Annotated in this window: 38 protein-coding genes (2 of these 38 cut by a window edge); 17 read left to right on the top strand and 21 right to left on the bottom strand. The window is 71.8% G+C overall.

The genetic code is table 11. The features are described 5' to 3' along the window. The 4 genes in view from ACZ59A_RS26260 to glyA are tightly spaced (at most 14 nt apart) and all read right to left on the bottom strand, a layout consistent with a single transcriptional unit that may run on beyond the window. Positions 1 to 1,698: the 5' portion of a sarcosine oxidase subunit alpha family protein gene (locus ACZ59A_RS26260; protein WP_470962876.1), read on the bottom strand. 1,197 nt of this gene lie to the left of the window's left edge; the window shows 1,698 of its 2,895 coding nt (coding positions 1-1,698); it begins with the start codon at positions 1,696 to 1,698; its stop codon lies beyond the left edge, outside the window. Further along, the gene (locus tag ACZ59A_RS26255; protein WP_470962873.1) at positions 1,695 to 1,991 is read right to left on the bottom strand and encodes a sarcosine oxidase subunit delta; all 297 of its coding nucleotides are present in this window, start codon (positions 1,989 to 1,991) and stop codon (positions 1,695 to 1,697) included. Before ACZ59A_RS26255 ends, ACZ59A_RS26260 begins: the two co-directional genes overlap by 4 nt. Positions 1,992 to 2,001: 10 nt before the next feature. Beyond that, entirely contained in the window at positions 2,002 to 3,222 is a 1,221-nt protein-coding gene (locus ACZ59A_RS26250; RefSeq protein ID WP_470962870.1) for a sarcosine oxidase subunit beta family protein, read from the bottom strand. A gap of 14 nt (positions 3,223 to 3,236) precedes the next feature. Beyond that, positions 3,237 to 4,550, bottom strand: coding sequence for a serine hydroxymethyltransferase (gene glyA / locus ACZ59A_RS26245; protein ID WP_470962867.1), 1,314 nt, complete (start codon positions 4,548 to 4,550; stop codon positions 3,237 to 3,239). 94 nt (positions 4,551 to 4,644) lie between these two features. Here glyA and ACZ59A_RS26240 point away from each other — a divergent pair, with 94 nt between their 5' ends. Further along, complete coding sequence (locus tag ACZ59A_RS26240; protein ID WP_470962864.1) at positions 4,645 to 5,310, top strand: GntR family transcriptional regulator; 666 nt, start codon at positions 4,645 to 4,647, stop codon at positions 5,308 to 5,310. Positions 5,311 to 5,382: 72 nt separating this feature from the next. Here ACZ59A_RS26240 and ACZ59A_RS26235 read toward each other — a convergent pair whose 3' ends face one another. Further along, positions 5,383 to 7,212, bottom strand: coding sequence for a helix-turn-helix domain-containing protein (locus ACZ59A_RS26235; RefSeq protein WP_470962861.1), 1,830 nt, complete (start codon positions 7,210 to 7,212; stop codon positions 5,383 to 5,385). 236 nt (positions 7,213 to 7,448) lie between these two features. Between ACZ59A_RS26235 and ACZ59A_RS26230 the strand changes: the two genes are divergently transcribed. The 5 genes from ACZ59A_RS26230 to ACZ59A_RS26210 all read left to right on the top strand — a co-directional run bounded on the left by ACZ59A_RS26230 (position 7,449) and on the right by ACZ59A_RS26210 (position 13,339). After that, the gene (locus ACZ59A_RS26230) at positions 7,449 to 8,798 is read left to right on the top strand and encodes an MFS transporter (protein WP_470962858.1); all 1,350 of its coding nucleotides are present in this window, start codon (positions 7,449 to 7,451) and stop codon (positions 8,796 to 8,798) included. 36 nt (positions 8,799 to 8,834) lie between these two features. Beyond that, positions 8,835 to 10,226 (top strand): NAD(P)/FAD-dependent oxidoreductase, encoded by a 1,392-nt coding sequence (locus ACZ59A_RS26225; protein WP_470962855.1) that lies wholly within the window; start codon positions 8,835 to 8,837, stop codon positions 10,224 to 10,226. A gap of 50 nt (positions 10,227 to 10,276) precedes the next feature. Continuing rightward, positions 10,277 to 11,170, top strand: a complete 894-nt coding sequence (locus ACZ59A_RS26220; RefSeq protein ID WP_470962852.1) for a dihydrodipicolinate synthase family protein — start codon at positions 10,277 to 10,279, stop codon at positions 11,168 to 11,170. A gap of 73 nt (positions 11,171 to 11,243) precedes the next feature. Beyond that, the gene (locus ACZ59A_RS26215) at positions 11,244 to 12,755 is read left to right on the top strand and encodes an aminobutyraldehyde dehydrogenase (protein ID WP_470962849.1); all 1,512 of its coding nucleotides are present in this window, start codon (positions 11,244 to 11,246) and stop codon (positions 12,753 to 12,755) included. 272 nt (positions 12,756 to 13,027) lie between these two features. Next, complete coding sequence (locus ACZ59A_RS26210; RefSeq protein ID WP_470962846.1) at positions 13,028 to 13,339, top strand: hypothetical protein; 312 nt, start codon at positions 13,028 to 13,030, stop codon at positions 13,337 to 13,339. 45 nt (positions 13,340 to 13,384) lie between these two features. On the opposite strand, the gene ACZ59A_RS26205 is transcribed toward ACZ59A_RS26210, so the two are convergent. From ACZ59A_RS26205 to ACZ59A_RS26160, 10 genes are all read right to left on the bottom strand, one after another. Then, positions 13,385 to 13,891: an inclusion body family protein gene (locus ACZ59A_RS26205; RefSeq protein WP_470962843.1), complete on the bottom strand. Its 507-nt coding sequence runs from the start codon at positions 13,889 to 13,891 to the stop codon at positions 13,385 to 13,387. Positions 13,892 to 13,895: 4 nt separating this feature from the next. Beyond that, on the bottom strand, positions 13,896 to 15,755 hold the full coding sequence (locus ACZ59A_RS26200; protein ID WP_470962840.1) for a thiamine pyrophosphate-binding protein: 1,860 nt from the start codon (positions 15,753 to 15,755) through the stop codon (positions 13,896 to 13,898). After that, on the bottom strand, positions 15,752 to 17,794 hold the full coding sequence (locus ACZ59A_RS26195) for a flavin monoamine oxidase family protein (protein ID WP_470962836.1): 2,043 nt from the start codon (positions 17,792 to 17,794) through the stop codon (positions 15,752 to 15,754). Before ACZ59A_RS26195 ends, ACZ59A_RS26200 begins: the two co-directional genes overlap by 4 nt. A gap of 323 nt (positions 17,795 to 18,117) precedes the next feature. Continuing rightward, positions 18,118 to 20,790: an endo-beta-N-acetylglucosaminidase gene (locus tag ACZ59A_RS26190; RefSeq protein WP_470962833.1), complete on the bottom strand. Its 2,673-nt coding sequence runs from the start codon at positions 20,788 to 20,790 to the stop codon at positions 18,118 to 18,120. Between the two features lie 26 nt (positions 20,791 to 20,816). Further along, entirely contained in the window at positions 20,817 to 23,009 is a 2,193-nt protein-coding gene (locus tag ACZ59A_RS26185; protein WP_470962830.1) for a glycoside hydrolase family 3 protein, read from the bottom strand. Then, the gene (locus ACZ59A_RS26180) at positions 22,996 to 24,297 is read right to left on the bottom strand and encodes a glycoside hydrolase 5 family protein (RefSeq protein WP_470962827.1); all 1,302 of its coding nucleotides are present in this window, start codon (positions 24,295 to 24,297) and stop codon (positions 22,996 to 22,998) included. The genes ACZ59A_RS26185 and ACZ59A_RS26180 overlap by 14 nt, the downstream gene beginning before the upstream one ends. Position 24,298: 1 nt before the next feature. Then, on the bottom strand, positions 24,299 to 25,177 hold the full coding sequence (locus ACZ59A_RS26175) for a carbohydrate ABC transporter permease (protein WP_468051773.1): 879 nt from the start codon (positions 25,175 to 25,177) through the stop codon (positions 24,299 to 24,301). Then, complete coding sequence (locus ACZ59A_RS26170; RefSeq protein ID WP_470962823.1) at positions 25,177 to 26,145, bottom strand: carbohydrate ABC transporter permease; 969 nt, start codon at positions 26,143 to 26,145, stop codon at positions 25,177 to 25,179. The genes ACZ59A_RS26175 and ACZ59A_RS26170 overlap by 1 nt, the downstream gene beginning before the upstream one ends. Beyond that, positions 26,142 to 27,437 carry an ABC transporter substrate-binding protein gene (locus ACZ59A_RS26165; protein WP_470962820.1) on the bottom strand — a complete coding sequence of 432 codons (1,296 nt, stop codon included), beginning with the start codon at positions 27,435 to 27,437 and terminating at the stop codon, positions 26,142 to 26,144. The genes ACZ59A_RS26170 and ACZ59A_RS26165 overlap by 4 nt, the downstream gene beginning before the upstream one ends. A gap of 58 nt (positions 27,438 to 27,495) precedes the next feature. Continuing rightward, complete coding sequence (locus ACZ59A_RS26160; protein WP_470962817.1) at positions 27,496 to 30,597, bottom strand: alpha-mannosidase; 3,102 nt, start codon at positions 30,595 to 30,597, stop codon at positions 27,496 to 27,498. A 153-nt stretch (positions 30,598 to 30,750) separates the two neighbouring features. Between ACZ59A_RS26160 and ACZ59A_RS26155 the strand changes: the two genes are divergently transcribed. From ACZ59A_RS26155 to ACZ59A_RS26125, 7 genes are all read left to right on the top strand, one after another. Beyond that, positions 30,751 to 31,848: a LacI family DNA-binding transcriptional regulator gene (locus ACZ59A_RS26155; RefSeq protein WP_470962814.1), complete on the top strand. Its 1,098-nt coding sequence runs from the start codon at positions 30,751 to 30,753 to the stop codon at positions 31,846 to 31,848. A gap of 152 nt (positions 31,849 to 32,000) precedes the next feature. After that, positions 32,001 to 35,933 (top strand): non-ribosomal peptide synthetase, encoded by a 3,933-nt coding sequence (locus ACZ59A_RS26150; RefSeq protein WP_470962810.1) that lies wholly within the window; start codon positions 32,001 to 32,003, stop codon positions 35,931 to 35,933. Next, entirely contained in the window at positions 35,933 to 45,163 is a 9,231-nt protein-coding gene (locus ACZ59A_RS26145) for an amino acid adenylation domain-containing protein (protein WP_470962807.1), read from the top strand. The genes ACZ59A_RS26150 and ACZ59A_RS26145 overlap by 1 nt, the downstream gene beginning before the upstream one ends. 51 nt (positions 45,164 to 45,214) lie before the next feature. Beyond that, complete coding sequence (locus ACZ59A_RS26140; RefSeq protein WP_470962804.1) at positions 45,215 to 46,087, top strand: TauD/TfdA dioxygenase family protein; 873 nt, start codon at positions 45,215 to 45,217, stop codon at positions 46,085 to 46,087. 25 nt (positions 46,088 to 46,112) lie between these two features. Continuing rightward, complete coding sequence (locus ACZ59A_RS26135; protein ID WP_470962801.1) at positions 46,113 to 47,342, top strand: glycosyltransferase; 1,230 nt, start codon at positions 46,113 to 46,115, stop codon at positions 47,340 to 47,342. 71 nt (positions 47,343 to 47,413) lie between these two features. Beyond that, a complete protein-coding gene (gene pip, locus ACZ59A_RS26130) occupies positions 47,414 to 48,394 on the top strand; it encodes a prolyl aminopeptidase (protein ID WP_470962798.1) in 981 nt (326 codons plus the stop codon). A gap of 63 nt (positions 48,395 to 48,457) precedes the next feature. Next, positions 48,458 to 49,168: a DUF2470 domain-containing protein gene (locus ACZ59A_RS26125; protein ID WP_470962796.1), complete on the top strand. Its 711-nt coding sequence runs from the start codon at positions 48,458 to 48,460 to the stop codon at positions 49,166 to 49,168. A 5-nt stretch (positions 49,169 to 49,173) separates the two neighbouring features. Here ACZ59A_RS26125 and ACZ59A_RS26120 read toward each other — a convergent pair whose 3' ends face one another. The 4 genes from ACZ59A_RS26120 to ACZ59A_RS26105 are packed head-to-tail and all read right to left on the bottom strand — an operon-like array spanning position 49,174 to position 52,995. Further along, positions 49,174 to 50,334, bottom strand: coding sequence for an NAD(P)/FAD-dependent oxidoreductase (locus ACZ59A_RS26120; RefSeq protein WP_470962793.1), 1,161 nt, complete (start codon positions 50,332 to 50,334; stop codon positions 49,174 to 49,176). 41 nt (positions 50,335 to 50,375) lie between these two features. Beyond that, positions 50,376 to 51,128 carry an amino acid ABC transporter ATP-binding protein gene (locus ACZ59A_RS26115; RefSeq protein ID WP_470962790.1) on the bottom strand — a complete coding sequence of 251 codons (753 nt, stop codon included), beginning with the start codon at positions 51,126 to 51,128 and terminating at the stop codon, positions 50,376 to 50,378. Between the two features lie 8 nt (positions 51,129 to 51,136). Further along, the gene (locus ACZ59A_RS26110) at positions 51,137 to 52,087 is read right to left on the bottom strand and encodes an amino acid ABC transporter permease (RefSeq protein WP_470962787.1); all 951 of its coding nucleotides are present in this window, start codon (positions 52,085 to 52,087) and stop codon (positions 51,137 to 51,139) included. Further along, on the bottom strand, positions 52,084 to 52,995 hold the full coding sequence (locus ACZ59A_RS26105) for an ABC transporter substrate-binding protein (RefSeq protein WP_470962784.1): 912 nt from the start codon (positions 52,993 to 52,995) through the stop codon (positions 52,084 to 52,086). The genes ACZ59A_RS26110 and ACZ59A_RS26105 overlap by 4 nt, the downstream gene beginning before the upstream one ends. A 131-nt stretch (positions 52,996 to 53,126) precedes the next feature. Here ACZ59A_RS26105 and ACZ59A_RS26100 point away from each other — a divergent pair, with 131 nt between their 5' ends. The 4 genes from ACZ59A_RS26100 (at position 53,127) to ppk2 (ending at position 56,528) form a co-directional block, all read left to right on the top strand. Next, complete coding sequence (locus tag ACZ59A_RS26100; RefSeq protein ID WP_470962780.1) at positions 53,127 to 54,080, top strand: LysR family transcriptional regulator; 954 nt, start codon at positions 53,127 to 53,129, stop codon at positions 54,078 to 54,080. A 98-nt stretch (positions 54,081 to 54,178) separates the two neighbouring features. Then, positions 54,179 to 55,333 (top strand): inorganic phosphate transporter, encoded by a 1,155-nt coding sequence (locus ACZ59A_RS26095; RefSeq protein ID WP_470962776.1) that lies wholly within the window; start codon positions 54,179 to 54,181, stop codon positions 55,331 to 55,333. A gap of 29 nt (positions 55,334 to 55,362) precedes the next feature. After that, the gene (locus ACZ59A_RS26090) at positions 55,363 to 55,596 is read left to right on the top strand and encodes a hypothetical protein (RefSeq protein ID WP_470962773.1); all 234 of its coding nucleotides are present in this window, start codon (positions 55,363 to 55,365) and stop codon (positions 55,594 to 55,596) included. A 17-nt stretch (positions 55,597 to 55,613) separates the two neighbouring features. Further along, complete coding sequence (ppk2, locus tag ACZ59A_RS26085) at positions 55,614 to 56,528, top strand: polyphosphate kinase 2 (protein ID WP_470962770.1); 915 nt, start codon at positions 55,614 to 55,616, stop codon at positions 56,526 to 56,528. A gap of 10 nt (positions 56,529 to 56,538) precedes the next feature. On the opposite strand, the gene ACZ59A_RS26080 is transcribed toward ppk2, so the two are convergent. Together ACZ59A_RS26080 and ACZ59A_RS26075 are read right to left on the bottom strand one after the other, a co-directional pair. Continuing rightward, positions 56,539 to 57,543 carry a Gfo/Idh/MocA family protein gene (locus ACZ59A_RS26080; protein ID WP_470962767.1) on the bottom strand — a complete coding sequence of 335 codons (1,005 nt, stop codon included), beginning with the start codon at positions 57,541 to 57,543 and terminating at the stop codon, positions 56,539 to 56,541. Further along, positions 57,540 to 57,671: the 3' end of a Gfo/Idh/MocA family protein gene (locus ACZ59A_RS26075; RefSeq protein WP_470963164.1), read on the bottom strand. It continues 1,014 nt past the right edge of the window; only the last 132 of its 1,146 coding nucleotides appear in the window; the start codon falls outside the window, past its right edge — the gene reads right to left on this strand; it ends in the stop codon at positions 57,540 to 57,542. The genes ACZ59A_RS26080 and ACZ59A_RS26075 overlap by 4 nt, the downstream gene beginning before the upstream one ends.

Genomic DNA, 57,671 nt, shown 5'->3' with positions numbered 1-57,671 from the left:
CTCGCCGCGCTCCCGCCCGGCCAGGGCGGCGAAGCCCACCGGGGTGTACGGCGCCCGGTAGGCGGTGGTGCCGATCTCGCCAGGTGACGCCCCCGCGCCGAGGGCCTCGGCGATCACACCGATCGCGTTGACGCCGGACGTCTTGCCCTGGTCGTTCGCCGTGCCGAGCGAGGTGTAGCGCTTGATGTGCTCGACACCCCGCATGCCCGAGCCGACCGACCGCCAGACGTCGGCAACCGTGACGTCACGCTGCAGGTCGACGAAGTGGGTGTCCCAGCTGCCGGGTTCGCCCTCGGACGCGGGGACGAGCCACAGCGCCCGCACCGGGCCGGCGTCTGCCCGGGCGTCGTCGGGCGGCGGTACGGCCACCGGGAACCCGGCGTCCGACGCGGCCAGCGCACCGGCCCGCGCCCCTTCGGCGAGACAGCCGTCGAGGCCGAACGTCCCGCGGGCCGCGCCGACGACCCGCTGGTCCCGTACGGTGCCCTCGGGGACGAAGGCGATCAGGTCCTCGTCCCAGCGCAGCTTGCCCTGACGCTGGCTGTGCAGATGCACCACCGGGCTCCAGCCGCCCGCGACGGTCAGCAGGTCGCAGTCGAACGACTCGGGGGCGCCGGTGAGTTGCCCGTGGCCGTCGAGGGCCCGGACCGTGACACCGGTGAGGTGGCTCTCGCCCGCGGTGGCGGCCACCGCGCTGCCCGTCAGCACCCGCACCCCGGTCGCCACGGCCACCTCGGCGGCCCGGTGGGACAGCTCGGGGCGCGCGTCCACGACGGCGGCGATGCCGATTCCGGCGGCGTGCAGGTCGGCGACCGTGTCGTACGCGCTGTCGTTGGTGGTGCTCACCACGGCCCGCGAGCCCGGGGCCACGGCGTACCGGTTGAGATACCCGCGCACGGCCCCGGCGAGCATCACCCCGGGGCGGTCGTTGCCCGCGAAGACCAGCGGACGCTCGTGCGCGCCGGTCGCCAGGACCACCTGGCGGGCCCGTATGTGCCACACCCGCTGGCGCGAGACGCCTTCGGACGGCTCGGGAGCGTCGGCGCCGAGGTGGTCGGTGCGGCGCTGCACGGCCAGTACGTAGTTGTCGTCGTAGCTGCCGAACACCGTGGTGCGCCGCAGGACGACGACCTCGGGGGCGGCGTCGAGGGCCGCGCGGACCTCGTCGGCCCAGGCGAGGGCGGTCTGCCCGCCGACCGTCTCGGTGCGCCCGGCGAGCAGCGAGCCGCCCGGCTCGGGCTGCTCGTCGACGAGGATGACCCGGGCGCCGGAGCCCGCGGCAGCGGTGGCGGCGGCGAGCCCGGCCGGTCCGGCGCCGACGACGAGGACATCGGTGTGGACGTACTTCTTGTCGTAGACGGCGGGGTCGGGGGCCGGGTCGAGCCGTCCCATCCCGGACAGCGTGGTGGCGGACAGGCCGTCGTACAGCTCTGTCGTGGTCGCGGGCAGCATGCCCTCCGAGCACCGGCCGTCGATCTGCACCAGGGCGTTGGGCTCCTCGGGGCCCGCGGCGACGATGCCGCGCGGGCGGCCGCGGTAGAGCGACGGAGCGACCTCCACCTGCCCGTTCGCCAGCATCGCCGAGGCGAGGGTGTCCCCGGGGTGTCCGGTCATCTCCCGGCCGTCGACGGTGAACCGCAGCACGGTGCCGCGGTCGACGCGGCCCCCGTCCGGGAGCCGGAATGGCTGGTCGGTCATCGGTTCCCTCCGGCCTGGGGCAGTTCGGGGCGGGGCTCGTCGAGCCGGTAGGCGGCCAGCACCTGGTAACTCACGGTGTCGCGCAGGACGTTGAACCAGCGGCGGCATCCGGTGCTGTGCATCCACCGCTCGGCGAAGGGCCCCTTGGGGTTGTCGCGGTAGAAGACGTACGCGGCCCACTCCTCGTCGGTGAGGTCCGCGGGCTTTCCGGGGTAGGGGACATGGGCCTGGCCCCCGTAGTGGTATTCGGTCTCGTCGCGAGGACCGCACCATGGGCAGGTGATCAGCAGCACGGTGTTCTCCTCAGTGGGCCACGGCCGCGGCGCCGTGTTCGTCGATCAGGGCGCCCGTCGCGAAGCGTTCGAGGGCGAAGGGGGCGTTCAGCGGGTGTGGCTCGCCGGTGGCGATGGTGTGCGCGAAGGTCAGACCGGCGGCCGGCATGCCCTTGAAACCGCCGGTTCCCCAGCCGCAGTTGACGTAGAGGTTCTCGATCGGCGTGGTGCCGACGATCGGGGAGGCGTCCGGGGTGACGTCCACGATGCCGCCCCAGGTCCGCAGCACATGGGCCCGGGCGAAGACGGGGAACAGCTCGACGGCGGCGGCCATCTGCTGCTCGATGACGTGGAAGGAGCCGCGCTGTCCGTAGCCGTTGTACGCGTCGACGCCCGCGCCCATCACCAGCTCGCCCTTGTGCGCCTGGGACACGTAGACGTGCACATGGTTCGACATCACCACGGTGGGGTGCACCGGCTCGTGCAGCTCGGACACCAGCGCCTGCAGCGGATGGGACTGCACCGGCAGCCGGAAGCCGGCCATCTCGGCCAGCACGGTGCTGTGCCCCGCGGCCGCGAGGCCGACCCGGCCGGCGAGGATGCGCCCGCGGTTGGTCTCGACGCCCACGACCCGGTCGCCGTCCTTGAGGAAGCCGGTGACCTCGCACCCCTGGATCAGGTCCACGCCCAGCTCGTCCGCCCGCCGGGCCAGCGCCCAGGCGACGTGGTCGTGCTTGGCGATACCGGCCCGCGGCTGGAAGGTGGCGCCGAGGACCGGATACCGGGTGCGGGGCGAGACGTTGAGGATGGGGCAGACCTCGGCGACCTCGTCCGGTTCGAGCCACTGGGCGTCGACACCGTTGAGGCGGTTGGCGTTGACCCGGCGCACGCTGTCGCGGACGTCCTGGAGGGTGTGCGCGAGGTTGAGGACGCCGCGCTGGCTGAACAGGAAGTCGTAGTCCAGCTCCTCCGGGAGCTGCTCCCACAAATTCAGCGCGTGTTCGTAGATCGCCGCGCTCTCGTCCCACAGGTAGTTCGAGCGGATGATCGTGGTGTTGCGCGCCATGTTGCCGCCGGCGAGCCAGCCCTTCTCCAGGACGGCCACATTGGTGATGCCGTGGTTCTTGGCGAGGTAGTAGGCGGTGGCCAGGCCGTGGCCTCCCGCGCCGACGATGATGACGTCGTAGGAGGAGCGCGGTTCCGGGTTGCGCCAGAGGAAGTCCGGGTGCTCCGGCAGCGGCTGGGTGGTCATGCCGCGTCTCCGTTTCAGGTGGGGATGTTCAGGTGGGCGTAGAGCGGGAACGCACCCGCGAGCTTTTCGACGCGGTCCCGCAGCAGGCCCGCGTGCTCGTCGCCGAACTGCTCGTCCTTGAGGGCCTGGGCGATGATGTCGGCGACCTCCCGGAACTCCGTCTCGCCGAAGCCGCGGGCGGCCAGGGCCGGGGTGCCTATCCGCAGCCCCGAGGAGACCATCGGCGGGCGCGGGTCGAACGGCACCGCGTTGCGGTTGACGGTGATGCCGATGCGGTGCAGCCGGTCCTCGGCCTGCTGCCCGTCGAGCGCGGAGGCGCGCAGGTCGACGAGGATCAGATGGACTTCGGTGCCGCCGGTCAGCACCGTGATCCCGGCCTCGGCCACATCGTCGGCCAGCAGCCGTCCGGCGAGGATGCGCGCACCGGCCAGGGTGCGCTGCTGACGGTCGGTGAACTCCTCGCTCGCCGCCACCTTGAAGGCCACCGCCTTCGCCGCGATGACGTGTTCCAGCGGGCCGCCCTGCTGGCCGGGGAAGACCGCGGAGTTGATTTTCCTGGCCAGGTCGGCGCGGCTGAGGATCACACCGCCGCGCGGGCCGCCGAGGGTCTTGTGGGTGGTGGTCGTCACGACGTCGGCGTACGGCACGGGGCTCGGGTGGAGGCCCGCGGCCACCAGCCCGGCGAAGTGCGCCATGTCCACCATGAGATACGCGCCCACCTCGTCCGCGATGCGCCGGAACGCGGCGAAGTCCAGCCGACGGGGGTAGGCCGACCACCCGGCGACGATCATCTTGGGCCGGTGCGCGAGAGCGAGCCGCTCGACCTCGTCCATGTCGACGCGCATGTCGGACTCGCGCACGTGGTAAGGCACGACGTTGTACAGCTTGCCGGAGAAGTTGATGCGCATGCCGTGGGTCAGATGACCGCCGTGCGCCAGGTCGAGACCGAGGATCGTGTCGCCGGGCTCCAGCAGCGCGACCATCGCGGCCGCGTTGGCCTGGGCGCCCGAGTGCGGCTGCACGTTGGCCGCCTCCGCGCCGAAGAGTTCCTTCACCCGGGCGATGGCCAGCTGCTCGATGACGTCGACGTGCTCGCAGCCGCCGTAGTAGCGGCGACCCGGGTAGCCCTCCGCGTACTTGTTGGTCAGGACCGAGCCCTGGGCCTCCATGACCGCGGCCGGAGCGAAATTCTCCGAGGCGATCATCTCGAGGGTGGACTGCTGACGGTGCAGCTCGGCGTCCACCGCGGCGGCGACATCCGGGTCGAGTGTGCTGAGCGGAAGGGAGAGGTGGGCGGTGTCCGTGGTGATCGACGGGTTCGTTGCCATCTGTGCACCATCCTGAGAGCCAACTAATGGGCAACTGATATATCAGCCTCTGCGATAAGGTATGAGAGCTCGCCGGACAGGTCAAGGGGGCTTCATGCAGCACGTGGCGACCGAGCCGAGGGGCGAGGAGCTGTCCCTCGCCGAACGCGCCTACCGCGCCATCCGCGACCGGCTCGTCATGCTCGAGATCCGCCCTGGCGCGCCGATCAACGAGGATCAGCTGGCGCAGTCCCTCGGCGTCGGGCGGACGCCGGTGCGCGAAGCGCTGAAGCGACTCCAGTACGAGCGCCTGATCACGACCTACCCCCGGCGCGGCACCTTCGCCACCGACGTGAACATCACCGACCTGGCCCATATCTCCGAGGTGCGCCAGGAGCTGGAGCCCCTGGCCGCCGCCCAGGCCGCGCGGCGCGCCACGGCCGCGGACCGCGCGGACCTGACCGCCGCCCTACGGGAGCTGGGGAGCGTGGATTCCCGCAGGCCGGACGCCGACGAGCTGATGCGCCTGGACCTTCAGGTCCACCGCACCATCTACGCCGCCACCCACAACCCGTATCTGGAAGACACCCTCGTCCGCCACGACAACCTGGCCACCCGCATCTGGTGTCTGTTCATCGACCGGCTGTCGGACATGGCGGGCCACGTCGAAGAGCACGGACCGCTGATCGAGGCGGTCGTCGCCGGTGACTCCGAGAAGGCGGCACAGCTCGCCCGCGATCACGTCGACGGCTTCGAACGGGCCATTCGCGCCGCCATCTGACGTGTTTGCCGCCATCTGGCCTGTTGCCGCCATCTGACGTGTTCCAGCGCCGCGGTCGACGCGCTGTCCGCGTCAGTGCGCGGCATCCCGCGGATCGTCGCGGCGCAGACGGGGCCTGCCCGCCAGAGTGGTCCACAGATGCGGGGCGGCGTCGTCCTCGGGAAGCTGGGCGATCATGAAGCGGACACAGCGTTCGATCTTGACCCGCCACAGGCGGGCCGCCTCGTTCCCGTCGGCGCCGCGCAACGCCTCGTAGACGCCGGTGTCTTCGTCGGTGATGGCGTCGCACGCCTGGCTGTAGTCCATGTCCAGCACCGTGACGAACATGCGCAGCCGGGCCGTGAGGCGTTCGAAGGTGTGCGCCGCCTGCGGGAGGTCCGCCGTGCGGGCGAGGGCGTCCTGAAACCTCAAGTCGACTTCACGGACCCGGACATGGTCGCCGTCCCGGGCGGCCTCGCGGACCTCCGCCAGGGCCGCTGACGCAGGGGCGAGGTGGTCGGGGCCGAGCATGGCGACGCGCCGGATGAGCAGCGCGCCCAGGCTGGCGCGCAGGGCGTAGAGATCCAGGACGTCCTTCGCCCTGATGGCCGGGACGGCGGTCGCGCCGCCCGGAAGCAGTTCGAGCATGCCCTCCTCGGCCAGCGCCCGCAGCCCCGCGCGGACGACCCGGCGCGAGAGACCGAGGCGGGCCGCGAGCGGTGCCTCCCGGACGCGGTCGCCGGGCCGGTGGGAACCGGCGAGCAGGGCTTCGCGCAGCTGTCCCACGACGGGGTCGGTCGTGTGCGGGGCGCCGGGCGGATCTTCAAGGGATGTGATCCGGGTCGCCGTGGGGGCGTCGGCGTGGCCGGACGCGCACACGTCCTGGGCGTTCGAGTCGTTGTCAGGGCCGCAGATGGCCGGGCTTTCGTACACCGGGCGCGGGGCGGCGACCCGGGTGAAGGGAGCCGCGGCCGGGATCCAGGTGGTGGACCAGGTCAGCAGCGCGTCACGGAGGCGGTGCGGATCGGGGGCGGTCTCATCGGCGGGCCGGGCCTCGGCGGCGAGGAGGCGCCGGGCCTCGTCGGTCCACTCCGCCGGACCGGGTACGTGGTGCCAGCGCAGCCGCGGGGCCACGTCCTGGCACACGGCATGGCCTTCCGCCGGGACGCCGTGTGCCAGGACGTGCACCGCTCCCCCGGCATCGGCCGCCGCCCCCGCCTGCTCCAGGAACGTGCGCAGGGCGGGGTGGTCCGTCCAGGGCGTGTCCCGCGTGTGCCGCCCGCCCCGGAGCGCCGCGAAGGCGGAGGCCACGGCCAGGACGTGGGGCGCCTCCCGCTCCCGGCCGAACAACCGGCCCGCGGAAGCGCGTACGGCCCCGCCGCGGCCCGTCCGGGCCGTCACGGCGAGCACGCACACCGGTGGCGCGATGAACAGCCCGACCACCTCCTCGGCGCGGTTTGGCAGGGACCACGCCCGGCGCGGCCCGGCCGTGGCCTCCGCCCCCGGCTGGACGCGGTAGGCCCGCCAGATCCGGCTCACGGTGCTCTGGCTCAGGCCGGTTTCGGCGGCCAGGGAACGCGTCGACCAGGCCCGTCCGGCGCCGGGCGGTGGCGGGGTGAGGGTGCGGACGAGGACGTGGGCCACGGTGTCGTCGTCCGCCACGGGTGGCCGCCCGGCACGGGGCTGCTCGTCCAGACCCGCCAGCCGTTCGGCGAGGAAGCGGGCGCGCCACTTGCCGACCATGTCGCGGGAGATGCCGAGGCGCCTGGCCACGTCGGTGCTGGTCGGCTCGTCCTCGCAGGCCAGCACGATCCGCGCGCGCAGTGCCCGGGCCTGCGAGCAGCTGCGGCTGCGGGTCCACGAGCGCAGTGCGGCCCGTTCGTTCTCGGTGAGGATCACGGCGTTTCGGGGGCGGCCGACCATGGCGGCAACCGTAGCCGAACTTCTGATTCGGAGGTACCCCGGTGCCGGGTCGGACGCCAGGGGCATTGTTGGCCGCCGCTGGCCTTCACATACTTCGATGCCATCCGGCGGCCGGGTGTCCGGCGCCGACGAGGCAAAGACGTCAACCCCGACCTGGAGACACCGGACGGCCCTTCCACGGGCACGTCCGAAAACCGCTCCCGGAGGCTGTGATGACCGCAAACGCAGGAAACAGAGTGGATGACGCCCCCCTGACGGGCTTCCACAAGAAACTCGCGCTGTACTCCTCCGGGGGCCCGTTCCTCGACGGCTACGTCCTGAGCATCATCGGCGTCGCCATGGTGCAGATCACGCCGCAGCTGGACCTTTCCGACTCCGCCCAGGGCCTCATCGGCGCCTCCGCGCTCATCGGCATCTTCCTCGGTGCCTTCGTGGGCGGCTGGCTGACCGACAAGTTCGGACGGCAGCTGCTTTACACCATCGACCTGATCGCCATCATCGTCTGCTCCATCGCCCAGTTCTGGGCCGCCGACCCGGTGTGGCTGTTCATCCTGCGCCTGCTGATCGGCATGGCGGTCGGCGCCGACTACCCCATCGCCACCTCGCTGCTGGCCGAGTTCACGCCGCGCCGCTACCGGGGACCGCTGCTGGGCGGCCTGGTCGTCATGTGGTTCGTGGGTGCCGCCACCGCGTACGTCGTGGGCGAGATCCTGCTGTCGGCCGGTGACGACGGGTGGCGGTGGATGCTCGCGAGCGCCACGCTGCCCGCCACGATCATCGTGCTGCTGCGCCATGGCACGCCCGAGTCCCCGCGCTGGCTGGCGAACAAGGGCCGCACCGACGAGGCCGAGGCCGTCCTGAAGACGGTCTACGGTCCCGAGGCGACGATCGCCGACCTGTCGGCGGAGGAGCACGAGGACGTCGACGTCAAGGCGATCCTGCGCTCCGGCTATGGCGGACGCATGCTGTACATCTGTGTGTTCTGGACCTGTTCCGTCGTGCCGCTGTTCGCCATCTACGCCTTCGGCCCGAAGATCCTGGACGCGCTCCAGCTCAAAGGCGGCCTCGCCAATATCGGGGAGGCACTGATCACCGTCATGTTCCTCCTCGGCTGTGTGATCGCCCTGCTCGGGGTGAACCGGATGGGCCGGCGCACCCTGGTCATCCACAGTTTCGTCTGGTCGGGTCTGGCCCTGCTGCTGCTCGGCATCTTCCCCCACGCCCCCTCGGGCGTGATCATGACCCTGTTCGCCCTGTACGCCATCATCATCGGCGGCACGCAGATCCTGCAGTGGATCTACCCGAACGAACTGTTCCCGACCGAGGTGCGCGGCTCCGCCGTCGGGCTGGCCTCCTCCGTCAGCCGTATCGGCGCCGCCGTCGGCACCTATCTCGTCCCCCTGGCCCTGACCAGCTGGGGCATCGGCGGCACCATGATCGCCGCCGCCGCGATCAGCCTCGTCGGCGCCGCGGTGTCCGTCCTGTGGGCGCCCGAGACACGGGACATGCCGCTGCACGAGGCCGCCGCGCTGCACCCCCGGACCGCCGGGACCACCGAGACCGCCGGGCGCCCGGCGGGTGTCTGACCGCAGTCATCTCCCCCGCAACGGCCAGGGAAGGACATGATGAAGGACGTAGTGATCGTCGGAGGCGGCATCGCGGGACTGGCCGCGGCCTGGCGACTGCGGCACTGGGACACGCTTCTGCTGGAGTCGGAGGGACGGGTCGGCGGACGCATCCGCTCGGAGCGCCGCGGACCGTACTGGCTCAACTGGGGCGGACACGTCTACGCGGGCGGCAACTCCTCCACGGCCTGGCTCCTGCGCGACACCGGCATCGACGCCACCCCCGTGACGGGATCGCTGGCGGGGCTGGCCATGAACGGCAAGCTGCTCCTCAAGGGCCGGGTGGAGAGCTATCCGTTCCGGATCCCCATGCCGTGGTCCGCCCGCGCCGGGATGGTGAAGGCCGGTGCCAAGGTCGCGCTCGCGGTCGCCGCGTACGCGAGGATCGTCCGGGTGCGGCCCGGCGAGGACGAGGCCGCCCGGCAGCAGCGGGTCTACGACTTCATGAACGACCGCAGCTTCTCCGATTTCGTCGGCGACCTCCCCGAAGACGCCGAAGCGCTGTTCAAGCCCACGGTGACCCGCTCCTCCGCCGACATCGACCAGATCTCCGCCGGTGCCGGTGTCGGCTACTTCAGCCTGGTGTGGAACATCGGCGGTGGCCTCTCGCACAGCATCCTCGGCGGCCCGTCCACCCTCACCGAGGGCATCTCCGCGGCCCTGTCGGACCGGGTGCGGCTCAACGCGACCGTGGACGAGATCGTCCACAAGAAGGGCTCGGTCGTCGTCCGTTACCGGCAGGACGGGACCGAACGGGAGGTCGAGGCGCGCTGCGTGGTCCTGGCCACGCCCGCGACCGTCAGCCACCGGGTCGCGGTGGATCTCGACCGTGACGTACGGGAGGCCCTGTCGAAGGTCGTCTACGGCCCGTACGTGAGCGCCGCGTTCCTCACCGACGAGACCGAACGTCAGGTCTGGGACGACGCCTACGCCATCGCCACGCCGAAGCGGTCCTTCAACGTCATGCTGAACCTGTCGAACATCACCCGCGGTCTGGAATCGGAGCGTCAGCCCGGCAGCAGCGTCATGACGTTCTCGCCGGGCAGCCTGGCGCGCAGGCTCCTCGAATGCGACGACGAGGAGATCCGCCGGATCTACCTGGACGACCTCGGCCAGATCCTGCCGGGCTTCCCCGACAAGGTCGTCGAAGCCGAGGTGCAGCGCTGGCCCACCGGCGCGCCGTACTGCTTCCCCGGCCGCGGGAAGCTCCAGCCGACGCTGACCCGCCGCAGCGGCCGGGTCCTCCTGGCCGGTGACTACCTCGGCACCCTCTACACCGAGACCGCGATCCAGACCGGCCTGTCCGCCGCGCAGGAGGCCCAGAGCCTGCTGGCCACCGACCGGCAGGCCACCCCGCACGCCGCGGCGCCCCTGCACGCCATCACATGAGCCCGCCACCCCTCTCCCCCGCACCCCGCTACATCCGAGGAGACTCAAGCATGTCGTCACAGCTGAGCGGTGTCCTGACCGCCCTCGCCTCACCGTTCGCGTCGGACGGGCAGATCGACGAGAAAACCCTGCGCCGCCTGGTCGACCGCAGCGTCGACGGCGGAGTCGACGGCGTCGTCGCCTGTGGATCCACCGGTGAGTTCGCGGCGATGGACGGCGCGGAACGGCGCCAGGTGGTCGAGACCGTCGTCGACCAGGTGGCCGGACGTGTGCCGGTGATCGCGCAGACCGGTGCGCTGAGCACGAAGGAAGCGGTCTCGCTGTCCCGCCACGCGCAATCCGCCGGGGCCTCCGTCCTGATGGTGGTCGCCCCGTACTACGAGCCGCTCACGCTGGACGAGACGCTGCGCTATCTGCGCACCGTGGCCGGCTCCGTGGACATCCCGATCATGCTCTACAACCTGCCCGCGGCCACCGGTGTCCCGCTCTCGCCGGAAATCGTCGGGCAGCTCGCCCGTGAGGTCGAGAACATCCAGTACATCAAGGACACCAGCGCCGACATGGCGCAGGCCGGGCAGCTGATCCACCGGTACGGCGACGTCATCTCCACCTTCATCGGCTGGGACAGCCTGCTGCTGACCGCGATCGCCGAGGGCGCCGCCGGTGTCATGGCCGGGACCGCGAACGTCATACCGGCCGAACTCGTCTCCATCCACCGTGCGTTGCGCGACGGCGAACTGGGGCGCGCGCGAGCCGAGTGGGCGCGGATCTACCCGCTGATGGACACGATGATGTCCGCGCCGTTCATTCCGGCGGTCAAGGCCGCGCTGGAGGCGTCCGGGTTCCCCGTCGGAAGCCCCCGCGAGCCGGTGCTCGGCCTCGACGCCGCCACGACCGCCAGGATCTCCACCCTGCTCCAGGAGCTTTCGCAACGGTCGGCGTGACGCACCGCGGCGCGGGCCTTCGCCCGCCACCGCATCCCGGACGTTTCCCCCACCACCCAGGGAGCCACTGATCATGACCACTGCCGCCGGTCCCACGTCGGCCACCGTTCGACGCGCAGCGGACGCGTCTCCGCTGATCTCCGCGGCCGACCTTCCTCCGGCCCGCCACTTCGTGGACGGTTCCTTCGTCGACGGCTCGCCCGATCACCTTGTGGACGTGGTCGACCCGAGCACGGAGAACGTCATCGCCCGCATTCCCGAGGGAACCGCCGAGGACATCGACCGGGCGGTCGCCGCCGCGGCACGGGCCAAGGACCAGTGGGCGCGGCTGGTCCCCAAGGACCGCTCGGACGTGCTGCACGCGATAGCCGACCGACTGGCCGAGAACGCCGACCTCCTGGTCAGGCTGGAGTCGGCGAACACCGGCAAGCCGCTCGCGGTGTCCCGGGACGACGTCGACATGACCGTCGACACCTTCCGCTTCATGGCCGGTGCGATGCGCTCGGCCACTTCGATGGCCGCCGGTGACTACGTCGAGGACCACCTGTCCGTCATCCTGCGGGAACCGCTCGGCGTCATCGGCGTGATCACGCCGTGGAACTATCCCCTGCTCATGGCGGCCTGGAAGCTCGCGCCCATCCTCGCCGCGGGCAACACCCTGGTCCTCAAGCCCTCCGAGCAGACCCCGCTGACCACGCTGAAGTTCGCCGAACTCACCGCCGATCTCCTGCCGCCCGGAGTGGTGAACGTGGTCACCGGCTACGGCGCGGTGGCCGGGGCCCGGCTCGCCGAGCACCCGGACGTGGACATGATCGCCCTGACCGGTTCGGTCCCCAGCGGCCGCGCCGTCGCCCGGGCCGCCGCCGACACCCTCAAGCGCGTCCACCTCGAACTCGGCGGCAAGGCCCCGGTTCTGGTCTTCCCGGACGCCGATCTCGCGGCCGCCGCGTCCTCCCTGCGCACCGCCGGGTTCTGGAACTCGGGCCAGGAGTGCGGGGCCGCCTGCCGCATACTCGTCCACGAGTCGGTGGCCGAGGAGTTCGTCGACCAACTCGTCGGCGAGGTACGGACGTTGGTCGTGGGCGACCCGCGCTCGGGCGAGGATGTCGAGGTCGGCCCCATGGTCTCGAAGGCACACTTCGACCGCGTCACCGGGTACATCGAGCGCGCGAGGAACGAAGGCGCGCGAGCGGCGACGGGAGGCGAAGCCCTCGACGGCCCCGGCTACTTCGTCGCCCCGACCGTCCTGGTCGACCTCCCCGAGGGTGCGGAGGCCGCACGCCAGGAGATCTTCGGCCCGGTGGTCACGGTCGAGACCTTCGCCGACGAGGACGAGGCCGTACGGCGGGCCAACGACGTCCCCCTCGGCCTGTCGGCCTCGGTGTGGACCGAGAACGCCCGCCGCAGTCACGACGTCGCCGCCCGCCTCGACAGCGGAACGGTCTGGGTGAACTCACACCTCGTACTGGCCGCCGAAGTCCCCTGGGGCGGTTTCAAGGGCTCCGGCTACGGCCGGGACCTGTCGATCTACGCGCTGCAGGACTACTCGCGCACCAAGCACGTGATGCACCACCACGGCCGCTGACCCCGGCCGCCCACCGGCGGCCGGTGGGGAGGGCTTGTACGTTCAGTTCGCCGCCGGTCTGCCGACCCGCCACCGCGAGCCCGTCGACCTGTGTGGGTTCCGGCGGCGTGGCGGGCCAGATAGCCGAGAACCGGCTCGATCCTCGGCTGCGGGCCGCGTAACGCGCTCATGTAGGACTCCACCGAAATTCCGGTGGGTGCCGGTATCCAGAGAGGTGGTCAGTCGGTCTGGAGCTGTCGCACCGACCGGAGTACTCCGGGAAGGAGTCGGGCATGATGCGCCGCATCACCACCACGGCAGGGATTCTGGCCGCCGCAGGAGCTCTCGTCCTCGGCATGGCACCCACGGCCTCCGCCGCTCACGGCGACCTCTTCAACAGCACCTGGCGCTCCGTCAACCCCAGCGGCTGCATCGTCGTGCCGCTGGAGGACAACAGGTTCCATGTGTACAACGCCACCAACGAAATCGCTCTCGCCTACCTCAACACCGACTGCACCGGGCCGGTCATCGATGTGATCCCGCCCGACGGCCAGGCCGAGGGAGGCGAAATCGCCATTCTGGGACGAGCCGTCTGGATCCGCTGACGAACGGCGGGGCCGGGCCGAGGGTCCGGCCCCGCCGCGCCGCTGTCAGGAGCGCTTGTCGATGGTGATGAACGGGTCCCACTGGAAGTACCCGACCGGTTTCAGGTCGCCGTCCAGGACCTGGAAGTAGAAGCGGTAGGTGACCCGGCCGATCTTGCGGACGTCCGCCTCCCAGTAGTGGTCCTCGTAGTCCTGCGTGACGAAGTCCGGCCTGCCGTCGGAGCCCTCCTTCGGCATCGGGTAGGTGCCGTCGCCCACCACGATCCGCGGCGTGCTGATCAGCGGGTCGCCGCTCACGTACCGGTACAGCAGGACGCTGTATTCGCTGTTGAGGGACAGGGTCGTCTCGCGCCACCTGATGATGTCCCGGGGGTTGGCCCGGAAGTTCAGTTCGGCTCCCGACGTGCCGACGATGCGGTCCTGGCGCGTCGTCATGTAGATCAGGCTGTGGTCGACCTGGGTCGGCGAGTCGGGATTCCTCGACGCGCTGGTGTAGCGGTGGGCGATCGAGAACGCGTCGAACGCGATCATGACGTTGATGATCTCGGACATATTCCTAACCCCTTTTCTCTTGCACCTTGTAGGCCATCGCCCGCGGATAGTCGTGCCGGTGCAGGCGGACGCGGACGAGCAGTGGTCCGGCGTTGAGCGGGTCGGAGGGATCGGCGAGGCGGGCCAGCAGCTCGTCCAGCTCGGAGGCGTGCGCGATGCTGATCCCGTTCGCCGGGGTCTTCTTGCTGGAGAAGACCTCCGCGAGGCGGTCGTAGTGCCACGGGTGGAGGACGTTGTAGAAGTCGGCTTCCTCGGCGGCGTCCGTGGCGTCCGTGGCGCGGGAGTCCCGGTCGGCGTAGTAGGACGGGTTCACCAGCATCTGCTCGATGCCGTAGAAGTGCCCGTTGTCCATGACGAACACCACCGACCGGAGCCCGAGCCGGGTGTGCGTGGAGATCTCCTGGCAGGTCTCCTGGAAGGCACCGTCGCCGACGAACACCATGGGGCGGGCGTCGTCGCGCTCGGGGGCGAGCGCGGCGCCGGTGGCCGCGCCGACGGACCAGCCGATGGACAGCCAGCTGATCTGGGACAGGAACCCGCCCGCGGGCAGGCTCAGGTTCATCGAGCCGATGAGGGAGAACGCGGCGTCGGAGACGACCGTCCAGTCCGTCTGCGTCTCGTGGCCCAGGAAGTGGTTGATCCGGTCGAACACGCCGTCGTAGGTGAGCCGTTCGGCGTGCCCGGAGCGCGAGCCGCTGGCGCGGAGCGTGGCGCGGTGGCTCCGGAGGCTGGTGGGGCGGTCGGCGGACGCGCCGAGGTGGGCGTGGGCCTCGGCGTAGTAGTCGGCGGCCAGCCCTCCGGAACCGAAGCGCTTCACCAGCGCGTCCTGCAGGGCAGGCAGCAGCCGCTCGAGCTGGACGTCGGGGAAGTACCGGGTGCCGACGCTGACGCCGCCCTGCGCGGCCATCACCCAGTCGGTGCCGACGCACTGGTCCCCGCCGAGGTTCTTCGACGTGGACCAGGCGCCGAGGCCGATCCGGCAGGTGGCCCAGTCCTTGAAGATCCAGTGCACATCCGGGTGGCTGGCCCCGCCGTTGTAGACGCCGTGGAACTCAGGTAGTTCCTCGTCGACGACGGCCTTGGCACCGACGGTGGTGCAGAAGGGCACTCCGGTGCCCTCCGTCAGGTCGGTGAGCTGCTCACCGAGGCGGAACCGGTCGATCTCCTCGCCCGCCCAGATGATCGGGCGCGGCCTGCCGTCCGGGCCGGGGTGCTCCTCGATCAGGGTGAGGATGGCATCCACCGCGTTGTCCAGCATGGTCTGGTTGCGGGTGCTGAACGGCCGCTCACGGCGGACCAGGGGCTGCTCGGGGACGGCGCAGGGCTCGTCCCACAGATCCTCCATGACCTCCAGGTAGACGGGCCTGCGCTCGGAGAGGCAGGCGGTGAGCGCGGCGTCGATCTGGCCGGGGGCGAGGCCCGGGTTGGAGATGACCTGCGCTTCCACGGTGACCTGCCGGTAGACGTCCAGGTTGCTCTCCCGGCGAGGGCTCATGTGGGAGGTGAGCATGCCGACGGCGCGGAAGTTCTGCCACTGCTCGTAGGGCGGGCAGGCGTTGATGGCGATGAGCGGGACGTGCTCGACGTAGGCGCCGCCGCAGGCGTTGAGCAGGTTGAACGCGCCGACGCTGTACGTGACCGCGGCCACGCCGATGCCATGGATACGGGCGTAGGCGTCGGCGGCCTGGCCCGCGCCGCCCTCGGTGGGAGTTCCGACCCACTCGACGTCGCCCTCGGCCCGCAGGGTGGTGAGGAACGGGCCCAGGTGGTTGCCGGGGACGCCGAACAGGTGGGTGATGCCCAGCTCGGCCAGGCGACGGGCCAGATAGCGGGCGACGGTGCACTCGGAGAAGACCGCGGTCATGAACGGCCCCCCTGGTCCGGGCCCGGGGTGGTGACCTGCGGGGCCTGATGGACGGCGGTGGCGGCGCGGAGGGCGCTCTCCAAAGCGCCCTCGATCCAGGCGTGCTTGAGCGAGGTGTGCTCTCCGGCGAAGTGGACGGGCCCTTCGGGGCGGGAGACGTCCAGGTGGAAGCTGGTCATCTGGTGCGCGGTGTAGATGGCGGCCTCGCCGAACGCGTACGGGTCGCGGGCCCAGCTCTTGGTGGCGCCCCGGCCGGTGAAGAACACCTCGACGCGGCGGCCGTGCAGGGCCTGGAGGTTGCGCAGGGCGTAGACGTAGCGCTCGTCGTTCCGCATGGAGTCCCAGCGGGCGGCGTCGTCGGACCAGGAGTACGAGGCGAGCACCACGCCGCCGGTGCTGCCCTCGACCCGGTGCGAGGGGTAGTACATGAAGCGGTTGGGGTTGTCGGTGGCGGAACCCCCTCCGAAGCAGTGGGAGGCGGGGCGGACGGCGGGTCCGCGCAGCGGCATGGTGCTGTTGAGCTTGCGCATGTCCTCGGTGACGCTGCTGTCCTTGACCGCGGCACCGAGCAGATCGGAGCCCGCCTCGCCGGACGCGAGAAGCGGGGTGGTCCCGGTGTCCTGCTCGCCGCTGAGCTGGTAGTGCTCGTAGAGGCCGGGGCCGATGCTCTCCAGCTCGTTGCGCCAGTCGTCCTCGGTGAACTCCCACCACCGGTGGCTGAACTCCAGCAGCACCTTGGTGGCCTGGTCGTAGTGGGTCTCGATGATGGCGCGGCGCTTCTTGTACGACATCGAGGGAACGATCTCCGCGAAGCGCAGGGCGGAGAACGGGATGGTGACGATCGCCAGGTCCGCGGTCCACTCGCGCGGCGGGGCCTGCGGGTCGTTCTCGGCGACGGTCGTCACGGCCACGCCCCACCCGTTCGGGCCGACGGCGCCGGTGCTCTCGGGGGCGGCATCGCGGCTGGGGTCGTGGTATTCGAGGCGGATCATGCGGTGGCCGAGCTTCACCTCGTCGCGCAGGCCCTGGTGGAGGGCGTGCGGCAGGCGCCAACTGCCGCCGGGCACCTCCCAGTAACGGACGGCCGGGTTGATGTCGCTGCGGCTCAGGAAGCTGTGGAAGAAGGAGAGGTGCAGCCGCGAGGACATGTTCTCCAGGGTTCCGACGGCCTCGATCGCCTCGTCGCTGAGTCCGCCGCACTCGCGCAGGAAGCCGCCCATGGAGTAGCCGTCGAAGTCGCGGATCACTCGGGCCCAGCCCTCGACCCACTGGTCGAACGGCTTGTTGACGCGCCGCCCGTCCACGATGTCGGAGTAGTAGTCGCGTACGTACTCCAGCGCGTCGTCGACCATCTTCACGACGGGGGCGCGGACCTCGTCGTCGGTGAGATGGAAGCCCTCGTTGATCCGCTCGGGCGCGGTGCTGTAGTCGGCACGCCGCACCTGGACGCGGTTGGCGCGGATCCAGGAGTTGCCGCGCTTGTCGGGTTCACGGAAGCCGGGGCTGTCCGCGCCGTAGGTCCAGGTGGGGCCGGTGAAGGACGTGTACGTCACCGGAGGGACGGCGACGCCGGGGGCGCTTCCGGTGGAGGGGTCGATGTCCACGTTGTAGAACTGACGGCGGCCGAGCCCGAGCTTGTCGACGAGGGCGAGGACGAGCGGGTGGAAGTCGGGCAGCCGCATGGCCCCGGCCTCGGCGTACTGGGCGGAGTCGTCGAAGGGCTGATGGTGCTTGGTGGCGCGGAAGGTCTTGATGCGTCCGCCGACACGGCTGGCGTTGGCCTCCAGGATGGTGACGTCGTGACCGGCATCCTTGAGCAGACGGCCCGCGACGAGGCCGGTGATACCCGCGCCGATGATGAGGATCTTCTTGCGCGGGTGCGTGGTGGGGCCGAGGTCGCCCGTGTCGATCAGAGTCTGCAGATAGCCGAGCTTGAGGTCTTTGTCGTCCGGACCGATGAGGAGGAGCTCGCGAGCGAGCTTGAGACACGTCTGCCAACGCGCACGGGTGGCGGAGTTACCGCCAGGAGTGTCGGTCATAGCCCGCGATCCTAGATATGAAGAAACGATTACTCGCTTATCCAGGAAGGTAATCCGTTGGCAAAGTCCTAAAAGGATCGAACAGCCACATGACGGGATTTCAACTTGCCGACACTTCTCGATAGGAGACTAAAACCCACCCCCGGGACGGAAGAGAAAGGGGAGTGACAGCGAGGGCGCCGCAGATGAGTACACCAGTCGATTCATCGAACTGACCAGCGAATACTACTCGCGCTGACGAATTCTATGGCCAACGCTTTTAAGGATTGCCTGCGTCCGGATTCATAAACCCGGCTCGGCCACCACCGGCGGCGCCCCCATGGTCAGTTGTCGCGCAGCACCGTCGTGGCCTTGTTCCCGGCGTAATCCTCCAGCACCGCGACGACCTTGCTGCTGGCGCCGGACATGGTCACCGTCATCGCCCCACGGGTGGTGCGCCCTCGGACGATGTACGGCTTGCTGCCCGATCCGTAGGTCGTGGCGAACGACTTCGGCTGACCGTCTTCGAGGACGGTCAGCGTGTGCCAATCCCGAAGGGCCGGGCGGGAGAAGGTGAAGGTGTTCCCCGCGACCTTTACGGCGGATTTCGGATAGGGACTGATGTCGGCGTCGGCAAACGTGCCGCGCACACCTGTGGCCGTGCCGTCGGCGGTCTTCACGGTGAGGAGGTACTTGCCTCCGCGCACGGGTACGTCGGTCAGAGTGACGCTCGACCGCTTGCCGGGCACCGTGACCTCCTTGGTGAAGGGCTTGGAGGTATCGAGGCCGCGGACGGCCACGGTGACGGGCCGACCGGTCCGGCCCGCCGACCATGCCGCCGTCAGGGTGCCGTCCGGTGCCGCCTTGGCGGTCACGTCGGACGGGGCCGTGGACAGGTCGAACGACACGGTCGCGGGCTTGCTCCGGGTGCCGTCGGGGCCGATCGCCACGAGCTTGATGTTTCCCGAGGTGGCGGTGAATCGCTTGGCGTAGTAGACGTCGTCGTAGATGCCACCGAGGTAGGTGTCGTCGAGGTAGACGTCATAGCGGCGCACCGTGTCGTAGCCGCTTCGCTGCCAGGACAGGAACAGCTCGTCGCTTCCGGGCAGCAACTGGTCGATGCGCAGCTTCTCCGGCATCGACGGAGTGCGGTCGACGCCGTCGTGCAGGGCCAGGGCCCCCAGGTTGACCTGGTAGTTCTTGATCGGCTGGGCGCCTGCGGCGACGACGAGGCCGAGGGAGGCGATGCGCTCTCCGGCGTACTTCGACAGGTCGGCGGAGGCGGTGGTCCAGCCGCTCGTGTGCTTGCCGGAGCCGGACAGCGGCACCTGCACCACCTTGCCCGGGTCGGAGGCCAGCACCAGCGCGAGCCGCAGCTCGGAGTCGTCGTCCGCCGAGGGCTTGTTGTACGTCAGGTCGAGGGTCGACCCCGAGGTGACGCTCAGGTCGGTCTTGTAGAGGCGTACGGTGTTGTCGCTTTCGAGCGTGCCGCTGAGGGCCAGGGAGCTGCCCCCGTTGTAGGCGCCGATCTTCTGGTAGGAGAAGCGGTCGGCGGGCGTGTACTCGGGGCCGTAGTCGAAGTCGGCCTTGAGCGGCGACTTCGCCGCGTCGATCCACCACTGCCAGGTCACCGGGATGTCCTGGAGGTTGATGTTGCCCCACTCCGCGTCGTTGGAGAGCTTGCCGCCACTCCAGGTCGACAGGCCGTGTCCGGTGTTGAAGGACGTGGCGAAGGTGCTGCCCTTGATGACGGAGCGCTCGGCGATGTACTTCGAGACGCCCTTCCAGTTGCCCTCCGGTGTGGTGCTCCCTTGGGACGAGCCGGTCCACCAGCGGCGTTCCCGGTCGAAGACGGCCGACTGGGCCTTGTCGTCGGTCTTCTTGGCGTAGTCGGAGGAGACGAAGTCGGCGCCGAGCGTGGCGATGCCGTTCATGGGGGCACCGTCGGTGTCGAGGTTGTTGTCGAGGTCGTACGGCTGGTCGAACTGGTACATGCCCGCCTCGACACCGGCGAAGACACTCTTGCGCGGGTCGAGGCCCAGGCTCTTGGCGTAGGTCTTCGACCGGGTGAGCTTGGTCTTGTTCCACCAGTAGTTGAGGAAGATGGAGTCGGACACGTCGCCCTCGGTGGTGTCCCGCACGAACGGGCCGTTCACCGAGTTGAACTCGTTCTGGTACGAGATCCTGCCGCTGGAGTTGTCGACGGAGTCGTACCACTGCACATACATGCCGCCGGCACGCAGCTGCTTGAGGAATTTCTTGTAGGTGGGGATGTCGGCCGGGGCGACCGCGTCCTCCTGGTTGATGAAGTAGCCGTCGAAGCCGTAGTACTTGGCGACCTCGATGAGCTTGGCGGCGGCCGGGAACCTGCCATCGGCGTCCCGCTGGAGCAGTTCGGTGTACGCCTGGTCGCCCCGGTCGTTCGGGGAGAAGAAGACGCAGCCAAGCGACCGCACTCCGTTGGCGTGCGCGGCGTTGGTGTAGCCGGGGTTGGGGAGGTTGACCGCCCCGAATTCGAACCACTTCTCCTTCCAGTCGAGGTCGGGGTCGTAGTAGTCCTCGGGGACGCCCTCGGTGGGCATGCCGTGCCAGGACGCGTACACATCGGAGTACTGCCAGTAGTTGAAGAGGTACTGGCTGAACTCATTGGTGTACGGGTGGCTTTCGAAGAACGCGTTGCCGTAGTCGCCCGCGAGGGAGAGCATCTGGGTGTCGGCCGGAAGCGCCGGTGTGCGCTGGGTTTTCGCGTTGGGGACTATGCGCGTCTGCAGGGGCACCTTGGCGCGCAGCAGCTCGGCGTTCGTGTCGTCCGCGGGGTTCCACCGCAGCAGGTCGGTGGAGGAGTAGCCGTGCTGATAGGGCTGGTTGGCGCCTACGGCGCTCTCCCCCGGCCAGGGCAGGGTGTCGCTCGCCAGGGCGCTGCCCGCTCCCAGGGTCAGGGCCAGTACCGCTGCCAGCGCGCCGGTGCGGGCTCTTCGGGTGCGGTGGTGTCGCTGTGGTCTCTGTCGTCGTGCCATGCCATGTCCTCGCTTCCACTGAGCTTTCACCGAGACGGGCGGATCGTGGTGCTCAGATCGCTCACGTACAGGTCCGTGCGGGCCCGGGCGGCCGCGCCCTCGGCGAAGCAGCGCGCGGCGGGCAGGTCCCAGGCGACGGTGGCGCGGCCGCGCGGCGGGACGGTGACCCGGCGGAACGCGAGGAGTTCGCGTCGCCGGGGCAGTACCGCCCCGCCCGTGCGGTGGCCGAACAGGGGGACGACGACCTCGGCTTCGGTGGGGTCGTGGCTGGTGAGGCCGACTTCGACGTGTACGGATCGCTCGGTCACGTCCGCGGTGAGGTGGTCGAAGGCGACGGCCCCGTAGCGCAGGCCGTGCCCGAAGGGGAACAGCACCGGGTCCGGCGCGTCCCGGTAGACCTCGGTGGCCGAGTGGCGGTCGTTGTACCGCACGGGCACGGCTCCGGAGTGGCGGGGCGCGGTGAACGGCAGCAGGCCGACCGGCTCGTAGCCGCCGAGGAGCGCGTCGGTGATGGCGTCGGCGCCGTGGGGGCCGGGGTAACCGGCCCACAGCACGGCGTCCGTGTGCTCCGTGACGGTGGTGAGCACGTGCGGCCTGCCCGCGACGACCACCGCCACGACGGGGCATGCGGACCGGGCACGTACGGCGGTGACCAGGTCGTCCTGGCCCCCGGGCAGCGACACGTCCGCGAGGTCGACGCCCTCTCCCGCGGTCGCCACCGCGGCGTGGCCCGCGACGGCCCCGTTGTCGGCGAAGTCGTCGTCGTAGGCGCGGTGGCTGGTCCCGCCGAGGGCGAGGATCACGGCGTCGGCGCCGCTCAGGTCGGACCGGGAGGGCAGGCCCGGCGGGCACACGATCTCGGTGTCGGGCAGCGCCCGGCGCAGCGCGTGTTCCAGCGAGACCACCGATGATGCGGGGAGCGGCGGGACGTAGTCGCCCAGCAGCGCGGTGACCTCGTGGGCGTTGGGCCCGGCGAGCACCACCTTGGTGAGGGAGGGCGGGGTCAGCGGCAGTACGTGGCCCGGGTTGTGCAGCAGGACCAGGGACTGGCGGGCCAGGCGGCGGGACAGCCGGTCCGTGGTGCGGAAGGCCGGGGTGAGCCGGTCCCGCCGGGGTACGGACGAGTCCGCATCCGGCAGGAGGCCCAGGCGGTGCTTGAGGGTGAGCACCCGGCGGCAGGCGGCATCGACCAGCGCGGCCACGCGGGGGTCCTGGGCCGCCGCGGATTCCAGCAGGGCGAAGGACTCGTCCCACAGCGAGAGGTCCACCCCGGCGTCGAGCGCGGCCACGGCCGCGGCCTCCGGGCTCCCGGTCATCGCGGTCAGGCGGTCCACGGCCGTGCCGTCCGCCATGACGATGCCGTCGAACCCGCACTCGGCGCGCAGGAAGCCGGTGAGCAGGTCGCGGTTGGCGCAGCAGGGCACGCCGTCGATGTCGTTGTAGGCGGCCATGAATCCCAGCGCCCCCGCCTCGACCGCGGCCCGGACACCCGGCAGATGCAGTTCGCGCAGGTCGCGGGGGCCGATGACGGAGGACTGGCCGTTGCGCCCGCCGACCGCCTCGCCCTGGGCCGCCAGGTGCTTCAGTACGACGGCGACGCCGCCCGCGCCGTCCTGCCCGCCCTGCATTCCGGTCACCACAGCGCGGGTGAGTTCGGCGGCCAGCAGCGGGTCCTCCCCGAAGCACTCCTCCGCCCGCCCCCAGCGCGGGTCGCGCAGCAGATCCAGCGCCGAGACCAGCGCCAGCTGCACCCCGCTCGCCGCCAGCTCGGCGGCGACGGCTGCCGCCGCCTCGGCCAGCAGGGCCGGGTCCCATCCCGCCGCGACGGCCAGGTTGGTGGGCAGCAGCGTCCCGCCGAGGGCCTGATGGCCATGGGGTGCCTCCTCCGAGAGGAGCACCCCGATGCGGTGGCGGCCCGCCCGGGCCACTTCGTCCTGGACCAGGGCCGCCACCTCGGCACGCTCCTCGGGCCGGATGCCGTCGTGCCACGAGCGGCCCGACCAGGCGTCGGCGCGGAACACCCCGTACAGGGCGCCGAGGCCGCCCCAGCGGTCGATCTCGGCGCGGGCCCGGTGGGTGAGCCGGAAGCCGCCCCGGGGGGCGCGTTCGACGGCCTGCCAGCCGTACAGGCGCTGGTTGAGCTGGCCGACCTTCTCCGTCAGGGTCAGCTCGGCGAGGAGGCGTTCGACGGTGGCGGGGGCGTGTTCAGTGTTCGGCATGGGTGTGCGTCCGCTTCAGTACGTCCGCGTCGCTGACCGAGGTGTAGAAGGTGCGCCCGGTGGGTTCGGCGTGGACGAGGGAGGTGATGCCACGAGCGCTCAGCGCGTCCGGGTCGGTGGCGGTCGTGGATGTGACCAGGGCGGGGCGTGCTCCGGCGCGGGCCCGTCGCATCCAGGTCTCGAACACGCCGCCGCCCGGGGACAGTTCGGCGCGGGATACGGGGACGTCCGCGCCGTCGACGGGGACCACGACGGCTTCCCGCCGGGGCGCGGGGCGCGGCCTGCCGCGGAGCTCCGCGGCGAGTGCGGCGAAGCGCTCCCCGATGGGTTTCACCGCGCCGTCGGCGCCGATCAGGCCGAGGCTGTGTTCGAGGTCCGGGAAGTCGCCGAGCCCGCGGTCCACGTCGTGTGAGCACCACCAGGTGATACCCCACAGCGCCTCGCTGTCGGCCGCCGCTCGTACGGTCTGTTCAAGGAAGTCGGGCGCCTGGTCCTCGGTGAGGTGGTTGAGCGGGGCGCCGACCTCCTGGAGCCACACCGGGCGGGCGGGGTCGACGGCGAAGGCGCGGGACAGCTCGATGAGGTAGGCGGCGTGGTGGACGCTCTCGTGGGACAGGGCGCCGTACCCCTGCGCCGTGCCGTTGAAGATCCATGAGTGGACGACGCTCATCCGGCCGTGCCGTGTGGAGTGGGCCGGGACGAAGGCGTGGCCGTCGGCGTACCAGACGGCGTCGTATTCGGCGTTGAGCCGGAAGTGGCGGGGGTCCCGCGGCCCGGTGCCGTGCAGGGCCTCCAGCCAGGTGGTCACCTGGTGCGCGGTGGCGGGCATCGGGCTGGGGTGCGCCGCCGAGGTGAACTGGTTGACCTCGTTGCCCAGGGTCAGCCCGAGGAAGGTGGGCACATCGTGCAGGTGTTCGTCGAACGCCTCCACCAGCCGGGCCTGGGCGGCAATGGCCTCGGGGTCGCCGAACATGCTGCGCCGGTGCCAGTCCGTCAGCCAGCTCGGTACGAAGTCGAAGCCGGACAGATGCCCCTGGAGGACGTCGACGCTCGCGTCGAGACCGGCGTCGCCCGCGATCTCCACGACCGTGCGGATGTCCTGGAGGGCGCGGCGGCGGATCAGGGTGCGGTTGGGCTGCACCACGGGCCACAGCGGCAGGATGCGCACATGGTCGATGCCCAGCCCGGCCAGGGCCGCCATGTCACGGCGGGTGCTCTCCGGATCCGGGGCCAGCCAGGAGTAGAACCAGTCCTGAGAGGGCGTGTAGTTGACTCCAAACCTCAGCATCTCAACCTTTCAGGCCGCCGGCTTCCAGCCCGCGGAAGAAGTGGCGCTGCAGGACGGCAAAGAACGCCACGATGGGAACGAGGGCGATGATGGTGCCGGCCGCGATGAGCCGCGGGTCCTCGTAGAAGGTGCCGCGCAGCCGGTTCAGGCCGACGGTGAGGGTGTAGTTCTGTTCGTCCGACAGGACGATGAGGGGCCAGAGGAAGTCGTTCCACGAGCCGACGAAGGCGAAGATCGCCACCACCGCGATCACGCCCTTGACCTGCGGCACGGAGATCCGGATGAAGCGCTGCCAGGCGTTGGCGCCGTCGACGATGGCGGCCTCTTCGAGCTCTCGGGGAAGGTTGCGGAAGGCGTTGCGCATGAGCAGCACGTTCAGCGCTGCCACCAGGGTCGGCAGGGCGACCCCGACCAGCGTGTTCACCAGCCCGGCGGCCCTGACCGTGAGGAATTGCGCGATCAGGACGGTCTCGGACGGGACCAGCAGGGCGGCGACGCAGATCGCGGTCGCCACGCCCCGGCCGCGGAAGCGCAGCTTGCCCAGCGCGTACCCGGCGCAGGTGGCTCCGACGACGTTGCCGACCACGGCCATGGCCGCCACCGCCAGGGAGTTCAGCAGATAGCGCGGCACGGGGACGCGGTCGAGCACCGTGGCGAAGTGGTCGAGGGTGGGGTGGTCGGGGATCAGCTCGGGCGGCCGTGTGTACAGCGGTTCACCGGCGCCCTTGAGGGACAGCGAGAGCTGCCACACCAGCGGTCCCGCCAGGAGCACGGCCATGAGGAGGAGAATCAGGTAGCGCGCCGCGGAGCCCGGTGAGGCCCTGCGCCGCCGGGCGGCGACGGTGCGCGTGCCCTTTACGCGCGGCGAGAGCCGGGCCATCAGGAACTCCTCTTGCGCTGCAGGGCGAGTTGCGCGAGCAGCATCCCGCCGAGGATGACGAACATGAAGAGGCTGATCGCGCCCGCGTACCCGGTACGCGCCTGCAGCCCGGTGCCCTCGCGCTGGATCAGCATGGTCATGGTGAGATCGCCGCCGCCCACTCCCCCGGTGCCGCCGGTGAGGACGTACACCTCGCCGAACACGCGGAAGGCCGCCACGGAGGACAGCACGGCGATGAGTGTCATCGTGGAACGCACACCGGGGACCGTGACGGCCAGGAAGCTGCGCACCGCCCCGGCGCCGTCCATCGCGGCCGCGTCGTACAGGCTCTGGTCGATGTTGGCCAGGGCCGCCAGGTAGATGACCATGTAGTAGCCCAGCCCGGTCCACACGGTGACGAACATGGCGCTGAAGAGCAGCAGCCACCGGTCGGTGAGGAAGGGGACGGGCTCGGTCACCACGTCGAGCGTGGAGAACAAGGCGTTGACCAGACCTCGTTTGTCGAGCATGTTCGTCCAGATCAGGCCGACGACCACGGGCGACATGACGACGGGCAGGTACATGGTGGTGCGGAAGAAGCCGGTCAGCCGCCCCGCGCTGCTCACCAGGGTGGCGAGGACGAGCGGGAGGACCACCATGCAGGGCACCACGCACACGGTGTAGAGCGTGGAGTTCAGCAGGGCGGTGGTGAAGCGTTCGTCGGCGAACATCCGGCGGAAGTTGTCCCAGCCGACGAACTCCCCCTGCCGCAGCAGGGTCGAGTCCGTGAACGACAGCCCCAGTGTGTTCGCGAACGGCACCAGGACCAGGGCCACGATGACGGTCAGCCCCGGCAGCAGGAACAGCCACGGGGTCAGGCTCCAGCGATGCGTGGCCAGGACGGTCCTCCGGCCGCGCGAGGGGCGATCGGCCCGGTCGGCCCGGTCGGCTCGCTTCGGGGAGGTCCCACGCTGAACGGAGAGAGTCACTTGTCCGCTTTCAGGCGCTCGTTGGAGTACCGGACGGAGGCGTCCAGTGCCGCCTTCACGGACTTCTTTCCCAGGAGCGCCTGGGCGATCTGCTCCCGCAGCGTCTGGCTGTCGGCCGCCCCGGAGAACGCGGGCGGCCACCATACGACCGACTTCCGCACCTGGGCGGCGCTCTCCCGCCGCACCGTGGTGGCCGGGTCCCCGCCGCTCTTGGTGAAGTACGCGTCGTCCAGCGTCCCGGCGGACGAGGGGAAGACCGACGCCTTCTTGGCGAAGGTCAGCTGATGGGCGGAGTCCGTGACGTACGTGGCGAAGGCGGTGGCCAGGGACTGGTTCTTGGTCGCGGCGTTGACGACGAGGGACTCGAGGTACATGTTGGGGGCGCTGTCGCTGATGCGCGGGCCGATGCCCAGGTTCTTGTAGACGCCGGGCGCGGTGGCCTTCAGATCGTCCAGTGTGTAGGAGCTGCCGGGCAGATAGGCCAGGCGGCCCGCCTTGAACTCCTCCACCTCCTTCGTCTGGAGGTTGTTCAGCGCCTCTTCGTCCATCCCCTTCTTGGCGTAGAGCTTGCGGAACCGCTCGACGTACTCCACGCCCTTGGCGTTGTTGTAGGTGAACTTCTTCCCGCTCGCGTCCATGAGCGGTACGCCGTACTCGCCGAAGGTCTCGATGGCGGGCATCCGGGCGATCATCATCGTGTCCGAGCACTTCCCGGCCATGGTTTCCGCCTGGTCGAACAGCTCGTCGTAGGTGGCGGGCAGCTTGCCGGGGTTCAGACCGCACTTCTTGAACAGGGCCTTGTTGAAGAAAGACGGCCCGGTGTTCAGATACCACGGGTAGCCGTACGTGCCGCCGTCCAGACCCTCGAACGTCATGGCCTCCCATGCCTTGTCCGCGTAGCGGCCCTTGGCCTTCGGATCGGCCTTGTTCAGGTCGAGCAGGACGCCCGCCTTCGCCAGGGTGTAGGCGGCCTCCGGCCCCATGTCGACCACGTCGGGGAGGGATCCGGCCGCGGCGTCGGCCGACAGCTTGTCCTGGTAGCCCTCCGCGGGCTGGTCGACCCACTTGACGTCGGTGCCCGGGTGGGACTTCTCGAACGAGGCGATGAGGTCGTTGAAGTACGAGGTGAACTTGTCGTTCTTCAGGTTCCAGGTCTGGAAGGTGATCTTGCCGGACACCTTTCCGTCCGCTTCCTTCGACGTTCCGTCGCCGCCCATGACGCAGGCGGACAGCATCAGCGATCCAGCAGCGAGTCCCGCGAGGAACGTGGCCCGTCTTCCCGCTGGCGTCATTCGTCTTCTCCTCATCTGGGGTGTGGGGTGGCGCCTTCGCGCGCGGCGGAGCCGCACATCACGTGGTGCCGGGGGCGATCCGCAGGGTCGCCACCTGGAAGGGGCCGAGGTTCAGAACCGCGCCGTCGGCGGGACGGCGCGTACCGGCCGGTGCCGGGGACAGCGCCATGGGCAGGTCGTCCTCGGGCACGCGGTCGCGTTCCAGCAAGTCGGTCTCCATGACGAGGGCGCCCGCGCCGAGTTCCGCGCAGGGGCGGAGCAGGGCGCGCGCCCGGCTTCCCTGCGTCTCGTAGACGCGCGCGATGACGTCCCCCGAACCGTCGTCGGCGAGTTTGATCCAGTCGACGATCGCGTGGCCTCGCAGCAGCTCGATTCCCACCAGGGGTTCCAGTGCCGGGAGCGGCGGGATGCCGGGCGCGTTGAACAGGGAGGCGGCCTCGACCGTGGCGGGCACGTCGGCTCCGGGGAGCAGTGCCCAGCGGAAGTGGTGGCGGCCCACGTCGGCGTCGGGGTCGGGGAAGCGGCTGCCCCTCAGCAGCGACAGCCGTACGACGGTGGAGTCGCGGTCGGCGCGCGCGTCGGCGCCGTACATGGTGTCGTTGAGGACGGCCACCCCGTAGGCGCCGTCGGCCACCTGAATGTACCGGTGCATGGCGGCCTCGAACATGGCGTCCTGCGCCTCGGTGTTCACCACGAGTGGCCGCTCGACGTATCCGTACTGCGTCTCGAAGCGTGCCGTGCGCGCCATGACGTGGACCGGCAGGGCGACCTTGAGCAGGCGTTCGCGCTCCTGCCAGTCGACCGCGCACTCCGTCTCGAACCGGCCGGTGCCCGCCCTCAGCCACATCGTCAGCGTGACCGTCGACGCGCCGAACCGCCGGACGACCTCGACCCCGGCGTCGGGTCCGTCCCTGACTACCGTCCGGCTGGTGACATCGTCGACCACCTGGAAATCGCGCAGGGTGTGGCGGTCCACGTCCCACGCGTCCCACCGCACCGGCTCGTCGCGGAACAACTGCAGTACGCCCGCGCGCGAGCCGGGCGGCACCACCTCCCGGTCACCGCGCAGGTCGTGGAGCGAGGTGACGTGGCCGTCGGCATCGACCACGACCCGTAACAGGCCGTCGTCCAGAACGGTGGCACCGGCATCCCCGTCGGTGACACCCACCGGATCCGCGGCGGCCGGACGCGCGGGGACGAACGGAGGGAGCAGCCCTGCCGTCCGGTCCGTGGGCGCGGTGCCCAGGGCGCCCGCCGCCTCCTCGATGAGGCCGCGCAGCCGCGATTCGGTCGCCCGGTAGGTGTCGCGGGCCTCGCGGTGCACCCAGCTGATCGACGTGCCGGGGAGGATGTCGTGGAACTGGTGCAGGAGCACGCCGCGCCAGATCTCGTCCAGGCTCTCCCGCGGATAGGGCGTTCCCCGCAGGACGGTGGCCGCGGCGCTCAGGTACTCGGCCGCCCGGAGCAGCGATTCGCAAGCCCGGTTGTGGCGCTTCATGGCCACCTGGGAGGTCAGGGTGCCCCGGTGCAGTTCGAGGTACAGCTCCCCGCTGTAAACGGGCGCCAGTGGCCGCGTGGCCGACTCGACCTCGCGCAGCTCCGCCTCGGCGTCCTCGAAGAACTCCGCGGGAGTGCGGGAGGCCACGCGCGGCGCGCCCTCCAGGTCGGCGAAGCGGCGCAGCCGTTCGGCCATCTCCCGGGTGGGGCCACCGCCGCCGTCGCCGTAGCCGTAGGGCAGCAGCGAGTGGGAGGCGATGGCCTTGTCCTTGAAGGTGGTCACCGCGTGGCGCAGTTCGCGGGCGGTGACCTCGGCGGCGTAGGTCTCGGCGGGCGGGAAGTGGGTGAAGATCCGGGTGCCGTCGATGCCCTCCCACCAGAAGGAGTGGTGCGGGAAGGTCGTGGTGTCGTTCCAGGAGATCTTCTGCGTCAGGAACCAGCGGGCTCCGGCCCGGCGGGCCAGCTGTGGCAGCGCTCCGGAGTAGCCGAAGGAGTCGGGCAGCCACACCTCGCGCGCCTCGATACCGAAGCGGCTGAGGAAGTACCGTTTTCCATAGGAGAGTTGGCGCACGATGGACTCGCCGGTGGGGATGACGCCGTCCGGCTCCACCCACATGCCACCGACGGGCACCAGCCGCCCCTGCTCCACATGGTGCCGCACCCGCGCGAAGAGTTCGGGGTAGTGGTCTTCGAGCCAGGCGAAGTGCTGCGCCGCGGACATGGTGTAGACGAGGTCCGGGTGGGCGTCCAGCAGGGCGAGGGCGTTGGAGACGGTACGGGCGAGTTTGCGCACCGTCTCGCGCAGCGGCCACAGCCATGCCGAGTCCATGTGCGCGTGTCCCACCGCGGTGATCCGGTGGGCGGAGGCATGCGCGGGAGCGGCCAGCAGCGGTGCGAGGTGGGCGCGGGCCCGGGGCGCGCTCGCGTCGGCGTCCGCCTCGTCGTAGGTGTCGAGGGCGCGCTCGATGCCGTGGAGCAGCCGCCAGTGGCGTGGCTCGTCCTCCGTGAGTTCGGCGGCCAGGCCGCCGAGGACGTCCAGATCGGACAGCAGGGCGTGCACCTCCGGCGAGAACACGGCGGTCTCCGCGCGCCGTAGCCGGAACTGCTCGAACGGTTCCCGCGCGCCCTTCTCACCGTGTTCGGTGGCGACGAACGGCGGCAGACCCAGCAGCAGCGGGTTGGCCGCGGCCTCCACGTAGAGCGTGAAGCGGCCGTCCGGGCCGAGCAGCCCGGGGCCGGTGTCCCCTTCGCGGAGCCGGATCGCCGTCTGCCGCGGGTGCAGGCCCTTGACGATGCCGCCGTCCGGCGTGAAGACCAGGCCCTCGCAGTGGCCGCCCACGGAATGGTCGAACCAGCCCAGGTCGAGCAGCAGATCGACCGGCCCAGGGGTCCGGGGCCCGACGTGGCCGCTGACGCGGAACCAGGTCGTGGACCACGCGGGCCCCCAGGCGTCGCCCAGGGCGAAGGGGCGGTAGCCGGGGCGGCCGCGCCGCGGCTCCGCCGTCAGCCCGAGGGCATGACGGGGGTTGACCGGCTCGCCGTCGTCCCCGACCGTCCATGCCTCGATCTCGACGTCCCCCAGGCGGCGGTGGAGCCGGGGAAGGATGCGCTCACGACGTACGCGGTCGAGCCGCTCAAGTGTCCTGCTGAAGTGACGGTGCATGCGTGGTCCTCATCGCGGAGGAGAAGCAACAGGTCGTCTAATACGTTTTAGTAGGATCGCGAGTGGCCGCAGATTAATACGTTTCAGTTCGCCAGTCACCGCGGCGGATCATCACGGTTGCGTAAAGTCGACGTGGGTCACGATGGAGGGCCGATGCCACCGAAGAAGCATGCCTCGTCAGGAGCGGGGGCGGACTCGGGCTCCGGCGGTCGCCCGCCCGCCGAGGAATCGCCCGCCCGGCTGCGCAGCACCGACATCGCACGGCTCGCCGGCGTCTCCGTGGCGGCGGTGTCCATCGCCGTCAACGGCCGCCCCGGGCTGAGCGAGGCGACCCGCAAGCGCATCCTCGATGTCGCGAACGAACTCAACTGGCGCCCGCACCTGGCCGCCCGTGCGCTCAAGGGCGCGGCCAACGACGTGGTCGGCATCGTCATCGCCCGTCCCGCGCGCACGCTCGGCGTCGAGCCCTTCTTCGCCCAGTTCCTCTCCGGCCTGCAATCCTGCCTGTCCAACCGGGGCATCGCCACGCAGTTACTCATCGTGGAGGACACCGAGACCCAGGTGACGGTCTACCGGCGCTGGGCGGCCGAGCACCGCGTGGACGGCCTCGTCCTGCTCGACCTCGCGGTCGACGACGTCCGGCCCCAGCTCGTCGCCGATCTGGGCATCCCCGCGGTGGTGCTGGGAAGCCACGGAAATCCCCTGCCGCTGACCAGCGTCTGGGTGGACGACCACGCCGCCACGGTCAGCATCCTGAGCCATCTGACCGCCCTCGGACACCGGCGCATCGGCCACGTCAGCGGCACGGTGGCCTACCAGCACACCCAGCGCCGCCTGCGGGCCATCGAGGACGTGCGCGACGCCACGGGCATCGAGGTGACGTCCATCGCCACCGACTACTCCGACGCCCAGGGCGCGTCGGCGACCCGGCGCCTCCTCGAGGCCGACCCCCGCTACACGGCGGTCGTCTACGACAACGACGTCATGGCGGTGGCCGGACTCGGCGTGGCCACCGAGATGGGCATACCGGTCCCCGGTGAGGTCTCCGTGGTGTCCTTCGACGACTCCGTTCTCACCACCATGGCGCATCCCTCGCTCACCGCGCTCACTCGCGACACGTTCGCACTCGGCACGTTCACGGCCACCGAACTGCTCCGCGTCATGGCCGAACGCCCCACCCCCCGCTCCGTGCAGGCCCCCACCCCGCAGCTCGTCGTCCGGCAGAGCACTGCCCCTCCCGTCCAGGGCTGATTCGCAGGCCAGCGGGTTCCCGGGATCTCCCTAGACTTCTCGGGGCACCCGCATCGGCGGTGATCCGGACAACCATTGACATCGTGATCCATGCTGTCGAAAAATCCCTCGTCAGGTTCCGGCTTCATGAGTGGAAAGAGCAGCTCTTGTCGATGACATCGTTGTCCGGCTCCGCCTCTCCGGCCGACGCGGCCACGCTTCCGCCGCTCTCCTTCGGGCAGCGTCGGCTGTGGGCGCTGTCCCAGCGGGAGGGTGCGAGTGCCGCGTACAACGAGCCGATGGCCTTCCGGCTGCGCGGGCCGCTGGACCGTACGGTGCTGGGCCGGGCGCTGGACGCCCTGACGGCCCGGCATGAGGCGTTACGGACGCGGCTGGTGCCGTACCGGGGCGATGCGTACCAGCAGGTCGACCCTGAGGACACCGGCTTCGCGCTGGCGGTGGACGACCTGACCGGCCGCCCGGACGCCGAGGACCGGCTGGCCGGACTGCTGCACCGGGAGACCGTCGTACCGTTCGACATGGCCGCCGAACCACTGGCCCGCGGCAGGCTGGTGGTGATCGGCCCGGACCACCATGTGCTCGTGCTGACCGTGCATCACGCGATGTTCGACGGCTGGTCCCGCAGCATGATGCTGCGCGAGACCGGCGCGCTCTACGCCGCCCTGCTGCGCGGCGAGCCGGACCCGCTGCCACCGGCCCGCTGGCAGTACACCGACTTCACCCGCTGGCAGCGGCAGTGGATGGCCGGTGCGGAGCCCGCCGCGCAGGAGGAGTACTGGGCCGGGAAGCTGGCCGACGCTCCGCCGCTGCTGGAACTGCCGACCGACCGGCCCCGACCGGCCGAACAGGACCACTCCGGCGACCGCGTACACCTTGAGATCGGTCCGGAGCTGACCACGGCGCTCAAGGCCGTCACCGAGCGGCATCAGGGGTCGCTCTTCTCCACCCTGCTGACCGGCTGGTCGATCGTGCTGTCCCGGCTGTCCGGGCAGCAGGACGTGGTGGTGGGCACCCCCACCGCCAACCGCCGCCGCGGCGATGTCGGCGGCATCATGGGCTTCGTCGTCAACACCCTCGCCCTGCGGGTGGAGTTGGCGGGTTCCCCGACCGGCTCGGAACTGCTGCGGCAGGTACGGGCCACGGTCCGGGCCGGGGTGAGCAACGTCGACCTGCCCTTCGAGCGGGTCGTGGAGCTGGTCAACCCGCCGCGCAGCGCCGCGCACACGCCGCTGTTCCAGACCATGCTCGCCTGGGTCCCGCCCATGGAGGACGTGATGGAACTGCCGGGGATGACGGTACGGCTGCTGCCGATGCCGTACGCCCCGGCCAAGTTCGACCTGGTGCTCGCGCTGGAGGAGGCGGACGGGCGGATCGTCGGCGATCTGGACTACGCCACCGCGCTCTTCGACCGCGAGACCGTCGAGCGCCATCTGCGCTACCTGGTCCGGGTGCTGGAGCAGCTGGCCCGGGACCCCGCGCGGCCGGTCGCCGAGTACACGCTGCTGGACGAGGCGGAGACCGCCGCGCTGCTGGCCGACTGGGACGCCACCGGCACTCCGGCACAGACGGAGGGGCTGGTCGAACGGTTCGAGGCGCGAGTCCGGTCCGCCCCGGCGGCCACCGCCGTGGTGGACGGCGACCGCCGGCTGACCTACGACGGCCTCGACCGGCGGGCCAACCGGCTGGCGCACGCCCTGACCGCCCGCGGAGTGCGCCCGGACCAGGTGGTCGCGCTGCACTCCGGCCGGTCGGCCGAGCTGGTGGTCGGTGTGCTCGGCATCCTCAAGGCCGGTGCGGGCTGGCTCCCCCTCGACCCGGGGCAACCGGCCGAACGGCTGGCCGCGATGGTGGCCGACGCCCGCCCGGCCCTGGTGCTCACCGACCAGCGGGGCGCGCCCGATGGCTGGCACGCGCTGACGGCCGTCGAAGCCGAGGGCGAGCGGGACAGCACACCGGGCACCGCCGTCCCGCCCTCGCATCTGGCCTACGTCATCTACACCTCCGGCTCCACCGGGCGCCCCAAGGGTGTCGCGGTGACCCGTGGCAATGTGCTCAACCTCCTCGACCAGTGGCTGGCCCGGTTCGGCGCCACGCCGGGCGAGGCGACGTCGGCGTGGTCCAGCATCGGTTTCGACGCCTCCGTACACGAGCTGCTGCTGCCCCTCACCACGGGCGCCGAAGTGCACCTGGTGCCCGAGGTGATACGCGGCGACCCGGCCGCGCTGATGCGCTGGCTGGGCGAACACCGGGTGGTGCAGGGCTTCCTGCCGCCCGCCTACGTACGGTGGATCGACGAGGACCCGGCGGGCCGGACGGCCGGGCTGGCGCTACGCCAGTTGCTGACCGGGGTGGAGTCGCTGCCGGAGGCGGCACTGCACCGCATGGCGTCGGCCCTGCCCGGGCTGCGGGTCTGCTTCGGCTACGGACCGACCGAGACCACGCTGTACAGCACCGCCTACACCGACCCGCGGCCGGTGGACCGGCCGTGTCCGATCGGGCGGCCGCTGCCCGGCACCCGGCTGTATCTGCTGGACGAGCGGATGCGGCCGGTGCCGCCCGGTGTGGTGGGCGAGATGTACATCGGCGGGGCCAGCGTGGCCCGCGGATACCTCCACCGGCCGGAGCTGACCGCCGAGCGGTTCCTCGGCGATCCGTTCGTCACGGGCGGCAGGATCTACCGCACCGGCGATCTGGCCCGCCGACTGCCGGACGGCACCGCCGAATACGCCGGCCGCCGCGACGACCAGGTCAAGCTGCGCGGCTTCCGCATCGAGCCGGGCGAGGTCGAGGCGGCGCTGCTGGCGCTGCCGGGGGTGCGGGAGGCCGCCGTACTGGCCGACCTCGACCCGGCCGGTGAGCCACGGCTCGTGGCGGGCATCGGACGCGGCGAAGCGCCGTCCCGGCAACCGCACGAGTGGCGGGCGGCGCTGGCCGAGCGGCTGCCGGACTACATGATCCCCGCGGTCTTCGTGGAGCTGCCCGGCCTGCCGCTGGGCCGCAGCGGCAAGCTGGACCGGGCGGCCCTGCTGGAGCGGGCGCGGGCGGCGCTACCGGCACAGGTCAACACCGCCACGCCACGCGACCATGTGGAGATGGCGCTGCACCGGATCTGGTCCCGGCTGCTGCTCCACCCCGGCATCGGCATAGCGGACAACTTCTTCGACGTCGGCGGCACCTCGATCTCGGCCATCAAGATGGCCCACGCGATCGGCGCGGAGTTCGGCGAGACGCTGCAGATCCGCGAGGTGATCCGGCATCCGACCATCGAGGCGCTCGCCGAACGGCTGCGCCGGGGCGCCTCCGGGCCGCCGGGGACGAACCTCGTCGAGTTCCGGGCCGGGGCCGGACGGCGGAGGCTGATCTGCGTCCATCCGGCCGGTGGTACGGCCTTCTGCTATCTGCCGCTGACCGGTGCGCTCCCCGAGGACATCGGGGTGTGGGGCATCCAGGCCCCGGGCCTCAACCCGGATGAGCGGCGGCTTCCCACGGTCGAGGCGATGGCGGAGGCGTACGTGGAGCTGATCGACGCCCGCCCCGGTGAGTCACTGGTGCTGTGCGGGCTGTCCTACGGCGGCCTGATCGCGCACGAGATGGGCCGACGGCTGGCGCTGGCCGGGCACTCCCGGCCGAGCGTGGTGCTGCTCGACACCCAGGCCACCGACGACCCGGCCGAGCGGGCGGCGATCGAGCCGGTGGCGTACGAGGAGTTCGCCGAGAAGCTGGTGCGGTTCAACGGCATGTACCCGGGCATCGAAGCCGACCAGCTCACCCGGTACTACGACACCTACAACCACAGCCGGATGACCGCCCGCGACCACCAGCCGCGGCCGACCACCGCCCGGCTGACCCTGATCGAGGCGGCGGCGGACGGCCCGGGGGCGTCCGGCCCGCACCCGACCCGCGAGTTCTGGCGGCGGCGGGCCGAAGCGGGGCTCGCGGTCGTGCCGCTCGACTGCGGCCACTGGGAGCTGCTGGAGGGAGCGCAGGTGTCGGCGGTGGCCGAGGTGATCGTGGCGGAACTGGACCGGCCGGACGCCGCGCAGCCACCCCGCCCGGCCGAACCGTCCGTGGCACGGGAGCGCTGATGACGAACTCGACCGACACCCCGGCCATGGTGGCGACGGGTCTGGCACACGGTGTCCACCTCCAGTCGCGGCTCACCCCCGACGCCCTCGCGCTGGTGGACCGGGACCGCCGGTTCGGCTACGCGGCGCTGGACACCGCGGGCGCCCGGGTGGCCGCGGCGCTGCGCGGCCACGGGGTGCGCCCCGGCGACGCGGTCGCGGTCGGCCTGCCGCGCTCGTGGCAGCTGGTCGTGGTGGTGCTCGGCGCGCTGCGGCTGGGCGCCCGCGTCGTACCGCTGGACGCCCAGAGCCCGCCGGAGCGGCAGGCGCACATCCTGCGCGACTCGGGCAGCGTCGTACTCGTGCACGGCGCCACGCCACCGCAGGACATCCCGGATTCCGTGCGCCCGCTTCCGGCGGCCCGGCTGCTGGAGGCCCTGGCGGACGGGGCCGCGTCGGTGGACACGTTCCCGGAGCGGCCCGCCGGGCTGGTCCTCTACACCTCGGGCACCACCGGCCGCCCGAAGGGTGTGGAGCTGCCGGAGGCCGGTGTGATGCGGATGGCACGGCCGGGCTGGCTGCCGCTGGAGCCGGGGACCCGGTTCTCCTGCCTGTCCAACCCGGCCTTCGACGCCATCAACTTCGAGATGTGGACACCGCTGCTGACCGGCGGCGCTTGCGTCGTGCTGCGGGACGAGGACGTGCAGTCGCCGCACCGGCTCGCCACCGCACTGCTGCGGGAGCGGATCGATACGCTGTTCGTCACCACCGCGCTCTTCCAGGCCGTGGTGGACACCGTGCCCTCCTGCTTCGCGGGTGCCCGGCAGGTGCTGGTCGGCGGCGAGCAGCTCAACCCGGCCGTGGTGCGGCGCTGGTACCGGCACCATCCCGGCGGCGCCACGGTGCTGCACAACATCTACGGCCCCACCGAGGTGTGCACCTTCTCGCTCGTTCACCCGATCCCCCGCGACTTCGACGCGGACGTGGTGCCGATCGGCCGCCCGCTGCCGGACACCGGGACGCTGCTGGTGGTGCCGGGCGCCGAACGCGTCGCCGCACCGGGCGAAGTGGCCGAACTGCTGCTGTCCGGGCCGGGCGTGGCGACCGGCTACCGCAATCTGCCCGAGGAGACCGCCCGGCAGTTCGTCCGGCTGCCCTGGTACGACGGCGGCCGGGAGCGCTACTACCGCACCGGCGACCTGGTGCGGGCCGACGCCGACGGGGTGATCGGGTATCTGGGCCGGGCGGACCGGCAGGTGAAGGTGCGCGGCTTCCGGATCGAACCGGCCGAGGTGGAACGGCGGATCGCGGCGCACCCCGCCATCCGGCAGGCGTACGTGTGCGCCCGGGAGCATCAGGAGACCGCCGGGCACGAGCTGCTGGCCTATCTGGTGGCCGGGCCGGAGCTGGATTTCGGGGAGTTCGACCGGCACCTGACGTCCGCCGTACCGGCCTACATGCGGCCGCACCGGGTGTACCGGGTGGACGCGCTGCCGCTGACCGGAAACGGCAAGGTGGACCGGGCCGCGCTGTTACGCCGTGCGGACGCCCCATGGCAGCGCTCCGCCGACCCGGGCCCGGCCGCCGAGGTGACCGCCCGGCAGGGCGAGGTGCTGGAGCTGGCCGAGGCGGTGCTCGGCACCTCGGGGCTGCGCCCCGCAGACCGGTGGATCTCCAGCGGGGGCGACTCGCTGCGCGCCCTGCGGCTGCGGTTCGAGATCCGCCGCCGCTGGGGGTACGAGCTGGGTCAGGCGGAGGTGTTGCACGCCGACTTCGCCGGTATCGCCGAGGCGGTCGACCGGGCCGGTTCAGATGCCGGAGCCGCATCGCGCTACCCGGTGCCCGGCCCGCCGTCCGGGGCCACCCGTGGCCCGGCCACCAGCGAGCAGCAGCGACTGTGGCTGCACCAGCAGCGCTTCCCCGCCTCCCGTGGCTACACGGTGGGCCAGGAACTCCGGCTGGGCGGCCCAGTGGATCCGGCCGCGCTGCGCCGGGCCCTGTGCGGCCTGGTGGCCCGGCATCCGGCGCTGCGCACCGGGTTCGCGTCGTCGCCGGACGGTCTGCTGCAGGTGGTGGGCGAGCCGTACGACCCGTGGACCGAGCCGGAGGCCGCGGCGCTCGCTGATGGGGAGGCCACTGCCGACCGTGACGACGTCGCGTCCGCCTTCGCCGAGCGGTTCTTCGCCGAGCCGCACGATCTGGCGCGCCCCCGGATGCTGGCCGCGTGCTGGCTGCCGCGCGCGGGCGGAGGCGGCGGCACGCTGCTGCTGCGGCTGCACCACATCGCGGTGGACGGCTGGTCGTTGACCGTGCTCTTCCGCGACCTGTCGGACTGCTACGCCCGGGCCCTGCGGGCGCCGGACACCACCGCGCCGCCGGAGGTGTCCGCGGCGCCCACCCCGCTGGACCACGCCGCCTGGCAGGCCGACTGGTTCGCCGGGGACGGGTACGGGGCGCTCCGCGCCGGGCTGCGCGAGCGGTGGTCCGCCGAGGAGGAGCCGGACGAACCGCTGCGGCCGGTCCGTGACCGGCCCTTCCCCGAGGGCCGCCTGTTGCACACCGCGCTGGACCCGGACCGCCGTGCCGCGGTGGACCGGCTCTGCGGCGAACTGGAGCTGAGCCGCTTCGAGTTGCTGCTGGGGGTGTTCGCCTGGAGCCTGTACGCGGTCACCGGCCGGACCCGGCCGCGGATCGCCACGCCGGTCAGTGGCCGTCCTGTGCAGGAGTTCGAGGCGAGTGTCGGGATGTTCGCCAACACCGTGCCGCTGCCCGTGGCGGTGGCGCCGCGCGGCGAGCTGCGCGCCGAACTGCTGCGGCTGGGCGCGGCGGTGCGCGAAACCCTGGAATGGCAGGACGTGTCGCTCGCCGATGTGCTGGACGACCGTGGCCACCCGGCCGGGCGTAGTCCATTCGATGTGCTGTTCGTGCTGGAGAACACCGACTTCGGCGCGCTGGAGCTGCCCGGGATCACCGCCCGGCCGGTGTGGCGGGCACCGGCCGAGGCCAAGGTGCCGCTGACCGTCTCGCTGGTGGAACACCCGGACGGCTTCGACTGCCTGTGGGAGTACGCGGCCGACCACTTCACCGCCGCCGAGGTCGAGGCCATGGACCGGCTGTTCCGCACCGGGCTGGACGCGCTCGCCACCGGCCGGTCCGGTACGCCCGCCGGGCTGGCGGCCCCGTACCGGCGCGGGCTGCCGGAGTTCGGGCGCGGCGCCGATCCGTACGGCGGCTGGACCACGGTGGCCGAGGGCTTCGCCGCCCAGGTCGCCCGTACCCCGGACGCGCCCGCCCTGATGACCGCGGACGGCCCGGTCGGCTACGCACGGCTGGAGCGGTGGGCGGCGGCGCTCGCCGGGGAGCTGCGGGCCGGTCACCCCCTGGCGGCCGGTGACGGGCGGCAGCGGCAGGTGGCGCTGTACATGGAGCCGTCGGCCGAGCACGTGGTGGCGCTGCTGGCGCTCGCCCGGCTCAACTGGACCGCGGTGCCGCTCGACCCGGCCTACCCGGCCGAGCTGCTGCGGCAGATCCTGCGCCGGGCCGACCCGGTGTGCGTGCTTCTCGCGCCGGGCGGCGGGGCGGCGTTCGACGCGGTGGACCCGGGCGGCACGGCGCGCCGCACGGTCACCCTGGCGGAATCCGGGACGAGCGCCGTACCGCCGCCGCCGCATGCCGGACGTCCGCTGTACACCCTGTTCACCTCCGGCTCGACCGGTGTGCCCAAGGGTGTCCAGGTCTTCGACCACACGCTGGCCAACCTGCTGCACTGGCAGGCGGCCGAGGGCGGTCTCGGCGCACCGGCCGTGACCCAGCAGTACTCCATGCTGTCGTTCGACGTCTCGTTCCAGGAAATCTTCACCACCCTGTGCGGTGGCGGCTGTCTGCACCTGATACGCCCCGGCTGGCGGCAGGACGCACCGGCGCTGCTCGACCAGCTGGAGTCGGCCGGTGTGGAGCGCGTCTTCATGCCGTACGTGGCGCTGCAACTGCTCGCCGAACACGCCGTCCACCTGGGCCGCTATCCGTCACGGCTGCGCGAGGTGGTCACCGCGGGCGAGCAGCTGGTGTGCACCGACGCCATCCGCCGCTGGTTCGCCGGGCTGCCGGGGGCCCGGTTGTTCAACCACTACGGGCCGACCGAGACACACGTGGTCAGCGCCCTGTGCCTGACGGGCGACCCGGCCCGGTGGCCGGAGCGCCCCGCCATCGGCACCCCGGTGGCCGGGGCGCTGCTGCGGGTGGTGGACCCGGCGGGCGAGCCGCTGCCTCCGGGGTGCGTGGGCGATCTGCTGATCGGCGGCACCATGGTGTCGCGCTGCTATCTGGGCGATGGCACGCTCAACCGGGAGCGTTTCACCGAACTGCCGGGAGAGCGGGGCCTGTTCTACCGCAGCGGCGACCGCGCCGCCTTCGGCCACGACGGGCTGCTGCACCACCACGGCCGGGACGACCAGCAGATCAAGCTGAGCGGCCACCGGCTGGAGCTGGGCCAGGTGGAGGCGGCGCTGCTGCGCCACCCGAGGGTGGTGGGCGCGGTGGTGGTCCCGGAAGGTGGCGGGCTGACGGCCTGTCTGGAGTGCCGTGGCGACACGCCTTCGGCCCGGGAGCTGGACGGCCATCTGGTGCCGCTGCTCCCGCCGCATGTGCGGATCGACCGGTTCCGTCGTCTGGAGGCGCTGCCGCGCACCCCGAGCGGCAAGCTGGACCGCCGGGCGGCACCGCGCGCCCCGGGAGCGGAGCTGCGGCGCGCCCCGGACGGTGGGGAGCGGCTTTCGGAGCGGGAGGCCGAGCTGTCCGCCGCGTATCGGACGGTGACCGGTGCGCCCATCGGCCCGGACCAGACGTTCTTCGAAGCCGGGGCGTCCAGCCTGGCGCTGATGCGTTTCCATCTGCGGTGCACCACCGCGCTCGGGCTGAGTTTCGGCATAGCGGACCTGTTCGAGCATGTGACGGTACGTGCGCTGGCCCGCTTCGTGGACGGTACGGAGCCGGGCCCGGCCCGCACGGCGCGACCAGCCCAGGTGGCGGACCAGGAGCCGATCGCGGTGGTCGGGATGGCGGTGCGGGTGGCCGGTGCCCCGGACCTGCGGGCCTTCTGGGAGCTGATCCGGAGCGGCGGTCGTGGCATCGAGTACTTCGACGCCCCGGACGGCCTTGTGGGGGCGCGCAGCCAGATGGACGGGCTGCTCGGCTTCGACCCGGAGCACTTCGGCATCAGTCGGCAGGAGGCCCGGCTGATGGATCCGCAGCAGCGGCACACGCTGATGACCTGCGTGGAGGCGCTGGCGCACGCCGGTATCGCCGACACCTCGGCGCTGCGGGTCGGGCTGGTGGCCGGTGCGGGCGAGAACACCTACTTCCAGACCATGCTGCGGCAGACCGACCCGGAGAAGTTGCCGGACGGTTTTCAGCTCGCGCTCCACCACGAGAAGGACTTCCTGGCCACCAAGGCCGCCTACCACCTGAACCTGACCGGCCCCGCGTTCACCGTCCAGGCGGCGTGCGCCAGTTCGCTCTTCGCGGTGCACGTGGCCGCCGGGCTGCTGCGGCAGGGCGACGCCGAGGTGATGCTGGCGGGCGGGGTGCTGGTGGACACCGGGCTGAGCGACGGCTACCGCTACAAGCCGCAGCACATCTTCTCGGTGGACGGCCACTGCCGGCCGTTCAGCGACGACGCCACCGGCACCGTCGGCTCCAGCGGGGTCGGCATGCTGGTGCTCAAGCCGCTGCGGCTGGCCCGCGAGGCCGGGGACACGGTGTACGCGCTGGTCACCGGGTCGGCGGTGAACAACGACGGTTCGGACAAGCTCGGTTACGGCGCCCCCTCGCTCGCTGGCCAGCGTGAGGTGATCCGTACGGCCCTGCGGCGCGGCGGACGTACCGGCGCCGACCTCGGCTACGTCGAGGCGCACGGCACCGGCACCCGGCTCGGCGATCCGGTCGAAGTCGGTGCGCTGCGCCAGGCGTTCGAGGTGCCCGAGTCGGGCCGTACCGCGCTCAGCTCGGTCAAGAGCCAGATCGGCCACCTGGGCGCGGCGGCCGGGGTGGTGGGGCTGGTCCGGGCGGCGCTGTGCGTCCACCACGGCCTGATCCCGCCCACGCTGGACTTCCGCGCCCTCAACCCGCAGCTGGGCCCCGATCCGACGCCGTTCTACGTACCGGCCGAGGCGCTGCCCTGGCCGGACGGCCGGCCGCGGGTGGCGGCGGTCAGCAGCTTCGGCATCGGGGGCGCCAACGCGCACGCGGTGCTCGAAGCGGGCGAGCCGGGACGGCCGGTCGACGCGCCGCCGCCCTGCCTGCTGCTCTCCGCCTCCAGCGAGGCGGCGCTGCGCGCCGACGCGGACCGGATCACCGCCTACCTCGCGGAGCGCCCGGAGGCGTACCCGGAGGTGCTGCGGCACCTCCAGGCGGGCCGGCCCGCCCGCCGCTGGCGGATGGCGGCGGTCTGCCCGGACCCGGCGTCGGCGGTGCGGTGGCTGCGTACCGCCACCGGCACCGAGGTGCGGCCGGGCGCCGGGCAGGTCCCGGCGGCGGACCGTGGCGCGCCGCGACTGGTGGCCGACTGGCTCGCCGGGAAGCGGATCGGATGGCCGACGGGTCCGGCGCAGGCGCCGTGGGACTTCCCGCCGCCGTCCTTCGCCCGGGCGGAGTACGGCATCGAGCGGGCGGCGGCCGAGCCGCCGCCCCCGAGCGGCACCACATGGCCGGTCCGGCTGGCCGAGGGGCAGTGGCTGCACCAGCCGCACTGGGTCCGGTTCCGCCGGGCGGCCGCCGCCGCCCCGGCGGCCGCCTCCCGCCCGCTGGTCCTGGTCACGGACGGCCCGGCCGACCCGGAGGAGGTACGGGCGCTGCGCTCGGTCCGTCCACGGGTGGTGCTGGTGGCGGCCGCGGACCGGTTCGCCCGGCTCGACGACGACGCGTACCGGGTGGACCCGGCGGACCCGGCCTCGCTCGGCGCGCTGCTGGACGCCCTGGGCGACCTGGGCGCGGTGGACTGGCTGCACGCGCTGCCGCTGAGCGTGACCGGCCCGGTCGACGCCGACCGGCTGGACCGGGCCCGCCGGGCCTGCCTGGACGCTCCGGCCGCGCTGATCCGGGCGGCGGCCGGACGGACGGGGCTCACGCCGCGCCCGGTGTGGCTGTCGTACCGGGCCCGGCCGGTGGACGGCCCGGTGGACCGGCCCGAGTTGGCGCTGCTGGCCGGGGTCACCGAGGTGGCGCCGCAGGAGGGCGCCACCGCCGGGCACTGGGTCGACCTCCCGGCCGCCGCGCCGACCGGCTGGGCGGCGCCGCTCGCGGCGCTGCTGGCCGCCGACGAGCACCTGCCCGCGCACCTGGCGCTGCGCCACGGCTACTGGTGGCGGCAGGACACGGTGCCGGTACCGGCGCCGCCCGTCGATCACCCCGTGGTGCCGACCGCGGCGGATACGGTCCACCTGGTGCTGGGCGGCACCGGTGGCATCGGCGCCACCATCGCCGGGTGGCTGCTGGAGCGGACCGCGGGCCGGGTGCTGCTGCTGGCCCGGCGGCCGGAACTGCCGGACGCGCTGGCGCCGTGGGCCGACCGGATCGAGCTGGTCGACGCCGACTTGACCGCCCACGCCCCGGACCGGCTCGCCGTGCTCGTCGCCGGCCGTACCGGGCGGCTGGACTCCGTGGTGCACGCGGCCGGTACCGGAGCGGGAGGGCTGATCGCGCGCCGCGACCCCGCGGTGGCGCGCGCCGGTTCGCTCGCCAAGCTGCACGGCGCGCTGCTGGTGGAGCGCCTGGTCGAGCGGTTCCGGCCGCGGTTGGCCGTCTTCTGCTCCTCCATGGCCGGGACGCTGGGCGGGGTCGGCCAGCTCGACTACGCGGCGGCGGCCGGGGTGCTGGACGCCTTCGCCCACCATGAGCCGTCCGGGCCGGACGACGGTGGCACGACGCTGCGGCTGGCCATCGGCTGGGACGTGTGGCGGGAGGCCGGGATGGCGCTGCGCGGTCCGGCCGCGGACGTCCGCCACCAGGCCCATCTGGCGGTCGGGCTGACGGTGGAGGAGGGCCGCCGGACCTTCACCCGGGCGCTGGCCGCGCAACTGCCGCAGGTGCTGGTCTCCACCACCGAACTGACGGCATCCCGCGCCTTCTACGCCGGGCCCGCGCCGGAGCCTGCCGGTGTGCCGGTCGAGGCAGGTTCGCCGCCTGCTCGCGCGGAGGGCGGGAGCGAACCGGCCGTGCTGCTGGGCGACTGGCTGTGCGAGTGGCTGGGGCTGGACACCCTCGACCCGGCTGCCTCGCTCTACGGCCTGGGCGCCGACTCGCTGACCCTGCTGGACCTCATCGGCGAGATGAAGCGCCATTTCGACGTGGAAATCGATCTGGCCGAGCTGAGTCACCAGGTGTCGCTGGCCGAGGTGCTGACCCTGCTGGACCGGGCCCGCTCCGAGGTGTCCACAGCCGGTGACACGGCCGATGGCACAGCCGGTGACATGGCCAGTGGCACGGCGGGATCGCAGGTCGCGCTCGAAGTGTGGCAGCAGGGCACCGGTACGGAGGTGCTGTGCCTGGTGCACCCGGTCGGCGGGGACCTCCAGGCGTACCGCGCCCTGGTCGCGGGCCTCGATCCACGGCTGACCGTGGCATTGATCGCCGACCCGGCGCTGCGCCGGCCCGACGGCCCGGAGTGGACCCTTGCCGAGCGGGGCCGCCACTACCACGCGGCGCTGGAGGCACGCTTCCCGGCCGCCGGCTGGCACCGGCAGCTGGCCGGGTGGTCGTTCGGCGCCTGGGTTGCCGTCGGCATGGCCGCCGAAGCGGAAGCGGCCGGGCGGCCCGTGGACACGCTCCATCTGCTGGACCCGCCGCCGCCCGGCTCCGGACCGATCCACCAGTCGTACGGCGAGGGCGAGTTGCAGACCCTCTTCGCGCACGAGCTGGGACTCGGCGGCAGCGGCCGGGACGGCGAGGCGGCCCGGGAGTACGCCGAACGGCTCACCCGGGCTTGCGTGGCCAACCTCCGTGCCATGGCCGACCACCGGCTGCCGCTGCTGGCCGCCACCCCGGCCCGGGTGTGGCTGGCCCGGCTCCCGGTGCCGGGCCTGCCGCCGCTGGGCTCGCCCGCGGAGCAGCGCGCGCTGTGGCGGGCCCACCTGACCGCGCCGACCGACTGGGCGGAGGTGGACACCACCCACTACGGCCTGGTCCGTCCGCCCCAGGTGGCCGCGGTGACGACCGCGGTCAACGCCGTCCACCGCGAGGTGGCCGCCCGGCACTGACGGACCGGCACCCCGCCCCCTCACCATCCGCCGCGACCAGCAGGGAGAGCCATGGAAACGTACGAACTCGACGCCATCGAGCGGATCACCACCCGCCCACGGGCCGAGTACCGGACCATCGAGGTCACGCCGATCACCCCGATCATCGGTGCCGAGATCTCCGGCCTCGACCTCACCCGGGAGCTGACCGAGGAAGAGCTGACCGAGGTCCGCCGGGCCTTCCTCGACCACCACGTTCTGGTCTTCCGCCGCCAGGACATCACCGTCGAGGACCACAAGCGGTTCGCCCGCCACTTCGGCGAACCGCGCCCGGTCAACCCGCCGCCACCGGAGGGCGATCCGTACGTGCTGGAGATCCGTACCAGCGCCGAGGCGAGCAACGTGGCGGGCAACGGCTGGCACGCCGACGGCACCGCCGACCCGGAGCCGTCGCTCGGCTCGATGCTGCACATCATCCGGACGCCCGCGCCGGACTGCGGGGGCGACACCCTGTTCGCCAACATGTACCTGGCCCACGACATGCTCTCCCCCGCGCTGCGCGGCATGCTGGACGGGCTGACCGCGGTGCACGACGGCGGGCTGTCGCTCAAGGGGTACACCCTGCCGCCGGACTACGTGGCCCCCGTGTCCGAACACCCGCTGGTGGTCCGGCACCCGGAGACCGACCGCCGGGTCCTGTACGTCAACCCCGCCTACACCGAGCGCATCCCGCAGCTGTCGGCCGACGAGAGCCGAGCCCTGCTGGACCTGCTCTTCAAGGTGGTCGCGGAGCGCCCGTTGCTCTTCTGCCGGGTGCGCTGGGAGCCCGACACCCTGGTGTTCTGGGACAACCGCTGCGTCCAGCACCACGCGGTCTACGACTACTACCCGCACACCCGCTACGGCCGCCGGGTGGCGATCAACGGCGGCCCGCTCAAGGGCTGAGCCGCTACGGCGAGGGGAGTCGCGGATGCGGGTGTTGTTGTCGGCGTACGGGTCGCGCGGGGATGTCGAACCGATGGTGGCACTCGCGGTGCGGCTGCGCGCGCTCGGCGCGGAGGTGCGGGTGTGCGCGCCACCGGACGAGGAGTTCGCGGAAGCGCTGGCCGGTGTCGGCGTGCCGATGGTGGCGGTCGGTGAGCCGGTGCGCCCGTTGATGCACGGGGCGGCGCCGCCGTCGGCGGCGGACCTGTCCCAACGCCGGGTGGAGCTGGTCGCCGCGCAGTTCGCCACGCTCGCCGCCGCGGCCGAGGGGTGTGACGCGCTGGTGGCGGCGGGCCTGGCACAGGTCGCCGCCCGGTCGGTGGCCGAGCGGCTGGGCGTCCGGTATGTGTACGCGAGCTACCAGCCGGTCGCCCTGCCGTCGCCGCACCACCCCCCGCCGCCACGGGCGGGCCTGCCGTTCCCGCCGGACGTGGCCGACAACCGGGCGCGGTGGGACCTGGACGCCGAGCACCTAGACGAGTTGTTCGGCGTCGCGCTCAACACCCGGCGGGCGGCGATCGGTCTGCCGCCGGTGGGCAACGTACGCGACCATGTGTTCACCAGCCGCCCATGGCTGGCGGCGGACCCCGTCCTGGGTCCGTGGCAGCGGACGGCGGACCTCGACGTCGTGCAGACCGGCGCGTGGTTCCTGCCGGACGAACGCCCGCTCCCGGCCGGGCTGGAGGCGTTCCTGAACGCCGGAACACCGCCGGTATACGTGGGCTTCGGCAGCATGCGCGCCCCGGCGGACGTCGCCCGGGTGGCCATGGCGGCGGTCCGCGCGCAGGGCCGCCGCGTCGTGGTGTCCCGGGGCTGGGGCGGTCTGGCACCGGTCGACGACCGGGACGACGCTTGCGTCATCGGCGAGGTCAACCAGCAGGCCCTGTTCGCCCGGGTGGCCGCCGTCGTCCACCACGGCGGCGCGGGCACCACGACGACGGCCGCCCGGGCGGGCGCGCCTCAGGTGGTGGTGCCCCAGATGGTGGACCAGCCGTACTGGGCGGGCCGGGTGGCCGACCTGGGCATCGGCGCGGCACACGACGGTCCGACGCCGACCACCGCGTCCCTGTCCGCCGCGCTCAGGACCGCACTGTCCCCCGGGACCCGCGCCCGGGCGGCCGCCGTGTCCGGCACGATCCGCACCGACGGGGCGGTGGTGGCCGCGAGGCTGCTGCTGGGCACGGTCGGCGACGAAGGGCCGCCGATGTCCGCGTAAACGCCGCGCGGACAGGGGCGGCCTCGGCTAGCCTCGCGAGGTTGTCGCCGCGCCTTGCAGAGGAGACCGCCATGGCCCTGCCCTTCCCGCCCACCGAACCGGACGCGCACGGGCTCCTCGATGTCGGCGACGGCAACCAGATCTACTGGGAGACCAGCGGAAACCCCGAGGGGAAGGCGGCGCTGTGCGTGCACGGCGGCCCCGGCAGCGGAGGGCGCCGCGGCAGCCGCACGATGTTCGACCCCGAGGTCTACCGGGTCGTCCTGTTCGACCAGCGCGGCTGCGGGGAGAGCCGACCGCATGCCTCCGACCCGGCCGTCGGCCTCGCCCACAACACCACCCACCACCTCATCGCCGACATGGAGCGCCTGCGCGAGCATCTGGGCATCGAGCGCTGGCTCCTCTACGGCGGCTCCTGGGGGTCGACGCTGATCCTGGCCTACGCGGAGCGCCACCCCGAACGGGTCTCCGAGATCGTCATCGCGGGCGTCACCATGACCCGGCCGGACGAGATCGACTGGCTCTACCGGGGCGTCGGACGGCTGCTGCCCGGCCCCTGGGAGGCGTTCCGCGACGCCCTGCCGGAGCCGGACCGCGGCGGCGATCTCGTGGCCGCCTACGACCGGCTGCTGAACAGCCCGGACGAGGCGGTCCGGGTCAAGGCGGCGCGGGACTGGTGCGCCTGGGAGGACGCGGTCATCGCCCACGAGGTGCTCGGCCAGCCGGGCTACTACAGCGACAGATCCGACGACGCGCTGATGGCCTTCGTCCGGATCTGCGCGCACTACTTCGCCAACGACGTGTGGCTGCAGGACGGCCAACTGCTCCGTGACGCACACCGGTTGGCGGGGATCCCGGCGGTGCTGATCCACGGCCGACTGGACCTGGGCAGCCCGCTGAAGGCCGCGTGGGAGTTGTCCAAGGCATGGCCGGACGCGGAGCTGAAGGTGATCGACGACTCGGGCCACACGGGCAGTCCCGCGATGCGGGACGCGATCGTGGAGGCGATCGCCCGGTTCGGAAGGAACGACTACCCGAATCCCCCTTCGTGAGTTAGGTTAGGCATACCTAAGTAGCCCGCTTGGTGTTCCCCTATCCGCGCCTGGAGCCTCCGGATGCGTCCTTTCTCTGCTCGCGCCACCACCCCGACCGCCGCCGAGCGCGTCCGGTCGATCCTGGCCGCCGCTCATTCGATGACCGTGGTGAGCGACGGGATCCACACCGAAGTACGCCGTCTCGACGGCACGGGCGCGATGGGCCACTTCCACCTCCACCCGCCGTTCGAGGGCACCCCCGGGGCCCAGACGGCGATGCGCGTTCCGGTCCGGCTGGAGCTGACCGACATCGCCCCCACGCCCGTACGCGACCGCCTTCGCGCCCGGGTCACGGTGACCGGGCTGCTGGCCGCCCCGTACGACGCGGAGTCGAAGGAGAGCACCTGCCTGGAGTTCGGCCAGGCGGTTCTGGACGACGACCGGGGACGCACGTACGTCACCCTCCAGACCCTGCAGGCAGCACCCCTCGACCCCATCGCGACCACTGAGGCGAGCATGCTGACGCACCTCGTCGACGACCACAGCGAACTCGTCCCGCTGCTGCTGCGCCTCGTCCACCCCCACCCGGAGAAGGGCATGGTGCGCGCCCTCCCCGTGGCGATGGACCGCTACGGCATCACCCTGCGCCTCGAACACCCCCGCACCCACCACGACGTCCGGCTGCCGTTCAAGACGCCCGTGACCGACATCAACCAGGCCGGGCCGCAGATCCACGCCCTCCTGACCACCGCGCGCCGCCTCTCCCACACGGGCAACCTGCTGGGCCGGTAGGGCCGTCAGCCCGCTTCGGCCCGGTGACCGCTCATCACGGCCAGGCTTTCGTCGCGGATGGGCTGTGAGGTGTCGCGGTCGGGGCGGTAGGGGGCGAGGGTGGATTCGGGGGTGGAGGTGGTGAGTTCCTCGGTGGCCAGGGCGGCGAGGAGCGGGGCGAGGGTGACGCCGCTGTGGGTGGCGATGGTGTAGAGGCCGGGTGCGTGGGGGTGCGCGCCGACCAGGGGAAGGCCGTCTTCGGGGACGGGGCGGACACCGATCCGGGTGCCGCCCAGGGCGCGGAAGGCGGGCAGCACCGCGGCGCACCGGCCGAGGAGGTCCGCTTCGGGCGGCACCTGAGTGGCCGGGGTCGGGTCGAGGAGGGCGTCGACCGGCCAGGAGATGGCGCAGACCCGGTTGCCCGGGGCGGGGCGCAGATCGACGCCGGGGGTGGCGACGATGGCGCGCAGCGGCTCGGCGAGGGGGACGGACTCGCCCACCAGGCCGGGGATCCGGCGCAGCGGCAGCCGTATCCCGGCCAGTTCGGCGATGCGTCCGGCGTCGGGGCCCGCGCAGTTGACGACGTGATCGGCCTCGAAGCGTCGTCCCCGCGCCTCGGCGCCGCACACCCGTTCGCCGTCCCGCAGCAGGGCGGTGACGGGGGTGTCGTAGCGGATGTCGGCGCCCAGGGCCGCGGCCCGGTCGAGGAGGGTGCGCGCGAGGAGGGGGGCGTCGTACCAGGTGGCGTCGGAGTGCACGACGAGTTCGGGGGCGCGGCAGGAGGCGGGGGCGACGGCGGGTGCGAGCGTGCGCAGTTCGCCGGGGTCGGCGGTGCGGCAGGGATGTCCCCATGCGGCGAGGCGTTCGGCACGCGCGCGGAGGGTGCGCTGTTCCTCCTCGGTGTGGCCCCACTGGACGAGCGGTGCGGGGTGGCGCCAGCCGGGGGCTCCGGTGCGGGCGTGGAACTCCTCCGCCAGTTCCCGGTGGAGCGCGGCGCTGCGCTGGTTGAGCAGGAAGTAGGAGTGGGGGGTCTTCAGGTGGGTGACGTCGATGGAGAAGGTGGCGCTGGAGGTGCCCGGGGTGCGGCCACCGGCGTCGAGCACGGTGACATGGACGCCTGCCTCGGCGAGGCGGTGGGCGGTGGCGGCGCCGATCACTCCGGCGCCGATGACGAGGGCACGGGTCATGGAGACTCCTTCGGTGGGGGTCAGGGGGAGTTCCTGGATGGTCAGAGCACCTTGCTGAGGAACGCGCGGGTGCGTTCGTGGCGCGGGTCGCTCAGCACGTCCGCGGGCGGTCCGGTTTCGATGACGGCGCCGTCGTCCATGAACACCAGCGAGTCGCCGACCTCGCGGGCGAAGCCCATCTCGTGGGTGACGACGACCATGGTCATGCCGTCCTCGGCGAGCCCCCGCATCACCTCCAGCACCTCGCCGACGAGTTCGGGGTCGAGCGCGGAAGTGGGCTCGTCGAACAGCATCAGTTCGGGCCGCATGGCCAGGGCCCGGGCGATGGCCACCCGCTGCTGCTGCCCGCCGGAGAGCTGGGCGGGGTAGCTGTGCGTCTTGTCGGCGAGGCCGACGCGGGCGAGCAGTTCCGCGCCGCGTTCCCGGGCCGTGTCCCTTGGCTCCTTGGCCACTTGGACGGGGGCCTCGATGACGTTTTCCAGCGCGGTCATGTGCGGAAAGAGGTTGAAGCGCTGGAAGACCATGCCGATGCCCCGGCGGCGCCGGGAGACGGCCTTGTCGCTCAGCTCGTGGAGCCTGCCGTCCCGCTCCTCGTAGCCGACGAGTTCGCCTCGGACGTACAGCCGTCCCCGGTCGATGGTCTCCAGATGGTTGATGCAGCGCAGGAAGGTGGACTTGCCGGACCCGGAGGGGCCGACCAGGCACATCACCTCGCCGGGGGCGACGGTCAGGTCGATGCCCTTGAGGACGTCGGTGCGGCCGAAGCTCTTGTGCACGCTCTCGGCTCTGATCACGGCGGAAGTCAACGTGCGCTCTCCTCACGGTGTTTCCGGGCTGCGGCGCGCAGCCGCTGGAGCGGGGTGGGCGGCAGGGTGCGGCTGGTGCCGCGGCCGAAGCGCCGTTCCAGGTAGTACTGGCCGACGTTGAGTACGGAGGTGGCCACGAGGTACCAGAAGCAGGCGACGACCAGCAGCGGCACCTGCTGGAAGTTGCGCGAGTAGATGCCCTGGATGGAGGTCAGCAGCTCAGGAACGGCGATGGCGAAGACCAGCGACGTGGTCTTCAGCATGGAGATCGCCTGGTTGCCGGTGGGCGGGATGATGATGCGCAGCGCCTGCGGCAGCACGATGCGGCGCAGGGTCTGCCCGCGGGACATGCCGAGCGCCTGGGCGGCCTCGCTCTGGCCGTCGTCGACGGAGGTGATGCCCGCGCGGACGATCTCGGCCATGTACGCCGCCTCGTGCAGCCCGAGGCCGAGGACGGCGGCGGTGAGCTGGGTGATGAGGACGTTGGTTTCGGCCTCCACGAACGTCGGTCCCCAGGGAATGCCGAGGCCGATGGTGGGGACGATCGCGGACAGGAAGTACCAGAAGAGGAGCTGGACCAGCAGCGGGGTGCCGCGGAAGAGCCAGATGTAGGCCCAGCTCAGCCGGGACAGGATCGGGTTGGCGGACATCCGCAGGACGGCGAGGACGACACCGCCGACGATGCCGACCGCCATGGCGAGGGCGGTCAGCAGCAGCGTGGTCCGCAGCCCCTCCATGATCACCGGCGAGAAGAGGAACTCCCCGACGGTCCCCCACTGCATACGGGGGTTGGTGATCCAGCCCTCCAGGAGGAAGACCAGCACGAAGGTCACGGCGACCGCGGCGACGCGCAGCCCGGGACGGCGCACGGGGACGGCGCGCAGGGTTTCCGCGGCGTGGCCGGAACCGGCGCCGCCGGAGTCCGTCCGGGTGAGGGTCTCGGTCATGCCGCTCCCCCGTTCACCGTGGCGCGCTTCAGGGCCCCGGAGGTGACGTTCCACTGCTTGAGGATCTTCGCGTAGGTGCCGTTGTCCATGAGTTTCTGCAGGGCACCGCGGACAGCCCGTACCAAGGTCCGCTCCTCCTTGTTGATCAGGATTCCGTACGGCAGGAAGCGGTACGGCTCACCGGCCGTGCGGAACCTGCCGTGCGACATCTCGGCCTGGTAGACGACGGTGGGGGTGCCGCCGACGAACGCGTCGGCGCGGCCCGTGGACAGGGCCTGGAAGCAGCCGACGGAGTCGGGGAAGACCAGTTTCTCCAGCTCGGGCTTGCCGTCCGCGGCGCACTTCTCCGCCTGCGCCGCCACGTCGTCCACCTGGGAGGTGCCCTGCTCGACGGCGACCTGGCTGCCGCAGAGGCTGGTGAGGGAGCGGATCTTCCCGGCGGCCTTTTCGGCGGCGAGGATCGAGCTGCTGGTCTTCATGTAGTCGACGAACGTGACCTGCGACTGGCGCTCCTTCTTGTCGAGCATGGCCTGGATCGCCACGTCGTAGCGGTGGGAGCGGACACCGCCGATGATGCTGTCGAAGTTCGCCTGCACCAGGTGGAGACGGAGGCCGAGGACCTGGCCGACCGCGCGGATGAGGTCGGGTTCGGCGCCGATGACGGTCTTGTTGTCGATGTCCAGGAGGGACAGCGGCGGGTAGTCGTTGCCGACAGCCGAAGTGAGCGACCCCTTGTCGCGGATGTCCTGCGGGAGCAGGGCACGGAGTGCGGGGTCGACGCGCTGCTCGGGCACCTTGGACTGGTTGACGGTCGTGGTGCCGCCACATGCCGTCGCGGTCGGCATGAACAATGCCGCGAGCGCGAGGGGAAGTGCGGTGGCGCGGGCTCGCGCCTGCCTTCCGGGCACGGTGCCTCCCTTCTGGGCTGCTGGTCAGGGGACCGGCGCAGGGCTGGTGGACGCCCAATCTGCGGTATGGCGGTGGCCCGGGCAAGAACAGGGAGAATGAACGTTTCCACGCGGAGTGTTAAGTTCCTTTGATGCTGACCCCGCCGCAGCTGCAGGCGATATGCGAAGTGGTCGCCGCGGGCTCGTTCCGTTCGGCCGCCCAACGCCTCGGCTACACGCCCTCCGCCGTCTCCCAGCAGATCTCCACCATCGAACGCACCCTGGGCGTCGCGCTCTTCGAGCGCTCCCCGCGCAGTGTGCGCCCCACCCCGGCCGGGCTCCAGCTCGCCCGGCGCGCGGGGCGGCTGCTGGCCGATCTGTCGGCGACGGAGAACGAGATGCGCGCCTACGCCGCCGCCGAGCGCGGGCGGCTGCGGCTGGGCAGCTTCTGGTCCGCGGGATTCCGGCTGGTGCCGACGGTGCTGACGGGGTTCCTCCGCGACCGGCCCGAGGTCGACGTCCGCTACGAGGAGGGCGACCCCCAGGTCACCGTGCCCGCGGTGGTGGAGGGGCGGCTGGATCTCGCCGTGATCTTCGAGTACGGCGTGGTGCCGCACAGCTGGCCCGAAGGGCTCGACCACACGCTGGTACGCGAAGAGCCGCTCTACGTTCTCCTCCCCGCCGGGCACCCACTCGCCGGACGGCGGCACATCCGCCTCGCCGATCTGCGGGACGAGCGCTGGATCAGCTACCACGAGGACACCGACGCCGCCCGCTGTCTGCGCCACATCTGCGCGGCCGGTGGCTTCCTGCCCGAGGTGCTCTTCCGTACGAACGACTACAACCTGCCCTACGAGCTGGTCCGGCAGGGCCTGGGGGTGGCGATCGCACCCGAACTCGCCATCGTGGACACCTCCGCCTCGCCCGACGCTTCCGGCACCCACCTCGTCCGGCTCACCGACCCCACCCACACCCGCCGGGTCTACGCCACCCGCCGCACCAGCGACCCCAACCCGTTCCTCCCTCAGGCCCTCGCCCTCCTGCACACCGCGGCGACCGCGCTGCCCGAGCGGGGCGACGGGGCGTGCCCCACGGTCACCGGCTGAAGCCGACCGGCTCCTTCCCGCCATCTGCGCGCGCTGTCCTTGTACTTCCTTTGCCACGCGTTCGCCGGGCATTGGCCTGAGCTTGTTTGCATGCAGGAATGGACCACATCACCTTCCTGGTGGCGGTCGTCATCGTCACGGCCCTCGCTTTCGACTTCACCAACGGATTCCACGACACGGCCAACGCGATGGCCACCTCCATCGCGACCGGCGCGCTCACGCCCAGAACTGCGGTTCTGGTGAGCGGAGTGCTCAACATCGTCGGTGCGTTCCTGTCCACCGAGGTCGCCAAGACCATCTCCGGCGGCATCGTCGACGACACGCTGGTCACCCCAGGGATGATCTTCGCGGGGCTGGTCGGAGCCATCCTCTGGAATCTGCTGACCTGGCTGGTCGGGCTGCCGTCGAGTTCGTCGCACGCCCTGTTCGGCGGGCTGATCGGGGCCGTGTGGGTCGGGGCGGGCGCCCATGGCGTGCACTTCGACAAGGTCATCGAGAAGGTGCTGATCCCGGCGGTGGCCTCGCCGGTCGTGGCCGGTGTCGCCGCGCTGCTGGCCACCTACCTCGCGTACCGGCTCACCGACCGCGCCCGCAAGAAGTCGGTGACCAAGGGCTTCCGGGTCGGTCAGATCGCCTCGGCCTCGCTCGTCTCCCTCGCGCACGGCACGAACGACGCGCAGAAGACCATGGGCGTCATCACCCTGACCCTGATCTCGACGGGCGCGCTCGGCCATGACGCCGGTCCGCCGCTGTGGGTGATCGCCTCCGCGGGGCTCGCCATCGGCCTCGGCACGTACCTGGGCGGCTGGCGGATCATCCGCACCATGGGCAAGGGGCTCACCGAGATCCAGTCGCCGCAGGGCTTCGCCGCCGAGACCGCCTCCACCACCGTCATCCTCACCTCCGCGCACCTCGGCTTCGCCCTGTCCACCACTCAGGTGGCCTCCGGCAGCATCCTCGGCGCGGGTCTTGGCCGACGGCTGGCGGAGGTGCGCTGGGGCGTCGCGGGCCGCATGGTCATCGCCTGGATGGTCACGCTGCCCGCCGCCGCGGTCGTCGGCGGCGTCTCCGCGAGCGTGGTCACGAACGGCGGCAACATCGGCGCGGCGGTCGTCGCCCTGGTCGGCGCGGCCCTCGCCACCGGCATCGTGATCCTCTCGCGCCGGAACCCGGTGGACGCGCGGAACGTCAACGACACCCACGAGGTCACCCTCCGCACCGAGCCCCCGGCCGCGGTCGGCACGGCCGCCTGAGCCCTTCGAATCACGGAGAGTGGAAAACGATGCATCTCGACTGGAGCGCGCTCGGCCAGGTCACCCTGGTGAGTGTCGGCGTCACCGTCGCCATGGTCACCGTCTTCGCCCTCGGCGTCCTGGGCCTCGCCCGCGCCGAGGCGGCCCGTGAGGGGAACGGCACCGGGTCCACCGTCGGCCTCACCCAGGCCGGACTGTGCTTCGTGGCGTGCGCCGCGGTGGTGGCGTACGGAATCTATCTGATCGTGCCGCAGTTCCACTGAGGCGGAAGGAGGACCGGATGACGACATCGCCCTTGCTGTCCGAGCTGGCCGACCTGCGGGTCGACTACAGCGACCACGACGACCCCGTGCTCATCCGGCCGGACGGAAGCCCGGTCGACACGTGGCGGGAGAACTATCCGTACGCGCAGCGCATGGAGCGCCCGGAGTACGAGTGGCACAAGCGGCTGCAGCAGATCGAACTGCTGAAGCTGCAGAGCTGGTTCAAGGAGACCGGACGCCGCCTCGTCATCGTCTTCGAGGGCCGGGACGCGGCGGGCAAGGGCGGCACGATCAAGCGCTTCACCGAGCATCTCAACCCGCGCGGCGCGCGCATCGTCGCGCTGGAGAAGCCGACCGAGCGCGAGCGCGGTCAGTGGTATTTCCAGCGGTACGTGGAGCATCTGCCGACCGCGGGCGAGATCGTGCTCCTCGACCGGTCCTGGTACAACCGGGCCGGTGTGGAGCGGGTCATGGGCTTCTGCTCGGACGACGAGTACCGGCGCTTCATGCGGCAGGCGCCGATGTTCGAGCGGATGCTCGTGGACGACGGCGTGGACCTGGTGAAGTTCTGGTTCTCGGTGTCCCAGGGCGAGCAGCGCACGCGTTTCACGATCCGCCAGGTGGACCCCGTACGGCAGTGGAAGCTCAGCCCGATGGACCTGGCCTCGCTGGACCGCTGGGACGACTACACCGCCGCGAAGGTCGCCATGTTCCGCGAGACGGACACCGATCACGCGCCCTGGACGGTGGTCAAGAGCAACGACAAGAAGCGGGCCCGGGTCGAGGCCATGCGCAGCGTGCTCGCCCGTTTCGACTACACCGGCAAGGACGAGGAGGTCGTCGGCACCACCGATCCGCGCATCGTGGGCGCGGCGGCGGGTCTGCTGGAGGCAGGCGAAGACGACACTGCCGACACCGACGAGGTGCGGTAGTCGCCAGGGCTCAGCCCACGGCGGCGGGGCGGCCGGTGCGCAGGGAGGCGTAGGCGGCCAGGACGATGCGCAGGGTGCGCAGGCCCGCCTCGCCGTCCGGGCGGGGGCGGCGGCGGGTGCGGGCGGCGTCGAGGAATTCGTCCAGCATGGCGGCGTCCAGGTCGGTGCCACCGGGTTCCCAGCGGGCGCGGCCGCCTTGGGAGTCGAAGCCGCCGAGCAGCCGGGGGAAGGCGTCGAACTCCACGATGGCGCGCTCCCCCACGCACGTCAGGGTCAGCCCTCCCCAGGTGGGGTGGGCCGGTGGCTGGCTCCAGCTGCAGTCGATGGTGGCCACGGCGCCGCTCGGGTAGCGGACGGTGACCAGCCCCGCCGTCTCGACGGGCGAGTCGGCGTCGAGGACGGTGTTGGCCTGGGCGTAGACCTCGACGGCCTGTTCGCCGTGCAGCAGGACGTCCATCAGGTCGGCGAGGTGGACGGTGTGGTCCATGACCGCGCCACCGCCCGCGAGTGCCGGGTCGGCGAACCAGCCGCGCATACGGGCGGGGTTGGTGCCGTTGTTGGTGCCGTGGACGCTGACGAGATCCCCGAGGGAGCCGTCGGCCAGGGAGCGGTGGAGGGCGGCGAAGGCCGGGCTGAACCGGACGGGGTAGGCGGTCATCAGGCCGACCCCGGCGCCCGCACAGGCGTCGATCATGGCACGGGCGTCCTCCTCCGTCGTGGCCAGTGGCTTTTCGCACAGCACCTGGGCCCCGGCCGCGGCCGCGCGCTCGACCAGGGGCCGGTGGCGGGCGTTCTCGCTGCACACCACGACCGCGTCAGGGGGCGGCGAGAACGCCTCGTCCCAGCTGTCCGCGTACGGCGCCCCCAGCCGCTCGGCGAGGGCGCGGCCGCGCGTGGGGTCGCCGGGCGGGGCGTCGGGGTCGGCGGTGATCAGCTCGATGCCGTCGCGGTCGCGCAGCAGCTCGACGTACGTCGCGGCGTGGACGTGGGCGAAGGACAGTACGGCGACCCTCACGTGGGGATTCCTTCCCTGGAGGCGTTGGAGGCGTTGGAGGCGTTGGGGGCCTTGGCAGCCTTGGGAGCCTTGGAGGCGGTCAGCTCGACAGCACGGCCCGTGCGGGCGGAGAGGGCGGCGGCCTCGGC

This window comes from Streptomyces sp. NPDC040405 (assembly GCF_055595765.1).
The sequence above is the reverse complement of the archived record's forward strand: the minus strand, read 5'-3'. Positions and strand labels throughout refer to the sequence as shown.

What these genes read in the sequence shown, in the direction of transcription:
- ACZ59A_RS26250 (WP_470962870.1), bottom strand. Translation starts at nt 3,222, where the DNA reads ATGACCACCCAGCCGCTGCCGGAGCACCCGGACTTCCTCTGGCGCAAC.
- glyA (WP_470962867.1), bottom strand. Translation starts at nt 4,550, where the DNA reads ATGGCAACGAACCCGTCGATCACCACGGACACCGCCCACCTCTCCCTT.
- ACZ59A_RS26240 (WP_470962864.1), top strand. Translation starts at nt 4,645, where the DNA reads ATGCAGCACGTGGCGACCGAGCCGAGGGGCGAGGAGCTGTCCCTCGCC.
- ACZ59A_RS26235 (WP_470962861.1), bottom strand. Translation starts at nt 7,212, where the DNA reads ATGGTCGGCCGCCCCCGAAACGCCGTGATCCTCACCGAGAACGAACGG.
- ACZ59A_RS26225 (WP_470962855.1), top strand. Translation starts at nt 8,835, where the DNA reads ATGATGAAGGACGTAGTGATCGTCGGAGGCGGCATCGCGGGACTGGCC.
- ACZ59A_RS26220 (WP_470962852.1), top strand. Translation starts at nt 10,277, where the DNA reads ATGTCGTCACAGCTGAGCGGTGTCCTGACCGCCCTCGCCTCACCGTTC.
- ACZ59A_RS26215 (WP_470962849.1), top strand. Translation starts at nt 11,244, where the DNA reads ATGACCACTGCCGCCGGTCCCACGTCGGCCACCGTTCGACGCGCAGCG.
- ACZ59A_RS26210 (WP_470962846.1), top strand. Translation starts at nt 13,028, where the DNA reads ATGATGCGCCGCATCACCACCACGGCAGGGATTCTGGCCGCCGCAGGA.
- ACZ59A_RS26205 (WP_470962843.1), bottom strand. Translation starts at nt 13,891, where the DNA reads ATGTCCGAGATCATCAACGTCATGATCGCGTTCGACGCGTTCTCGATC.
- ACZ59A_RS26200 (WP_470962840.1), bottom strand. Translation starts at nt 15,755, where the DNA reads ATGACCGCGGTCTTCTCCGAGTGCACCGTCGCCCGCTATCTGGCCCGT.
- ACZ59A_RS26195 (WP_470962836.1), bottom strand. Translation starts at nt 17,794, where the DNA reads ATGACCGACACTCCTGGCGGTAACTCCGCCACCCGTGCGCGTTGGCAG.
- ACZ59A_RS26190 (WP_470962833.1), bottom strand. Translation starts at nt 20,790, where the DNA reads ATGGCACGACGACAGAGACCACAGCGACACCACCGCACCCGAAGAGCC.
- ACZ59A_RS26185 (WP_470962830.1), bottom strand. Translation starts at nt 23,009, where the DNA reads ATGCCGAACACTGAACACGCCCCCGCCACCGTCGAACGCCTCCTCGCC.
- ACZ59A_RS26180 (WP_470962827.1), bottom strand. Translation starts at nt 24,297, where the DNA reads ATGCTGAGGTTTGGAGTCAACTACACGCCCTCTCAGGACTGGTTCTAC.
- ACZ59A_RS26175 (WP_468051773.1), bottom strand. Translation starts at nt 25,177, where the DNA reads ATGGCCCGGCTCTCGCCGCGCGTAAAGGGCACGCGCACCGTCGCCGCC.
- ACZ59A_RS26165 (WP_470962820.1), bottom strand. Translation starts at nt 27,437, where the DNA reads ATGACGCCAGCGGGAAGACGGGCCACGTTCCTCGCGGGACTCGCTGCT.
- ACZ59A_RS26160 (WP_470962817.1), bottom strand. Translation starts at nt 30,597, where the DNA reads ATGCACCGTCACTTCAGCAGGACACTTGAGCGGCTCGACCGCGTACGT.
- ACZ59A_RS26155 (WP_470962814.1), top strand. Translation starts at nt 30,751, where the DNA reads ATGCCACCGAAGAAGCATGCCTCGTCAGGAGCGGGGGCGGACTCGGGC.
- ACZ59A_RS26150 (WP_470962810.1), top strand. Translation starts at nt 32,001, where the DNA reads ATGACATCGTTGTCCGGCTCCGCCTCTCCGGCCGACGCGGCCACGCTT.
- ACZ59A_RS26145 (WP_470962807.1), top strand. Translation starts at nt 35,933, where the DNA reads ATGACGAACTCGACCGACACCCCGGCCATGGTGGCGACGGGTCTGGCA.
- ACZ59A_RS26140 (WP_470962804.1), top strand. Translation starts at nt 45,215, where the DNA reads ATGGAAACGTACGAACTCGACGCCATCGAGCGGATCACCACCCGCCCA.
- ACZ59A_RS26135 (WP_470962801.1), top strand. Translation starts at nt 46,113, where the DNA reads ATGCGGGTGTTGTTGTCGGCGTACGGGTCGCGCGGGGATGTCGAACCG.
- pip (WP_470962798.1), top strand. Translation starts at nt 47,414, where the DNA reads ATGGCCCTGCCCTTCCCGCCCACCGAACCGGACGCGCACGGGCTCCTC.
- ACZ59A_RS26125 (WP_470962796.1), top strand. Translation starts at nt 48,458, where the DNA reads ATGCGTCCTTTCTCTGCTCGCGCCACCACCCCGACCGCCGCCGAGCGC.
- ACZ59A_RS26120 (WP_470962793.1), bottom strand. Translation starts at nt 50,334, where the DNA reads ATGACCCGTGCCCTCGTCATCGGCGCCGGAGTGATCGGCGCCGCCACC.
- ACZ59A_RS26110 (WP_470962787.1), bottom strand. Translation starts at nt 52,087, where the DNA reads ATGACCGAGACCCTCACCCGGACGGACTCCGGCGGCGCCGGTTCCGGC.
- ACZ59A_RS26100 (WP_470962780.1), top strand. Translation starts at nt 53,127, where the DNA reads ATGCTGACCCCGCCGCAGCTGCAGGCGATATGCGAAGTGGTCGCCGCG.
- ACZ59A_RS26095 (WP_470962776.1), top strand. Translation starts at nt 54,179, where the DNA reads ATGGACCACATCACCTTCCTGGTGGCGGTCGTCATCGTCACGGCCCTC.
- ACZ59A_RS26090 (WP_470962773.1), top strand. Translation starts at nt 55,363, where the DNA reads ATGCATCTCGACTGGAGCGCGCTCGGCCAGGTCACCCTGGTGAGTGTC.
- ppk2 (WP_470962770.1), top strand. Translation starts at nt 55,614, where the DNA reads ATGACGACATCGCCCTTGCTGTCCGAGCTGGCCGACCTGCGGGTCGAC.